This window comes from Acetobacter sp. DsW_54 (genome assembly GCF_002153575.1).
Lineage (GTDB): Bacteria > Pseudomonadota > Alphaproteobacteria > Acetobacterales > Acetobacteraceae > Acetobacter > Acetobacter fabarum.
Genome location: NZ_JOPD01000003.1, coordinates 122,296 through 179,336, shown reverse-complemented (window position 1 = coordinate 179,336; position 57,041 = coordinate 122,296). Strand labels below are relative to the sequence as shown.

At 59.7% G+C, this 57,041-nt stretch carries 52 protein-coding genes, 2 tRNA genes and 1 riboswitch (2 of these 55 only partly in view); of the genes, 36 read left to right on the top strand and 18 right to left on the bottom strand.

Annotated elements, in window-relative coordinates; translation table 11 throughout:
* From HK20_RS02620 to HK20_RS02605, 4 genes are all read right to left on the bottom strand, one after another.
* Positions 1-211 carry the beginning of a LysE family translocator gene (locus HK20_RS02620; RefSeq protein WP_179290114.1) on the bottom strand. Its footprint begins 431 nt before the window's first position, so the window shows 211 of its 642 coding nt (coding positions 1-211); it begins with the start codon at positions 209-211; its stop codon lies beyond the left edge, outside the window.
* A 482-nt stretch (positions 212-693) separates the two neighbouring features.
* On the bottom strand, positions 694-1,524 hold the full coding sequence (locus HK20_RS02615) for a hypothetical protein (RefSeq protein ID WP_143296440.1): 831 nt from the start codon (positions 1,522-1,524) through the stop codon (positions 694-696).
* A 178-nt stretch (positions 1,525-1,702) separates the two neighbouring features.
* The gene (locus HK20_RS02610; protein WP_158093024.1) at positions 1,703-3,073 is read right to left on the bottom strand and encodes a solute carrier family 23 protein; all 1,371 of its coding nucleotides are present in this window, start codon (positions 3,071-3,073) and stop codon (positions 1,703-1,705) included.
* A complete protein-coding gene (locus HK20_RS02605; protein WP_233129043.1) occupies positions 3,057-3,560 on the bottom strand; it encodes a nucleoside deaminase in 504 nt (167 codons plus the stop codon). The genes HK20_RS02610 and HK20_RS02605 overlap by 17 nt, the downstream gene beginning before the upstream one ends.
* 124 nt (positions 3,561-3,684) lie before the next feature.
* Between HK20_RS02605 and HK20_RS02600 the strand changes: the two genes are divergently transcribed.
* On the top strand, positions 3,685-4,581 hold the full coding sequence (locus HK20_RS02600) for a LysR family transcriptional regulator (protein WP_086645521.1): 897 nt from the start codon (positions 3,685-3,687) through the stop codon (positions 4,579-4,581).
* Positions 4,582-4,746: 165 nt separating this feature from the next.
* Positions 4,747-5,130 (top strand): hypothetical protein, encoded by a 384-nt coding sequence (locus HK20_RS02595; RefSeq protein WP_233129042.1) that lies wholly within the window; start codon positions 4,747-4,749, stop codon positions 5,128-5,130.
* Between the two features lie 62 nt (positions 5,131-5,192).
* Here HK20_RS02595 and nfsB read toward each other — a convergent pair whose 3' ends face one another.
* Together nfsB and HK20_RS02585 are read right to left on the bottom strand one after the other, a co-directional pair.
* Positions 5,193-5,843 carry an oxygen-insensitive NAD(P)H nitroreductase gene (gene nfsB, locus HK20_RS02590; RefSeq protein WP_086645520.1) on the bottom strand — a complete coding sequence of 217 codons (651 nt, stop codon included), beginning with the start codon at positions 5,841-5,843 and terminating at the stop codon, positions 5,193-5,195.
* 191 nt (positions 5,844-6,034) lie between these two features.
* The gene (locus HK20_RS02585; RefSeq protein WP_143296439.1) at positions 6,035-7,831 is read right to left on the bottom strand and encodes a diguanylate cyclase; all 1,797 of its coding nucleotides are present in this window, start codon (positions 7,829-7,831) and stop codon (positions 6,035-6,037) included.
* Positions 7,832-8,099: 268 nt separating this feature from the next.
* Between HK20_RS02585 and HK20_RS02580 the strand changes: the two genes are divergently transcribed.
* The 11 genes from HK20_RS02580 (at position 8,100) to HK20_RS02530 (ending at position 16,487) form a co-directional block, all read left to right on the top strand.
* Positions 8,100-8,612 carry a sigma-70 family RNA polymerase sigma factor gene (locus HK20_RS02580; RefSeq protein ID WP_086645518.1) on the top strand — a complete coding sequence of 171 codons (513 nt, stop codon included), beginning with the start codon at positions 8,100-8,102 and terminating at the stop codon, positions 8,610-8,612.
* An 83-nt stretch (positions 8,613-8,695) separates the two neighbouring features.
* Positions 8,696-9,676 (top strand): FecR domain-containing protein, encoded by a 981-nt coding sequence (locus HK20_RS02575; protein ID WP_086645517.1) that lies wholly within the window; start codon positions 8,696-8,698, stop codon positions 9,674-9,676.
* 426 nt (positions 9,677-10,102) lie between these two features.
* Entirely contained in the window at positions 10,103-12,277 is a 2,175-nt protein-coding gene (locus tag HK20_RS02570; RefSeq protein ID WP_086645684.1) for a TonB-dependent siderophore receptor, read from the top strand.
* 149 nt (positions 12,278-12,426) lie between these two features.
* A riboswitch (yybP-ykoY riboswitch) is annotated at positions 12,427-12,527 on the top strand.
* An 87-nt stretch (positions 12,528-12,614) separates the two neighbouring features.
* Entirely contained in the window at positions 12,615-13,202 is a 588-nt protein-coding gene (locus tag HK20_RS02565; RefSeq protein ID WP_086645683.1) for a manganese efflux pump MntP family protein, read from the top strand.
* A 144-nt stretch (positions 13,203-13,346) separates the two neighbouring features.
* Positions 13,347-14,564 carry a zinc metallochaperone GTPase ZigA gene (gene zigA / locus HK20_RS02560; RefSeq protein ID WP_086645516.1) on the top strand — a complete coding sequence of 406 codons (1,218 nt, stop codon included), beginning with the start codon at positions 13,347-13,349 and terminating at the stop codon, positions 14,562-14,564.
* Positions 14,561-14,896, top strand: a complete 336-nt coding sequence (locus HK20_RS02555; RefSeq protein WP_086645515.1) for a DUF6525 family protein — start codon at positions 14,561-14,563, stop codon at positions 14,894-14,896. The genes zigA and HK20_RS02555 overlap by 4 nt, the downstream gene beginning before the upstream one ends.
* 94 nt (positions 14,897-14,990) lie before the next feature.
* Positions 14,991-15,242: a hypothetical protein gene (locus tag HK20_RS02550; RefSeq protein ID WP_086645514.1), complete on the top strand. Its 252-nt coding sequence runs from the start codon at positions 14,991-14,993 to the stop codon at positions 15,240-15,242.
* Positions 15,243-15,422: 180 nt separating this feature from the next.
* The gene (gene gpt, locus HK20_RS02545) at positions 15,423-15,908 is read left to right on the top strand and encodes a xanthine phosphoribosyltransferase (protein WP_086645682.1); all 486 of its coding nucleotides are present in this window, start codon (positions 15,423-15,425) and stop codon (positions 15,906-15,908) included.
* Positions 15,909-15,966: 58 nt separating this feature from the next.
* Positions 15,967-16,043, top strand: a tRNA-Pro gene (locus HK20_RS02540).
* 22 nt (positions 16,044-16,065) lie between these two features.
* On the top strand, positions 16,066-16,371 hold the full coding sequence (locus HK20_RS02535; protein ID WP_086645513.1) for an ETC complex I subunit: 306 nt from the start codon (positions 16,066-16,068) through the stop codon (positions 16,369-16,371).
* Positions 16,372-16,410: 39 nt separating this feature from the next.
* Positions 16,411-16,487, top strand: a tRNA-Arg gene (locus HK20_RS02530).
* A 184-nt stretch (positions 16,488-16,671) separates the two neighbouring features.
* On the opposite strand, the gene cysE is transcribed toward HK20_RS02530, so the two are convergent.
* Both cysE and HK20_RS02520 read right to left on the bottom strand, forming a co-directional pair.
* The gene (gene cysE / locus HK20_RS02525; RefSeq protein WP_233129060.1) at positions 16,672-17,472 is read right to left on the bottom strand and encodes a serine O-acetyltransferase; all 801 of its coding nucleotides are present in this window, start codon (positions 17,470-17,472) and stop codon (positions 16,672-16,674) included.
* 70 nt (positions 17,473-17,542) lie between these two features.
* Positions 17,543-18,796: a UbiH/UbiF/VisC/COQ6 family ubiquinone biosynthesis hydroxylase gene (locus tag HK20_RS02520; RefSeq protein WP_086645511.1), complete on the bottom strand. Its 1,254-nt coding sequence runs from the start codon at positions 18,794-18,796 to the stop codon at positions 17,543-17,545.
* Between the two features lie 213 nt (positions 18,797-19,009).
* On the opposite strand from HK20_RS02520, the gene HK20_RS02515 reads away from it, so the two are divergent.
* From HK20_RS02515 to hflX, 9 genes are all read left to right on the top strand, one after another.
* Positions 19,010-19,348 (top strand): P-II family nitrogen regulator, encoded by a 339-nt coding sequence (locus tag HK20_RS02515; RefSeq protein WP_025828032.1) that lies wholly within the window; start codon positions 19,010-19,012, stop codon positions 19,346-19,348.
* A gap of 250 nt (positions 19,349-19,598) precedes the next feature.
* A complete protein-coding gene (gene ispF, locus HK20_RS02510) occupies positions 19,599-20,753 on the top strand; it encodes a 2-C-methyl-D-erythritol 2,4-cyclodiphosphate synthase (RefSeq protein WP_086645681.1) in 1,155 nt (384 codons plus the stop codon).
* Between the two features lie 91 nt (positions 20,754-20,844).
* A complete protein-coding gene (gene dusB, locus HK20_RS02505) occupies positions 20,845-21,915 on the top strand; it encodes a tRNA dihydrouridine synthase DusB (protein WP_198943867.1) in 1,071 nt (356 codons plus the stop codon).
* Positions 21,912-23,018, top strand: coding sequence for a nitrogen regulation protein NR(II) (locus HK20_RS02500; protein WP_086645510.1), 1,107 nt, complete (start codon positions 21,912-21,914; stop codon positions 23,016-23,018). The genes dusB and HK20_RS02500 overlap by 4 nt, the downstream gene beginning before the upstream one ends.
* A 61-nt stretch (positions 23,019-23,079) precedes the next feature.
* Positions 23,080-24,522, top strand: a complete 1,443-nt coding sequence (gene ntrC / locus HK20_RS02495; protein WP_086645509.1) for a nitrogen regulation protein NR(I) — start codon at positions 23,080-23,082, stop codon at positions 24,520-24,522.
* Positions 24,523-24,530: 8 nt separating this feature from the next.
* The gene (locus HK20_RS02490; protein ID WP_086645508.1) at positions 24,531-26,798 is read left to right on the top strand and encodes a PAS domain-containing sensor histidine kinase; all 2,268 of its coding nucleotides are present in this window, start codon (positions 24,531-24,533) and stop codon (positions 26,796-26,798) included.
* Positions 26,788-28,179 carry a sigma-54 dependent transcriptional regulator gene (locus HK20_RS02485; RefSeq protein ID WP_086645507.1) on the top strand — a complete coding sequence of 464 codons (1,392 nt, stop codon included), beginning with the start codon at positions 26,788-26,790 and terminating at the stop codon, positions 28,177-28,179. Before HK20_RS02490 ends, HK20_RS02485 begins: the two co-directional genes overlap by 11 nt.
* Positions 28,180-28,258: 79 nt before the next feature.
* Positions 28,259-28,543 carry an RNA chaperone Hfq gene (gene hfq, locus HK20_RS02480; RefSeq protein WP_059024200.1) on the top strand — a complete coding sequence of 95 codons (285 nt, stop codon included), beginning with the start codon at positions 28,259-28,261 and terminating at the stop codon, positions 28,541-28,543.
* Complete coding sequence (gene hflX, locus HK20_RS02475; RefSeq protein ID WP_086645506.1) at positions 28,524-29,843, top strand: GTPase HflX; 1,320 nt, start codon at positions 28,524-28,526, stop codon at positions 29,841-29,843. Before hfq ends, hflX begins: the two co-directional genes overlap by 20 nt.
* A gap of 66 nt (positions 29,844-29,909) precedes the next feature.
* Here the strand turns inward: hflX and HK20_RS02470 are convergent, their stop codons facing one another.
* From HK20_RS02470 to HK20_RS02460, 3 genes are all read right to left on the bottom strand, one after another.
* Positions 29,910-30,542, bottom strand: coding sequence for an NUDIX hydrolase (locus HK20_RS02470; protein WP_086645505.1), 633 nt, complete (start codon positions 30,540-30,542; stop codon positions 29,910-29,912).
* A gap of 89 nt (positions 30,543-30,631) precedes the next feature.
* Positions 30,632-33,247 carry an ATP-dependent chaperone ClpB gene (clpB, locus tag HK20_RS02465; RefSeq protein ID WP_086645504.1) on the bottom strand — a complete coding sequence of 872 codons (2,616 nt, stop codon included), beginning with the start codon at positions 33,245-33,247 and terminating at the stop codon, positions 30,632-30,634.
* Between the two features lie 242 nt (positions 33,248-33,489).
* Positions 33,490-34,098 carry a superoxide dismutase gene (locus HK20_RS02460; protein WP_086645503.1) on the bottom strand — a complete coding sequence of 203 codons (609 nt, stop codon included), beginning with the start codon at positions 34,096-34,098 and terminating at the stop codon, positions 33,490-33,492.
* A 244-nt stretch (positions 34,099-34,342) separates the two neighbouring features.
* On the opposite strand from HK20_RS02460, the gene HK20_RS02455 reads away from it, so the two are divergent.
* Positions 34,343-35,113 (top strand): squalene/phytoene synthase family protein, encoded by a 771-nt coding sequence (locus HK20_RS02455; RefSeq protein ID WP_086645502.1) that lies wholly within the window; start codon positions 34,343-34,345, stop codon positions 35,111-35,113.
* Between the two features lie 24 nt (positions 35,114-35,137).
* Here the strand turns inward: HK20_RS02455 and HK20_RS02450 are convergent, their stop codons facing one another.
* Positions 35,138-36,013, bottom strand: a complete 876-nt coding sequence (locus tag HK20_RS02450; protein ID WP_086645501.1) for an NAD(P)-dependent oxidoreductase — start codon at positions 36,011-36,013, stop codon at positions 35,138-35,140.
* 119 nt (positions 36,014-36,132) lie between these two features.
* On the opposite strand from HK20_RS02450, the gene HK20_RS02445 reads away from it, so the two are divergent.
* Positions 36,133-36,762, top strand: a complete 630-nt coding sequence (locus HK20_RS02445; RefSeq protein WP_086645500.1) for a sulfite oxidase heme-binding subunit YedZ — start codon at positions 36,133-36,135, stop codon at positions 36,760-36,762.
* Positions 36,763-36,815: 53 nt separating this feature from the next.
* Here the strand turns inward: HK20_RS02445 and HK20_RS02440 are convergent, their stop codons facing one another.
* A complete protein-coding gene (locus HK20_RS02440; protein WP_086645499.1) occupies positions 36,816-38,273 on the bottom strand; it encodes a SulP family inorganic anion transporter in 1,458 nt (485 codons plus the stop codon).
* Positions 38,274-38,436: 163 nt separating this feature from the next.
* Here HK20_RS02440 and lpxB point away from each other — a divergent pair, with 163 nt between their 5' ends.
* A complete protein-coding gene (gene lpxB / locus HK20_RS02435; RefSeq protein WP_086645498.1) occupies positions 38,437-39,615 on the top strand; it encodes a lipid-A-disaccharide synthase in 1,179 nt (392 codons plus the stop codon).
* A gap of 11 nt (positions 39,616-39,626) precedes the next feature.
* Here the strand turns inward: lpxB and hisI are convergent, their stop codons facing one another.
* From hisI to HK20_RS02420, 3 genes are all read right to left on the bottom strand, one after another.
* Positions 39,627-40,058 (bottom strand): phosphoribosyl-AMP cyclohydrolase, encoded by a 432-nt coding sequence (hisI, locus tag HK20_RS02430; RefSeq protein ID WP_086645497.1) that lies wholly within the window; start codon positions 40,056-40,058, stop codon positions 39,627-39,629.
* Positions 40,055-40,936, bottom strand: a complete 882-nt coding sequence (locus tag HK20_RS02425) for a folate-binding protein YgfZ (RefSeq protein ID WP_086645496.1) — start codon at positions 40,934-40,936, stop codon at positions 40,055-40,057. The genes hisI and HK20_RS02425 overlap by 4 nt, the downstream gene beginning before the upstream one ends.
* An 84-nt stretch (positions 40,937-41,020) precedes the next feature.
* Complete coding sequence (locus HK20_RS02420; RefSeq protein WP_086645495.1) at positions 41,021-41,935, bottom strand: glycosyltransferase family 9 protein; 915 nt, start codon at positions 41,933-41,935, stop codon at positions 41,021-41,023.
* 165 nt (positions 41,936-42,100) lie between these two features.
* Here HK20_RS02420 and HK20_RS02415 point away from each other — a divergent pair, with 165 nt between their 5' ends.
* The 6 genes from HK20_RS02415 (at position 42,101) to HK20_RS02390 (ending at position 48,800) form a co-directional block, all read left to right on the top strand.
* Positions 42,101-42,490 (top strand): hypothetical protein, encoded by a 390-nt coding sequence (locus HK20_RS02415; RefSeq protein ID WP_086645494.1) that lies wholly within the window; start codon positions 42,101-42,103, stop codon positions 42,488-42,490.
* Between the two features lie 156 nt (positions 42,491-42,646).
* A complete protein-coding gene (locus HK20_RS02410; RefSeq protein WP_086645493.1) occupies positions 42,647-43,342 on the top strand; it encodes a tetratricopeptide repeat protein in 696 nt (231 codons plus the stop codon).
* Between the two features lie 4 nt (positions 43,343-43,346).
* Positions 43,347-44,741 (top strand): PQQ-binding-like beta-propeller repeat protein, encoded by a 1,395-nt coding sequence (locus tag HK20_RS02405; RefSeq protein WP_086645492.1) that lies wholly within the window; start codon positions 43,347-43,349, stop codon positions 44,739-44,741.
* 13 nt (positions 44,742-44,754) lie between these two features.
* Entirely contained in the window at positions 44,755-46,170 is a 1,416-nt protein-coding gene (gene der / locus HK20_RS02400; RefSeq protein WP_086645679.1) for a ribosome biogenesis GTPase Der, read from the top strand.
* Between the two features lie 109 nt (positions 46,171-46,279).
* The gene (locus HK20_RS02395; protein ID WP_086645491.1) at positions 46,280-47,671 is read left to right on the top strand and encodes an MFS transporter; all 1,392 of its coding nucleotides are present in this window, start codon (positions 46,280-46,282) and stop codon (positions 47,669-47,671) included.
* Between the two features lie 37 nt (positions 47,672-47,708).
* The gene (locus tag HK20_RS02390) at positions 47,709-48,800 is read left to right on the top strand and encodes a glycosyltransferase (protein ID WP_086645490.1); all 1,092 of its coding nucleotides are present in this window, start codon (positions 47,709-47,711) and stop codon (positions 48,798-48,800) included.
* Here the strand turns inward: HK20_RS02390 and HK20_RS02385 are convergent, their stop codons facing one another.
* Together HK20_RS02385 and HK20_RS02380 are read right to left on the bottom strand one after the other, a co-directional pair.
* Complete coding sequence (locus tag HK20_RS02385; RefSeq protein WP_086645489.1) at positions 48,801-50,231, bottom strand: glutamate--cysteine ligase; 1,431 nt, start codon at positions 50,229-50,231, stop codon at positions 48,801-48,803.
* A 60-nt stretch (positions 50,232-50,291) separates the two neighbouring features.
* Complete coding sequence (locus HK20_RS02380) at positions 50,292-51,056, bottom strand: 16S rRNA (uracil(1498)-N(3))-methyltransferase (RefSeq protein WP_086645678.1); 765 nt, start codon at positions 51,054-51,056, stop codon at positions 50,292-50,294.
* A 177-nt stretch (positions 51,057-51,233) separates the two neighbouring features.
* On the opposite strand from HK20_RS02380, the gene ubiA reads away from it, so the two are divergent.
* From ubiA to HK20_RS02355, 5 genes are all read left to right on the top strand, one after another.
* Positions 51,234-52,151, top strand: coding sequence for a 4-hydroxybenzoate octaprenyltransferase (gene ubiA, locus HK20_RS02375; protein WP_086645488.1), 918 nt, complete (start codon positions 51,234-51,236; stop codon positions 52,149-52,151).
* A 72-nt stretch (positions 52,152-52,223) separates the two neighbouring features.
* Positions 52,224-52,889, top strand: coding sequence for an outer membrane lipoprotein carrier protein LolA (locus tag HK20_RS02370; protein ID WP_086645487.1), 666 nt, complete (start codon positions 52,224-52,226; stop codon positions 52,887-52,889).
* A gap of 144 nt (positions 52,890-53,033) precedes the next feature.
* Positions 53,034-54,383 carry a replication-associated recombination protein A gene (locus HK20_RS02365; RefSeq protein WP_143296438.1) on the top strand — a complete coding sequence of 450 codons (1,350 nt, stop codon included), beginning with the start codon at positions 53,034-53,036 and terminating at the stop codon, positions 54,381-54,383.
* Between the two features lie 10 nt (positions 54,384-54,393).
* Entirely contained in the window at positions 54,394-55,377 is a 984-nt protein-coding gene (locus HK20_RS02360; protein ID WP_086645486.1) for an RluA family pseudouridine synthase, read from the top strand.
* A 35-nt stretch (positions 55,378-55,412) separates the two neighbouring features.
* On the top strand, positions 55,413-57,041 hold the 5' portion of the coding sequence (locus HK20_RS02355) for an AsmA family protein (RefSeq protein WP_086645485.1). The gene runs 522 nt beyond the window's last position; the window shows 1,629 of its 2,151 coding nt (coding positions 1-1,629); it begins with the start codon at positions 55,413-55,415; its stop codon lies beyond the right edge, outside the window.

Below are 57,041 nucleotides of genomic sequence, written 5' to 3'. Positions count from 1 at the left end.
CAATAAAGAGTGTGCGAATACCAAAAAAACCCGCAATGCCCCAAGCGGCGACACCTGTTGCAATCCCAAGGGTTGCCTGTAGGGCAACGGCTCGCCCCTTCATGACCGCCAGACGTGTGACGAGCATAAAGTCCAGCCCCGGTACCATCATGGCGATTAACCAGAAGGCGGAGATTGCGGTAATGACGGATAAATCCTGTGTCAGATTCATAAGAATATATTTTCTCAAAAATTAAAAGACGTAACTATACTTTTCAGTATTGTCCTTATTTTTATGCCGCATCTTGCGCAACAAAAAACAGGTGATCTGCCGGTTTTTCTGTCATGCCGTCTCTGAAGCATCTGTATTGATAAGGCGGCGGGTTATGCGATGTATGTGCAATACCCGTAGTGACCCCAAACCAAATATCTTTTGGACGAGCAGGTTACTAACCGCCCCAAAGGGCGCTTAGTCTGTTCGCCGTTGCTCTGTAGCAAGGCAGCCACGCCGCATGCATTTGCGGTGCTGGAACTCTCCGCTACCATCCCATGACCGCTGGCGCTGCCATGGTCCCCATTTATGCCCGAGGATGCGGCAGATCATGCTTGTTGCAAACCATCTCATGGGTTTTTCTTAACCGCTTTTTTCGTAAAAAGTCCAGAGAGTCAGCTTTTCCATTCTCCGCCTGTTTGCGTGCGCAGTTTGCGCTGTGGTTATTGTCCGCTCAGGGACGGGCTCATCTGATCCACGGCTTCAAGAGCATTCCGTATGCTCTGGAGGTCGGTATCGGCTTGGGCGTCTGTTTTCTTCTGGTGGTGCCGGTTTGCGGGTAGCAGTGCTTTAATCTGTGCGGCTAACCCCCGTACCGATTGTGCAAAATCCTGATCTTCGCTGTTTTTTGTGTTTGTCGCGTTGGTGGGTGAGGTCTCGGTCGGTACGCTATTCGGCGTGGTGCTGCTTTGGTCCGTAGCGGCATTGGTCTGTTGTGTTTGCGTGGTCGCGTTGTTTTGCTCAGGGGCATTCTGTGTGTTGGACGGTTCTTGCGCTGTGCCCTGTGGAGTTGCCAGCAAGGCATTGCCCATGGCTGCATCGCTGCCACCACTTTGCGTATATTGGGCAACGGCAGCAGCCAGTTGCCGTGCAAGCTGTGCCAGAGCCTGCGCCAGTGCTTTGGGCGACATGAATGCTTTAAACTGCATCAGCAGGCGTATCTGCGCCTTGAGAATATTAACCTGATCTTCTGCCTGTTTTTTGGCGGAAGTGTGGCTTGATTTGGCAAGCTGATCCAGTCTGCTCAGTGCCTCCTGTGCGGAGGCGAGATACGCGCTGGTGGCAGAGGATGAGTTTGCTAAAAAATCAATGCCAGCCTGAGATAATGTTATTTGCACAGGGTCTTCTGCGCCCGACTGCCCTGCCGTGCTGGAAGGGGTGCCGTCTGCGGCGGTGGTGGAGGCTGCACTGCTCGTGTTAAGTGCCGCATTGTAGGACCCAGCCGTGTAGGAGAAGCCCATATGAGCAGTCTGGGCTGTGTTGAGAGTTGTCATGGAAAGGTCCTGCCATACGTCAATGTCGTACAGCATGGGCAGAAGGGATTATTAAAAAGTTAAAAGCGTTGGGTGAAGTTGGCAGGGGAGTTCGGGCAACGGTCACGTTGTTCTGGCTGGGGGCGTGATTGCAGGAATATGGTGTTGGCTATCGCACTGGTTTTTCTGGCCAGCATATTCACGGGTTTTTCCTGTTGAGGGACAGGATAATGTTGAGCGCTATGGCGCTCAGGCAGCCCGTAACAACGGGAGATTGCAGGATGGGCTGAGCCCACTGGGGCATGAAACTAAAAAAATCCGGCTTGAGCACAATAGTCATGGCCAGAACAATACTGACCAAAGCAACAATAAAAGGTCTGTTCCCTGGCTGTAGTTTTTGCGTGCCCAGTATCTGTATGCCAACCATCATCAACGTGCCAAAAATCATCAGCCCCGCACCTCCTGCAACGGCAGGGGGAATGGCCGCAACTGCTGTTGCCAGAAAGGGGGAAAGCCCCAGAGCAAACAGCAAAGCTCCGGCCAGGGCCACAATCCAACGGCTACGCACCCCTGTAATGCCCAGCAGGGCTATGTTTTCGGAAAAAGCGGTATAGGGGAAAGACCCCATAATCCCGCCCAGAAGCGTTGCCACCCCATCGGCCCGCAACAGCCTGCTGACCAAGCCCGGCGTAGCAGGGCGTCCGGTCATGGTGCCGACAACAACTGCATCGCCAATGGATTCAACCCATGTAATGGCAACAATCACGATCATGCTCAGTGAGGGCATGATATGAAAAATCGGCCACCCTAGCGGGAAGGGCGGCACAGGTGCCAGCAGAGGGGGCATGTTGCTCATATGCGGTGTTATCTGTCCCATGGCAAAGGCCACAGCCAGCCCCACACCCACGCCAATAATAACCGCAAGGTTTTTAAATACACCATGCCCGGCAATGGATAAACCAATAGCGCAGGCAAAGACGCTCATGGCGACAAGCATGTTTTTTCCCGCCTGTAAGCCTGTGCCCGCGGCTATTTCGTTCACCGCCACAGGCAGGAGGCTAAGCCCCATAATGGTCAGGGCGGTGCCAACCACAAGGGGAGGGAAAAGGCGCATGACATACCGCCCCAGAGGGGCTGCGAGGATAGCGGTCAAACCTGCAATAATTACCGCGCCATAAACCGTGCGCAGGCCTTCGTTCTGCTGGCTGTGAGCAAAAGCGGGGGAGGAGGCAATGCCCACCACGCAGGACACCGTTGCAAACGAGACGCCCTGCATAAGGGGGAGGCGTGCGCCCAGCCAGCGTGTGCCAATTGTTTGCAGCAGAGTTGCAATGCCGCTGGTGAGCAGGTCCGCCTGAATCAGAATTGCCGTTTGTGCCGCAGGTAATGCCAGCACACGCCCGATAACAAGGGGGACCGTAATAGCCCCCATATACATGACCATAACGTGCTGCACGGCCAAAGGCAGCATACGTGTGATGGGCAGAACCTCATCCACGCCGGTTGGGGCAGGGTGTTGGGGCTTCTGGGGCGTGGTGGCGTAGGGCATGTTTTTACCAGAACCCTTCATGCACATGGGCAATTCTGGCTTCCATGTCCTGCACCGGGCCAACAACAACAACCTTGCGTTGTCCTGCGTCCAATACCTGTGTGCAGGGCATGTTCATGGTCAGGTTTTCGGGGTTGTTCCCTGTCAGGCTGGCCAGGCGTTTTTCGGTCATGCCGTAAACAAGCCGCCCGATCCCGGCCCAGTACAGGCCGCCTGCGCACATGCAGCATGGCTCCACGGATGTGACCAGCGTGCAGGTGGACAGGGCCTCTGCCGTAAACAGGCTTGCTGCCTTGCGGGCCACGTTCAGTTCCGCATGGCCGGTGCCACGGTCCGTGGCGGCAGTGTTCCCTGATTCCAGAAGGATTTTTCCATCAGCCGTGGCCAGCAGAGCACCAAACGGATGGTTGCCGGTTTTACGGCTTTCTTCTGAAATCTGTATGGTTCTTTCAAGCAATGCCCGGTCTGTGGCGGTCAGGTTGGGTGGCAGTAAGGTATTTTTTGGCAAGAGCGCGCTCCCTTAAAAACGTGGCAAGGAAGCCTGAACATTAGACATTGTCTTTTTGTTATTGTAGCGCAATGAGTTGTTAACGGTGTTCTGATTTTTTATACACAAGGGGGAAACAGGAAGAATGTCCGCCTTCTCGCGCGAGTTGCTCTCTTTTGTGGAAATCAGCCGCCACAACTCGGTCCGTCGGGCCGCAGAAGTGCTGAATGTTGCGCCCTCCGCACTCATCCGGCAGATGCAAATGCTCGAACGCGCCTTTGGGGCCCCGTTAATGGCCCGCACGCCCCAAGGCTCCAGCTTGACCGATGCCGGTAAAAAACTGCTCGAACAGGCAACACGCTGGATTGATGCGGAGCGTGAACTGCGTGCCGTTATCTCGCGTCCCAATGCCACAGGCATGCGCGTGGGTATTATGGAATGCCTGCTGCCATTTGTTATGGCCCAACCGGAACTGCGTACCGGCACACTGATCCTGAAAATTATTGTGTCGGATACAAGCACCCTTTTGCAACAGCTCCGCTCGGGGGAGCTGGATGTGGTTATTGCCTTTAACGTAATGGATGATCCGGACATCCATATTCATAAAAAGCGTGAATATGACATTGGTTTGATCACGGCCCCGGGGTTTGCTCCTGCTGGGGGCACGGAGGCCGACCTGTTATCCGCCTGTGCAGATTTGCCTTTGTGCCTGCCAGATGGCTCGCTTTCCATCTGGCCAAGGCTGGAGGGCGCGTTTACGCGCATGCGTGTGCAACCCAGAGTAATGATGGATACAAATTCGGTCCGGCTTATCCGTGATTACATAAAGCAAGGTGAGTGCATGGGTTTTCTGACATGGCTGGATGTTGTGCAGGATGTGTCATCGGGGGATTTATCGTTCCATGCTCTGGATAACCTGCGGTTGAACGAAACATTGTGCCTGTGCACGCGGCATGTGGCGGGGGAGGTTATGCCTGTCATGGCAACCCTTGCACGCATGTTTGATGCGCTGCCGCAAACGGGCACGCTCATGCCCGGCTGAGCGGGAAGCCCCTTATGGTATGCGTTATGCGGGTCTGTGCCGGTTTTGCGGGGTGCATACATGCTTTGTGCGCCAGTGAGCCCCTGCGGTTAGGTAGGTCATGGCCGGGTATGGTAGTATCAGCAGCCATGTGCCCATGGGGCAGGAATATGGAAGGCACGGACCATGCGTAAACAGCTTATAAGTCTTGTTCTGGGCGGTGTGCTTGCCGTGTGCTCGGTTCCTGCCATGGCGCAGGATAATGAGGAGGACGGGGACTATAAGGCGTTGATGCAGAAGACGACCAATAACGCCAACGGGATCTGTATAGATTACCTCAACTCCGAGCATGAGGATTATTCAGGCGATAAAATGAGTGAGTCCCGCCCGCCGGATGAGGTTACAAAAGGCCTGTCCAAAGCCATAAGGGACGAATGCCAGAAACACCCCAAGGAGCGGGTGGGCAAGGCCGTTACCAATGTTAAAACAGCTTATGCGCACGAACTTGCGCAAATTATTAAAAAAATGAAAATCAATGATGACCCGATTAACACCAATGGCGGGTCATAACTCCCCCCATTTGTGGGGGAATACCCCCCCCTGACCAGAATGGCGCAGGAGGGGAGGGGCCGTCAGATGTGCGAGAAGATGGCTTTCTCGGGCAGGCGGGATTTGGGGAGCTTGGCATTGAAGTCAGCATCCGAATGGTAGCCAAGGGCCACAATAACGGCTGGTGACAGGCCTTTTTCCGCCAGTTCCAGTTCTTTGCTCAGAATAGCGGCATCAAAGCCTTCCATCGGGGTGGCGTCCACGCCAAGGAGTGCAGCAGACAAAAGCAGAAAACCCTGAGCAATATAGGTCTGTTTTTGTGTCCATGTGGCAACATCCCCGGCCTGTTCATGCAACCCTACAAACCCGGAGCGCCCTTTGTGCGCCAGCGCGCGGGCATCTGCATCGGCGTAGCGGCCATCGGCCTGTTCCTGGTCTGCAAGGGTTTGCAGGTATTCTGGTGGCAGCGTGTTGCGCGCACTCAGCACAATAACGTGCGAGGCATTCAGAACCCGGGGGGCATTAAAGGCAAAGGTGCCGCTGGTGGATTTGGCAATACGGGCTTTGCCCTCGGCCGTATCGGCCACAAAAAAGTGCCATGGCTGGGAGTTAACGGAGGAGGGGCTGTAACGCAGGGCTTCCAGCAGTTGCGCGACGACTGGGGCCGGTATCTTGCGCTCGCTGTCATATGCCTTGGTTGTATGGCGGTGTTTGAGAGTGTGCAGAAGGTCCATGATTCTGTCCTACGTTCCCCGGTATTATCCTGCGCATGCATGGCCCGCAGCGTGGCAACGGGTGCTGCCCTGCGCAGGGCGCTCTGGCGCGTCAGGCGGTATGTTGCTCCCACCTAGAGTGGGTCGGATCGCGCGGGAGATCAAGAGGGAGGCGGAGGTGCGTTCTGGCGTTGCTAGGTTTGTGCCAGCTTTCAGCCGACAACAATACGGTCCCGCCCGTCCTTTTTGGCCTGATACAGCGCGGCATCCGCCTTGCGGATAATGGCGGTTGTTTCCGTCGGTAAGGATTTGTCCCACATGGCCACACCGAACGACATGGTGGTTTTGCCCAGAACGCGGCCATTGTAATGCAATTCCAGCCGGGACAGGCTCGCCCGCAGGTTTTCCACCCGCTGGATAAGCGTGTTCAGGGGGTGAGAGGTTGTGATGATCAGGAACTCCTCCCCACCAAAGCGGCAAACAATGTCATTACTTCTGAAGGAGTTCTGGATTTCATTGGCAATGGTGCGCAGGACCATGTCCCCCGCATCATGCCCGAATTCATCGTTAATGTGTTTGAAATGGTCAATATCGGCCATAATCAGGCCCAGTGCGGTGTTGTTCCGGCTGGCAGTGGCAATTTCGGCGTTCAGGGTTTCTTCCATGTAACGGCGGTTGTACAGGCCGGTCAGCGGGTCATGGATTGTTTGTTCCAGCAGGTCTTTCTGCAGGTTCTGGTTGACCAGAGCAGAGGCAATGTTTTCCACCAGTGCAACAAGGCGGAAGCGGTTTTCCTCCGCGACATGGCTTTGCAGGTACAAAAGCCCCACAACCTCGCCACTCGCAAACAGGGGTTCGCAATGATAAATGCTGACATTGCTATCCACATGCTGGCAGCTTACATCCCCGCCGGGGGTGTTGACGGAGTGGCTCTGCCCCAGCCGTAGCGCCCAGCAGGAGGAAGGATGTAACCCCTCGCAGCCAACGGGTGTGCTGCTGCCCCAGTGTGCAATACGCTCAAGCTGGTTTGTGGTGTGGTTATGTGTGTATAGCGCGCCGGGTATGCCGGGCAGCACGCGGGGCACAAAAGCGCAGATAATGGCCGAAAGTTCATCGCTGGTGCGGGCCGCTTGCAGGCGGTGTGCCATTTCCCCCAGCAGTTCCATGGCCTCGTTGTTGCGTTTGAGTTCGGTGTTGGCCTTGAGCAGTTTATAGTCGCTGGCTTCCTGCGCCTGCATGGCGGCGTTTAGGCGTTCGGCCATGGTGTTGTAGCCCTGGGCCAGCATATCAAATTCGGTGCAGCCCATCTGGTCATCCACACGCACGGTGCGGTTGCCGTTCCCGAAGTCGGACATGGCCCGCACAATCTGGCTGACGGAACGGCGCATGCCATTGAGCACAAAATACAGAAGCCCATTGACCAGCAGAACAATAATCAGGCACCCGCCGATAACCAGATTTCTGTTCCATGTGACATGCGCCCTTGCCGTGGCTTCCCGCGCAATGAGCAGTTCCTGCTCTGTCTGGCGGATTTCATCAGCTTTTTGGGCAATAATGGCCATGTTCACCCGGCCCTGACCAATAATAACCCGCGAGCGGGCCTCATCAAACCGGCCCTGACGGGCCAGTGCGATCTGCTTGGTCAGGGTGTCCAGCCGTTCGTTGGTAGCAATTTGCAGGCTTTGTGCCCGTTCGTGCTGGATGGGGTTATCCTGCACCAGTTGTTCAAGCATGTTGACCTTGGCGAGGGCAGACGCAACGCGGTCGTCAAAATCCTTGGCAAAGGAGGGGTCCGTGGTCAGCAGGTAGCCGCGTTCTTCGGCCTGGGCCTCGCGCAGGTCGGACAGGGTTTCAGAGACAATTTCGGTAATTTTCTGCCTGTGGGCGTTCCATTCAAAGCTGGAGATCATGCTGTTGGAAGCGGAAAGCAGCAACCCGGAAAGACAGACCAGATTAACACTGACGATGGAGCCGACAAAGACGATCCGGGATGTAAGGGAATGGAGCAAAATAATCTCTTTTAATTCTAAGATTTTGCGCAAAATATAGAAGATATTTTGGTTTTTCAATTACGTTTTGGCAATTTTGCAAGAATGTCATGCAGTTATACGTCATGATTTCATTCATTATTGCAGATCAGATAAAGCAGATGCGTATAGATGCCTGCCACACCGCCGCATATGTGCGAAGGAGAGGGGGTAAAAGAGGGCTAATTGATATTGAGTTGCATATGCGGTATTGGGGCTGCATCGTCAGTCTCCCAGAGTTCCTAGGCTTATGCGGTCCAACGCGTTTACCCTGTCTCAACTCCTGATTTCCCAGCGTTCCGTGTTTGTCCGCATGGTCAAACAGATCGTGGGAAGCCGCCCGGAGGCCGAGGATGTGGTGCAGGGGTTGTGGATCAAGCTGCAGGGCGTGGAGGACGATCGTTCCATAGAAAACCCGCAACCCTACCTTGTTCGGCTTGCGCTTAATTCTGCCAAAACGCACAAGATGCGGCTGAAACGCCATGATCAGGCCAAGCAGGACGCGCAGGACCTGCTGCATGGCAGCCGGGAGAGTTTTTCCCCCGAACGGGTAACAATGGGGCGCGAAGATATTGAGCATATGGATAACGTGATAAGGGCCTTGCCCGAACGCACACGCTATATTCTTTACTTGAACAGAATTCAGGGCGTGCCCCAGCAGCGCATTGCGGTGGAGCTGGGTATTTCCACCACATCGGTAGAGCGGCATATGCGCCGTGCGCTGGATATTATTGCCCTGAGCCGGGACGCCGGACCTTCCTGAGAGCTATTGTTCAGGAAAATGCAGCATTTTTATAAAACCATGCTGTCAATATATATATTGGTATTAAGAAATAGGTCTGTTGCGTGTCCGCTCAAAGTTCTCAGTCTCCAGCACGAATCAAGGCTCGCGAATGGGTGATTGTGCTGGCGTCTGGCCATACGTCTCCCCAGAGCGTTGCTGCCGTAAAGGCATGGCTGGCCGAAGCGGAGGAGCACAGGCAGGCGTTTGATGCAGAGCGGCAGCTCTGGCAGGAACTGCATCTGTTTGAACAGGTTCTGGCTCAGGCGGAACCCCAGCCCCAGTGCAGGCCCGTTCAACCCCGAAGGGCATGGAAGCCCGCAAAACGCTGGGCGTTTGCGGTGCCTGTCATGGCCGCATTGGGAGTGGCACTGTTTTTTGCCCCCGATATTATGCTGCATCTGCGCGCGGATTACCTGACCCATGCGGGGGAGGTAGCAACCTATACCCTGCCCGATGGCACCAGTCTGGCGCTGGATGCGCAATCTGCCGTTGCCCTGCATTTTTCCCCCACGGAACGCAGGGTGGAGCTGCTGGCAGGCCGGTTGTGGGTGGATGTGCAACATCAGGATACAAGGCCCTTCCGGGTTGTGGCGGCCGATGGGGTTACGCAGGATGTGGGCACGGCTTTTTTTGTCGGGCAGGATAAAAACCGGGTGGATATTGCGGTTACTCAGGGCCGCGTGCTGGTGGGCAAGCAGGATGCAGCCATGCAAACGGACCTACAGGTAGGGCAGGCGGCGCATTACCTGCGTGGTGGCGCCGTCATGCGTGACCCCGCCGTGGACCCTGAAGATATAGCCGCTTGGCGGTATGGTGAACTGGTTATACGGAACCAGAGCGTGGCCGATGCCTTGCGACTTATTGCGCGTTACCGCCGCGGGCCAACATGGGTCTGGGCCAATACCGCCGGAATGGACCGGGTGGATGCCGTGCTACGGAATGACCACTCGGATGATGCCATTTTATCCCTTATTAACGGGCGGGGGTTAAAGCTGACCCACCTGCCGGGCAACGGGTTGCTTATTACATCTGGCTCTCGCTGATTTTTTTTGCGTTCAGGGGGTGGGTAAATACGCCCGACGTGAGTCTTACCTCTGTATGCAGGGAGTTGCGAATGCATCTCACTGTCGGTTCTGGCTGTTCCTGCCATAGCCCGATGGTTGTTTGTCAGGTGAAAGATGCATCACATTTTGTTTGGTCGCCGCTTAAAAAACGTGTCTGTTGGCTGGTACGCTCTGGGTGGGTTGCTGTGCAGCGCTACGGCAGGTCTGCCCGCAATGGCGCAGACAGCGCCCCTCCCCGGAGTGGGGGTGCATACGTTCCATATTGCATCCCAGCCTCTGGCTGCGGCCATCCGCCAGTTTTCACGCCAGTCGGGTGTGCAGGTTTCTGTGCCCACATCCCTTGTGCGCAATCTGGTCTCGGGGGAGGTATCCGGCACATTGAGCGCGCCTGATGCGCTGGGCAAAATGCTGGCAGGCACGGGGCTAAGCTTCAAAAGCACGGCTCCAACCTCTGTAGCACTTGTGCAGGGGGGCACCGTGGCGGCTCCAGTAGGCCGGGCAAAGAGCGAGAGCGTGGATGTTGTCGGCCGTGCGCGCACAGCCAGCACCATGGCGTGCTCCGGCACCAAAACAAATACGCCGCTGGTTAATACGGCGCAGTCCATAACGGTGATCAGCCGGCGCGAAATGGATAACCGTGGCGTGTTAAGCCTTAACCAGGCCATACGCTACATTGCCGGTGTGCTGCCCGACCAGCGTGGCGCAACCGCATCGCGCTATGACCAGTTTACCCTGCGTGGCTTTACGGTTCCCACCTTTCTGGACGGGCTTAAGGAGCAGGCCAGCCCCACCGGCTATGCAACGGCCCAGACCGATACCTCGCGGCTGGACCGCATAGAGGTGCTCAAAGGTCCGTCTTCCGCTCTTTATGGGCAGTCCAGCCCCGGCGGGCTGGTTGCCCTGTCCAGCAAACTGGCCACGGCAGACAAGTTTTATGGCAGCCTGACAGCAACCGGCGGCAGTTTTGACCTGTACCGTGTGGATGGAGACATAGGCGGGTGGGCCACAAAAGACGGTTTTGTGCGCTACCGCCTGTATGGCACGGTTAACGGTTCGGACAGCCAGCTCAGCCAGACCGTTAACCGGCGCTACAGCATAAGCCCGACGGTAACATTTGGGGGGGATGGCCCAACAACCTTTACGCTGCTGGGCAATTACCAGTACGACCCCAAAAGTGGGGCTTATGGGTCAGTGCCGCTGCAGGGGTCTTTGAAAAAAGCTGCTTTTGGCTACATTCCCCGCAATTTTTATGATGGGGAACGCTCTTACGAGGAGTTCGACCGTAACCACGGGGCCATTACCTATATCTTCAACCACGAGTTCAACAAAAACTGGAGTGTTGCATCGCGCGGGCGGTATGATGACATCCAGACAAAATACAAAAGCGTCTATAACAAGGGCGTTTATATGGACAGTGGCTACACCCGGCATATGGACCTTGAACAGTTGGGTGACTTCTCCCGCGGGATGATCTTTGCCAACGAGCGCATGCAAAATCTTGCATTCGATAGCCAGGTCAAGGGGCGGTTCAACACGTCCATTCTGCATCATCAGCTCATGGTCGGGTTTGATTACCAGCAAAGCCACGCAACCGAGGTGGATGGCTGGGGCGATGCACCGGGCATTAACGTGCTGCACCCGCTTTACGGGCAGCCGCTTACAAACCCGCCGGTTGCCAGTAATTACGTCACCAACCAGCACCAGATCGGGCTATATGCACAGGACCAGATCCGGATTGAAAACCTGTATCTGACCGGCAGCCTGCGTAATGACTGGTACCATAGCGAGCAGAATGAGCGGGTCAGCAACCAGCGCACAACAGAAAGCCCGGGGCAGATCACCTTCCGCGCATCTGGCCTGTATCATTTTGACTTCGGGCTTTCGCCTTACATTTCATACGCCACGTCTTTTGAACCACAGGCCGGTCTGGTCTCCAATGATGGAGGGATTCACAAGCATCAGGCTGACCCCAGCATGGGTAAACAGCTTGAAGGCGGGTTAAAATACCAGATCCCCGGCCTGCCGGTTCTGCTCTCTGCTGCGGCATTCCATATTGAGCAGACAGGTGTTCTGGTCTCTGTCCCCAGCAGTGACTATTCCACCCAGAGCGGCAAAGTGCATTCGGATGGCTTTGAATTTGAAGCGCATGTGGAGGCCTATAAGGGGCTGGACGTGACAGCCGCCGTAAGCACGCAGCGCGTCAAAGACGATTCAACAGGGCGGCCACTTATTGGCGCGAACCGGGGTAATGCATCGCTGTTTGCATTTTACACCATGCAGTCCGGCCGCCTTAAGGGGTTTGGCTTTGGGGGCGGGGTGCGCCATGTGGCCTCCTCCTACGGTGGTACGGCGTCCTATGGTGCGGTTACGGTGCCGTCCTATACGCTGTTTGATGGGTCGATCAGTTACGATATGTCTAACCTTGGGTCGTCATTTAAGGGCTGGACGTTGCAGGCCAGCGTGCACAACCTCTTTAACAAGCGCTTTGTCTCCAGCTGCTATGCCGGGGCACCGTATTCTGAATGGTGTTGGTATGGAGAGCAGCGCAATGCGCAGGCCAGCGTAGGCTACACCTGGTAAAACCCGAACGGGGTGGGGGCTGCCCGGCCCCCAACCGGCCTGTAGGCTCTACGTTATCCACAGATTCTGAGGATGCTTGCGTGGGTAAGCCTGTGGATGAAAAGCGGATAAACACAGGGTTGCAATCTTGCCCGGCACTTGGTAGGCATCGCGCAGTCCTTGGGGAGTAGTTACCCTCAGTTTTGAGGGGCCTTCATCAACACACTTGGCCTTCTGGCCATGGTGGAGGCAGCGTTTTGCAAAAAACGCCAGGCAAGACCAACGGCAGAGGAAGCCCCAGTTGTGGCCGGGGGATTTCTGTCTGCTGTTTGTGTTTCTTGCGGCCCGTGGAATCTTCATGACCGGTTTTTTCACGCTGGGTGTTCTGGGGCTCAGCCTGTCGGTGGATGCTTTTGCTGCGGCTGTTGGCAAAGGGGCAAGCGAGCAGACTGCCCGTTTGAACGATGCCGTGCGCATAGGCGCGGTCTTTGGTTTTTTTGAAGCCATAACACCAGTCATCGGCTGGGTTCTGGGGTTGGCACTCAGCACATGGATTGCAGCAGTTGACCACTGGATTGCCTTTGGCCTGCTGCTGGCCATCGGGGGCAACATGATCCGCCTTGCCGTGCGGGGACAAGAGCAGACCCAGCCAGATCAGGTTGTGGATCAGGCATCGCCGCGGCGTGGGGTGCTTGGTCTGGTCACAACCGCACTGGCTACCAGCATAGATGCAACGGCTGTGGGGGTTAGCCTTGGTGTCATGCAGGTGAATATTCTGTCCGCCTGCCTGATTATAGGCGGCATTACAACCGTTGTGGCCACAATGGGGGTCATCATTGGCCGGCATGCCAGCGTGTGGATTGGCCGTTACGCAGAAATTCTGGGCGGGTGTGCGCTGATCGGCATAGGCTGTTCCATTCTTTATACGCATCTCAGCGCGCCATAAGGTGGGTATGGGCGGGGCAGGGGTGCCTGCCTGCCCCGGGGCTGCGTTGCCTGCAGGTTGGCGCTTTAATTTCAAGTCATAATTGTTATGTTATACTATAACGTATATACCGGAGGGAGTATGCCGCAACAATAAGGTTCTCCCATGCCCGACAGGCTGCCCGTTACCGTTTTGTCCGGTTTTCTTGGTGCCGGAAAAACAACCTTGCTCAATTACATTCTGAATAACCGCACAGGCCGCAAGGTCGCGGTCATTGTGAATGACATGAGCGATGTGAACATAGATGCCGATCTGGTGCGCGATGGGAGCAACCTCTCCCGCACGGATGAAAAACTGGTGGAAATGAGCAACGGCTGCATCTGCTGCACCTTGCGTGATGACCTGTTGCAGGAGGTACGCAGGCTGGCTGAAGATGGTCGGTTTGATTACCTTTTGGTGGAATCAACCGGTATTGCAGAACCCCTGCCCATTGCCGCCACGTTTGAGTTCCGTGATGAAGCCGGTGCCAGTCTGGCGGACATAGCCCGGCTGGATACCATGGTAACCGTTGTGGACGCGGTTAATCTTCTCAACGATTACGGCTCAACCGATTTTCTCAAGGATCGGGGGGAAATCGCGGGGGAGGATGATGAACGCGCTCTGGTTTCCCTGCTGGTGGAGCAGATTGAATTTGCAGATGTTGTTGTGCTCAACAAGGTTTCCAGCGCCACGCCCGAACAGCGCGTAGCGGCCCGCCAGATTATTATGAGCCTGAACCCAGACGCCGATATTGTGGAAACAGACAATTCCGTGGTGCCGTTGGACAGGGTTTTGAATACGCACCGCTTTGATTACGAAAAGGCTCACAAAAATCCATTATGGTACAAAGAGCTTTATGGGTTTGCAGACCATGTGCCCGAAACGGATGAATACGGTATCCGCAGTTTTGTTTTTAGGGCGCGTCGCCCATTTATTCCCGAAAAATTCAAGGCTTTTATAGATCATGCCTGGCCGGGTGTTGTGCGTGGCAAGGGGTATTTCTGGCTGGCGACCAGACCCATGTGGGTGGGGGAGCTGGGGCAGGCTGGAGCACTGGTGCAAACGCAGGCCGCCGGGCACTGGTGGGTTGCCATTCCTCCCGAACATTGGCCGGAAGATACGGAATGGCAGGATATGCTGGTTTCCAGATGGGACCGGGTTTATGGCGACCGCAGGCAGGAACTGGTGTTTATCGGCACGGCCGATATGGACGAAGCCGCTATTCGCGCCGCATTGAACGCCTGCCTTGTGCCAGATACCGGGCAAACTCTTTTTGACGAAAGCATGTTTGCAAACCTGCCAGACCCGTTCCCCGCGTGGCAGACGGAGCCTGTGGAGCCATGACCCGCGCGCCAGCCCCCAGTAACGAACGCACCCTGCGCCACGAGGTCTGGCGCAGGTATGACGGCAACGACTGGCAGGCGTTTGATGCCTTGCCCCCTAGCATACGCCAGCGCGTAACCCAGCATAGTTACGATGCATGGTCCGTGAATGTGCTTATGCTCTGGCGGCATTACAAACGGAGTTATGGCCGCACGGCACGGGCCGAAAAAGCACTGATCCGCTACCTGGATTATTGTGAGCGGTTGGAGCGCGATGTGTTTGCCACGCGGTATGGGGAGCAATATGGCATGCCGCTCCCCCATATGGCGGCAGGATGCACCGTACAGCGGTAACGACATGCGTATTGGTTGCGTGCATTATCGTCTTTGCCAGCGGCTGCATATATGATAGAACAAACAAAGAACATATTGCAGATGGAAAGCTAACATGGCGGTAGCAGAGCGGATCGTGTTTCAGCCATTTGTGTGGCAGGGAGCGGTATTGCGGGCGGGAGCACCCATTGTGTGCCCGAACGTGGAAGATGCACGCAGGCGCGTGGACAAAATCCGGGCCGGTATCCTGCATGTTGCCGGGGCCGTGGTGGTGCGCATGGATGTGGATGAAGACATAGGCGATTACGGGGAGCCCGAATACCTGGAACGGATTGGTGATACCCCCGGTGGGGAAGACGAGGACTAATCCGCCTACAACAATAGTCACAGCCAGTTGCTATGCCGCTCCGGTTTTTGCCGGGCATGACAAAGGGGTGATTGCGGGTGCGCAACACTCTGTAGGAACTGGCGCATCTTCCTGCTAAAGAGGGCGCATAAAGGCAGGGGGCAACCCGGCCTGCGGCGTGATTGTTAAAGGATGGTGTTTATGGCTGTGCATTATGCCACGGTAACATGGGAGCAACTGCATAGGGATGCACGGGCGCTGGCGGCGGCCCTTATGCCCAGAATGCCCTTTAAAGGTATCGTGGCGGTTACCCGTGGCGGGTTAATTCCCGCAGCCATTGCCGCCCGGGAACTGGGGTGCCGGTTGATCGAGACCATTTCCGTCGTAACCTATGACGAAGAAGAAATGGGCCAGCCTCAGATTATCAAAGCACCAGAAGCGGCAGGGGATGGCGAAGGGTTCCTGATTATTGATGATCTGGTCGATTCCGGCGTGACCGCGCGCTTTGTGCGTGAATGTCTGCCCAAAGCCTATTTTGCCTGCCTGTATGCCAAACCTGCCGGTAAACCCTTGACCGATCTGTTTATTACGGAAGTTCCGCAGGATACGTGGGTTCTTTTTCCGTGGGATACAGCTCCGCTGTTCGTGCCGCCACTGGTCAGCAACAAAAAAGAGTGTGCGGAGTAATTTTTTTAGCGCAACAGGGTTGCCAGTTTATAATTAGACGCCTAGTTTCCCGCTTGTTCGGGGCGTGGCGCAGCCTGGTAGCGCGCGTGTTTTGGGTACACGAGGCCCCCGGTTCGAGTCCGGGCGCCCCGACCATAAATAAAGCGGGAGGCACATAATGCCAGCGCGTATTTATCAGCAGTCCAAGCCAGCAGGTCAGTCCGGTCTGGCAGGCACCCGCAAATGGGTGTTTGAATACGGTCAGGGCGCTCCACGCAAGCAGGATGCCCTTATGGGGTGGACCGGTAGCGCGGATACCCGTTCACAGCTCCGCCTTCTGTTTGACAGCCGCGAGGCCGCCGAGGCTTACGCCCAGCATGAGCAGATTGCTTATGAGGTTGAACAGCCAGCCCAGCGGCACCGTCGTCCCAAGGTTTATGCCGATAACTTCGGCTACAACCGGATCCAGAACTGGACGCACTGAATTTTAGCCTCCCCCCCTGTGCGGGATGGGAGGCTTTTCGCGCCCTTAGCTCAGTTGGATAGAGCAACAGCCTTCTAAGCTGTGGGTCATTGGTTCGAATCCAATAGGGCGCGCCAGTTTTTTATCTGTAAAATCCTGTCAGGGTGGAGGATCAGGCTCCGCCCTTTTTTGTGTCCGCTCTGCGCCGGGTTGTCTGGTGCCGCACTGTGTCACGGGACTGGGTAAAGCGTTGGGCCAGCCGTGATTTGGGGAAGGTATATGGGGGCAGGGTGCGTTGCGCGTGCCCCCATGCTCTGGGTGTCAGATAATGTAATCAATAGGGGGGAGTGTCTGGTCCATGTTCAGGGCGGGCATACCCTTGTGGCGCACACCGACCTTGCGGGCAGGGTTGCCGACCACGGTGGTAAAGGGGGGTACGGGCTCAAGTACAATGGAGCCAGCGCCAATTTTGGCACCTTCACCAATTTCAATATTACCAAGGACTTTGGCGCCAGCGCCAATCAGCACGCCCCGGCGCACCTTGGGGTGGCGGTCCCCGCAATGTTTACCCGTGCCACCAAGGGTCACATTTTGCAGAATGGAGACATCGTCTTCAATAATGGACGTCTCCCCCACCACAATGCCGGTGCCGTGGTCAAACAGAATGCGGCGGCCAAGCTGTGCGGCAGGGTGAATGTCCACCCCGAACAGTTCTGATGCACGGCTTTGCAGATGCAGGGCCAGATGCCGTCGTTCAGACAGCCAGAGCCAGCGCGCCACCCGGTAGGTCTGCACTGCATGATAACCTTTGAAGAACAGGAACGGAGTTACAAAATCCGGGCAGGCCGGGTCCCGCTCCCGGATGGCCAGCAGGTCGGCTGCTGCTGCGCATACCAGATCAGGCTCCGCGTCAAAACTTTCCTTCACCAGTTCGGAAAGTGCATCGGCGGCAACGGAACGGTCCCCCAGTTTGCGGCCAATCAGGGCAGCCAGAGCAGATGCAAAGCTGGAATGGCTCCGTACGCCGGTTGCCAGCAGGCCGCGCACCAGTGGGTCATGGCAGCTGCATGCTTCCTGCGTCATCTGCCGCCACAGCACGGTCAGCTGTGGTGCGCACAGCATGCTGCTTTCTTCAAAATGACTGGAACTGACTGAGGCAACGTTACCGTCCTGCATCCCGGCTACTCCGCAACTACAAACCCATGGCGTGCTTTACAAAAGCTTTCCGCAGGGCGGGAAAGCGATGCACGCCCGCAATACCCAGATCACGCGCCAGACGGAGGACCGGGTTGTTGTTACTGAACAGCCTGTCCAGCGCATCTGTTGCTGCCAGCATGAGCATATTGGCCGGGCGGCACAAGGCCTGATAACGCGCAAGCACAGCAGGAGCACCAGGGTCCTTGCCCTGTGCATGGATGTCCAGCAGCAATGGGCTCAGGTGAATGACATCCCGGTAGCCAAGGTTAAGCCCCTGGCCTGCAATGGGGTGAATCCCGTGTGCGGCATCCCCTACCAGCAGGAGCCGTGTATCTGTATAGCGTGCGGCATACTGGGCGGAGAGCGGGTAAGTCCAGCGGCGGCCCACGGGTGTTACGCGGCCAAGGCGGGTATTGCCCATGCGGCGTTCCACCTGCTTGGCAAAAGCATCATCGGGCAGGGCGGCAAAGCGTTCGGCTATGCCGTCCTTGTCGCTCCACACAATGGCGGACATGTAGGGGTGTTCGTCCGTGCCTGTCATGGGGAGCTGCGCAAACGGGCCTGCGGGCAGGAAGTGCTCCAGCGCGCTGTTGTCATGCGGGAACTCGTGGGCAATGGCACACACAATGGCGGTCTGCCCGTAGGGCAGGCGGGTCAGGGGAATACCGGCTTCGGAGCGCAGGCGGCTGCGGCGGCCATCGGCGGCTACAATCAGGCGGGCGTTAAAGCTGCGGCCATCCTGTAGCTGCACATGCGCATTTTGCGCCGTGCGGGTAATTTTTGCTTCCGCGGGGGCCAGAACGGTCACGCCCGGTGTGGTGCTCAGGCATTTGTTCAGCGCCACGCGCAGGGCGCGGGCTTCCACCATCCAGCCAAAAGGCTGCGAGGCATCGTCTCGTGTGAACTCGAGAAAAAGGGAGGATGCGGGCTCACCCGGCCTGCCATCGGTGACCAGAATTTCTTCAATCGGGCAGGAAGTGGCAGGGAGCAGGTCCCACACTCCGGCACTTTCCAAAAACTCTTTGGGGCCTGCGGCAATGGCGTAGGCGCGCCCGTCCAGATCCGGGTGTTCCATGGGGGGCAGGGCCGCCTTGTCCACTACGGCCACCCGCATGCCGCCACGCGCCAGACGGCACGCCAGAGCGGCACCAACTGGCCCCGCGCCGATAATGCACACATCCACGTCCGCCACATGCGGGTGGTGGGTGCTGGCGTGTTCTGCCGTGGCATCGGGGGAGATTGGGCTCATGCGGTTTTTTCCTTAACATTCACACATCTGGCAGGCGGCACGCCCGGAAAGCCGCACAGGCTGTTGCGGAGCATGCCCCCTATATGCGCCCTCCTTTGCGACAAAACCAGCCGTCTTGCCTTGAGGTGCATCAAAGCTCTTGGCAATTGGTGTTTAACTGTGCCAACATCGTAACGTCATGGAAATGTTTTGCAGCAGGGAGTTGCAGGCAGTATGAAGCTGATTACCGCCATTATAAAGCCCTTTAAACTCGATGATGTCCGCGAAGCGCTTGCGCCGCTGGGTGTTCAGGGGATTACTGTCTCGGAAGTCAAGGGGTTTGGTCGCCAGAAAGGGCAGACGGAAATTTACCGTGGAGCTGAATACCGGATCAGCTTCCTGCCCAAGATCAAGGTGGAAGTCGCTGTAAGCGATGCCCTGCTTGACCAGGTGCTGGAAGCGATTCTGGATGCAGCGCATACGGGCAAGATCGGGGATGGCAAGATTTTTGTCAGCGATCTTACCCGTGTCATCCGCATCCGCACGCGTGAGACCGGGGATGCAGCCCTTTAAGGGGTAGGCCGGTCTGGCGGTGGGGTAGGTTTGCGCAACTTCGGGTCTGGTACCTGCCCTTGCGGCCATTAGGGCGGCAACCCCGCGTGTGGGGGCCGCCGTAAACCTGCATTTTGTGCAGGGTTGCTGGCGGTGTGCGCCAGTGTGCAGTGTGCTGCCCGTTGCACGGTAGGAACCGTGTTAAAAGGGATGCCTCTCTTTCCCATTTTCAGGCTTGACGGGGCAGGGGTGTGGCCTCATTGCTTCGGACATGCGAGTAGCTGCCATTCTACTGGCTGCCGGTACAGGCAGCCGCTATGCCGCCACCACGGGGTGTGCCACGCCCAAGCAGTATGTGCTGCTTGCTGGCCAGCCCGTTATCCGACACGCCGCAGAGGCTCTTCTGCCGCATGTCTCCTCTATTCAGCCGGTGGGGGATCCTTCCTCCCTGAATGATGCATTGCAGGGGCTGGCTGTTCTGCCGCCCGTGCAGGGTGGTCAAACCCGGCAGGCCAGCGTGCGCGCCGGGCTGGAGGCGCTGGACGCCCTGCCACCGGAGCAAAAGCCCGATCTGGTTCTGGTGCATGATGGTGCCCGCCCTTATGTTACCGGGCAACTGGTGGCCAATGTTGTGGCGGCTCTGGCGGAACATCCCGGTGCTATTCCCGCCGTGCCCGTGGCCGATACCCTCAAGCGTGAAAAAGACGGCGTGATTGATGGCACCGTCTCGCGCGAGCATCTGTTCCGTGCGCAAACCCCTCAGGGCTTCCGTTTTGGCCTGTTTTTGGACCTGCACCGCGCAGCCGCCTCGCTCAATGCCACGGATGACGCCAAACTGCTTGAGGAGTCCGGCTTTAGCGTGGCGCTTGTGCCGGGCGATGAAGATAATATCAAACTGACATACGAGGCTGATCTGGTGCGTCTTGAAAGGCTGATTGGCCCCACATTGCTGCCGCGTGTGGGCCTTGGGTACGATGTGCATGCCTTTGAGGAAGGGCGCCCGCTGATCATGTGCGGGATTACCATTCCCCACACGCATGGTCTGGCTGGTCATTCCGATGCCGATGTGGGTATCCACGCGCTGTGTGACGCCATTTATGGCGCACTGGCCGAAGGTGACATCGGCAGGCATTTCCCCCCCAGCCAGAATGAATGGAAGGATGCGGATAGCGCGCGCTTCCTCATCCATGCTGGGCAGCGTATTCGCGAGCGGGGGGGTATGCTGGTCAATGCCGACCTGACCCTGATTTGCGAACGCCCCAAAATTGGCCCCCATGCGCAGGCCATGCGGGAGCGCCTTGCTGCGCTGCTGGAAGTGGATGTGGACCGTATTTCGGTCAAGGCCACAACGTCTGAACGGCTGGGCTTTACCGGGCGGGAAGAAGGCATTGCCTGTGCTGCTACCGTCAGCGTTCTGGTGCCGTAAAACCGCACCGCGTAGCTGACGGCGAAAAAACATTGCACAGGGGCGCGTGGACCGGTATTTCTGCCTAATTCGTAGGCAAATGGAAATGACTGTGCAAACGCAACCTCTGCTGCGTCCGATTGATCTGGGCGGTGTTGTTCTTGATACGCCAGTAATTCTGGCGCCCATGTCCGGCGTGACCGACCTGCCATTCCGGCGGTTGGTCCGCAGGCTTGGGGCTGGCCTTGTTGTTTCCGAAATGATTGCCTCATGGGCAATGGTGCGTGAGAACGATACCACCCTGCGCATGGCCGAAGTGGCCGATGCCGGTGGCCCCAATGCCGTGCAGCTGGCCGGGTGTGACCCGCAGGCCATGGCCGAAGCCGCCCGTATTGCCGTGGACCGTGGGGCGGACCTGATTGACATTAATTTTGGCTGCCCGGTTAAAAAGGTTGCCGTGGGGCAGATGGCAGGCTCCGCCCTGATGCGGGATGAAGCCGCAGCACAGCGGATGCTGCAAACGGTGGTCAAGGCCGTGTCTGTGCCTGTCACGCTCAAAATGCGCATGGGCTGGGACCATGAGCACCTTAATGCCCCCGTGCTGGCCCGTATTGCGCAGGACGCGGGTATTCGCATGATTACGGTGCACGGGCGCACCCGCCAGCAGTTTTATAACGGCACGGCGGACTGGGCGTTTGTGCGCAATGTTAAAAACGCGGTGGACCTGCCCGTTATTGTAAACGGGGACATCCTGACCACGGCCGATGCCCGCAACGCACTGGCCCAGTCCGGCGCTGATGGGGTGATGATCGGGCGTGGCTGCTACGGGCGACCGTGGTTTCTGGCGCAGGTTGCCCATGCCCTGCGTACGGGGGATGAGATGCCCGACCCTGCGCTGGAACAGGAAAAAGCCATTGTGCTGGAGCATTATAACATGATGCTGGAGCATTTTGGCCCACGCCCCGGCCTGCGGCTGGCCCGCAAGCATGTGTCCTGGTATTCGGCCGGGCTGCCTGCTTCGGCTGCATTCCGCGCTGTCTTCAACAAGGTGGAAACGCCCGATGAGGCCATAGCCCGGATTGCCGAGTTTTATGACCAGCAGATTGCCGCCGGTGCACAGCGGGAGCCGCGTGCCTCCCGCCAGGAAGCCGCACGCCAGCACGAACAGGCTCACGCGGCGTGAGCACACAAGCGCCAGACAGGGCAGAGCCTGACGCGGCGCTTCTACTGGACAGCCTGCCTGTTCCGTTGCTTGAGGTCGGGGCAGGGAATGCTGTTCTGGCGCTCAATATGGCGGCAGAGGAGTTTTTTGGTATGTCCCGCCAGCAGATCAAGGCTGGCGGCATGGCCGAAATTGCACCACCTGATCACCCGATTTATCTGCTGCTTGCCCATCTGCGCCAGCGCGGGGGGAGTGTGACCGAGCATGACCTCCTGTTTAGTTCCCCTCGCTTCCACCACGAGGGGGTGAGCGTGCAGGGGGCGGAGGTGCTGGACCATCCGGGGCACCTATTGCTCACATTCCACCAGCCATCGACTGCACGGGTGCTGGACCAGCAGCAGGTCTATCGCTCGGCGGCGCGGAGTGTGTCGGGTATGGCGGCCATGCTGGCGCATGAGGTGCGCAACCCGCTTTCAGGCATCAAGGGGGCGGCCCAATTGCTGGAGCAGGCCGTGGGGGATGCAGACCGTGATCTGGCTACCCTGATCTGTGATGAAGTGGACCGCATAGATGCGCTGGTCGAGCGCATGGGCATGTTTGGCGAGGCGCAGATGGACTACCGCGCCCTGAACATCCACCGCCTGCTCGAGCACGTAAAGCTGCTGGCCAGCAACGGTTTTGCCAAGGACCTGCGGATTATAGAGCAGTATGACCCCTCGCTCCCCCACGTATGGGGGGACCGGGACAGGCTGGTGCAGGTGCTGCTCAATCTGGTCAAGAACGCGGCGGAAGCGCTGCATGAGACCGGCAAAAAGGGGGATATTACCCTGATGACCAGTTACCGACCGGGTATTCGCGTGACCGCTCCGGGCACCACCCAATGGCGGCACCTGCCGCTGGTGGTGACCATAAGGGACACAGGGCCCGGTATTTCGGAAACAGTCAGGCCGCATCTGTTTGAACCCTTTGTTTCCACCAAGGTCAACGGTAGCGGGCTGGGGCTGGCGCTGGTGGGCAAGGTGATGGATGACCACGGCGGAGTGATGGAAGTTGAAAGCCGACCGGGCAGAACGGAGATCAGTCTTTTCCTTCCGCTGGCGGAAGAAAGGGCCGGACTGTCTTGACCTTGGGGTTGCCCGCGCCTGATAAGCCTCTCCCTGTTGTTATTCCTCTGGTTCCAAACGCATGACACCACTGCCCACCATTCTAGTTGCTGATGATGACCGGTCCATCCGTACCGTGCTGGGGCAGGCACTTGGTCGCGCGGGTTATCAGGTTCAGGTCACGCCCTATGCGTCCACCCTGTGGCAGTGGGTGCAGGAAGGGGAGGGCGATCTGGTTATTACCGATGTGGCCATGCCCGATGGCAACGGGCTGGAACTGGTAACGCGCATCCGCCAGATCCGGCCGGACCTGCGGGTTATTGTTATGAGCGCCCAGTCCACGCTGACAACCGCCGTAAAGGCCACGCAGCGCGGTGCGTTTGAATATCTGGCCAAGCCGTTTGACCTGAAGGAACTGCTCGCAGTGGTGGCGCGTGCGCTGACCACCCCGGTACAGGAGGCGGAAAAACCCGCATCTCCCCAGACACCGGAGGAACGGTTGCCGCTGATCGGGCAATCCGTGGTTATGCAGGGCATCTACCGCAGTATTGCCAGACTGACGACCTCGGACCTGACCGTGATGATCACGGGGGAGAGCGGCACCGGCAAGGAGCTGGTGGCCCGTGCCCTGCACGAATATGGCCGCCGCCGCAGTGGTCCGTTTATTGCCGTCAACATGGCCGCCATCCCGCGTGAGCAGATCGAGAGTGAACTGTTCGGCTACGAGCGCGGCGGCAATCTGGGCCGCATGCCCGGCCGGTTTGAGCAGGCATCGGGTGGCACGCTGTTCCTTGATGAGATCGGGGATATGCCACAGGAAGCCCAGACCCGCCTGTTGCGCGTGTTGCAGGAAGGGGAGTTTACAACCGTAGGGGGCTCCACCCCCCTGCATGCCGATGTGCGGATTGTGGCCGCAACCCACAGGGACTTACGGCAGGCCATACAGGCCGGTACCTTCCGTGAGGACCTGTATTACCGGCTGAACGTGGTGCCCCTGCGCCTGCCCCCCCTGCGTGAACGGCGGGAGGACATTCCCCTCCTTGCCCGCCACTTTCTGGCCCAGTGCCGGGAGGCAGGGGGAGGCTACCGGACGCTGGATGAGGAAGCCATGACCCGCCTGCAGGCATGGCGCTGGCCGGGCAATGTGCGGGAGCTGGAAAACCTGATCCGCCGCATTGTGGCCCTGTATTCGCAGGAAACCATTACGGCCGAGTTGGTGGACGCGGAACTGGCGGACCCACTGGAGAATGATTTTGTGCCAGATTGCCGGCAGGTGGCCGAACCACTGGTCGATTCAGTCTCGCGCCATATTGCCCGTTATCTGGAAGCAGGGCGGGAGGGTATGCCGTTGCATGATCTGCACGCCCGTATTATTGCTGAGGTGGAACGTCCTCTGATCCAGATGACGTTGACGGAAACACGGGGCAACCAGATCAAGGCCGCCGCCATGTTGGGGTTGAACAGAAACACCTTGCGTAAGAAAATACGCGACCTTGAGATTCCCGTCGTGCGTGGCGTAGTCTAGCCACGGGTATGACAAACGCGCCACGGTTCTCCTTTTCCCACCTGTTTTCACGCGCAGGCCTGCAATGGCTGCTGCGTGCGCTTGAGCGCAGGAGCGTTGCCGTAACGCTTGTGGCTCTGGCGCTGTGCCTTGTGTTTGCAACATTTGTGGTGCTTTCGGGCGGTATGTCTTTTGGGCATTACGCCGTGGTCGAGCCGCTGGTGCTGGTTGTTAACGGGCTGGTGCTGTTGCTGCTGCTGCTTGCCATGGGGGTGCGTGGCTGGCCTATTCTGGTGGAGTATCGCAAAGGGCTGGCGGGCACGCGCCTGCATGTGCGCCTTGTTACCCTGTTTGGCATTGTGGCCGTTGCCCCTACGGTGGTGGTGGGTGTGTTTGCCACCCTGTTTTTCCATTACGGAATACAGATATGGTTCTCTGATAGGGTCAACACGGCACTGAACGAGGCCTTGCAGGCATCACGCGGATATTTGCAGGAGCATAACGCCAATATCCGTACAGATGCGTTCTCGATGTCCAATTACATCATGAGCGCGCAGAACGAACTGGCCGCCAGCGGCATGGAGCTGCTGCAGGACCATGATGCCCTGTCCCAGATGCTCGACAGTCAGGCGACCATACGCGGGCTGACCGAGGCTTTGGTATACGACCCCATTACCAACCGAGTTGTGGCGGCTGGCGGGCTGATGAGCCGGACAGGCTACCTGCAGGACCTGCCTCCGCCTGCGGCCACGCTCATGGCGCGCTCCAATGATGTAGCTATTCTGGACTCCCCGGACGAGCGCACGGTGCGGGCTGTTGTGGAACTGTCGCAAACGCCTACGCTCATGCTGGTGATTACCCGGCTGGTTGACCCGTCCATTCTGGAGCACATGCACCGGACGGAAAACGTGGTGGCGGACTACAAGCACCTCAACAGCAACAAGGCCAAGATCCAGCTCACCTTTGTCATGATCTTTGTGTTGGTGGCACTGCTGGTGCTGGCTGTTGCCGCCCTGATCGGCTTTGCACTGGCCAACCAGATTGCCCGCCCGCTGGGCCTGCTGAGCATGGCCGCCCGCAGGGTGAGTGAGGGCGATCTGCGCGTCCACGTGCCTGAAACCGACCGGGATGATGAAGTGGCAAGCCTGTCCCGCGCCTTTAACCGCATGACGGAGGAACTGGACAGCCAGCGTTCGGAGCTGATGCTGGCGTATGGGCAGATCAATGAGCGCAGGCGCTTTACCGAGGCTGTTCTGTCAGGCGTGTCCGCAGGGGTGATCGGGCTGGACGTGGAACAGCGGATTGAGCTGCCAAACCGTGCGGCCAGTGTGCTGCTCCAGACCAATCTGGCGGATGCCACGGGTGAGCCGCTGGCAACACGCGTGCCGGAGTTTGCCGGGCTGCTTGAAGAGATCACCCTCTCGCCCGAGACCGTCTTCACGCGTGAAATCCAGATTGGCCATGCCACCAGCCAGCGCACCCTGCTGGTGCGCGTGGGGGCGGAGCTGCGCGGCACCGTAACCGAAGGGTATGTCATGACATTTGATGACATTACAGCCCTGCAACAGGCCCAGCGCAAGGCAGCATGGGCGGATGTGGCCCGCCGCATCGCGCATGAGATCAAGAATCCGCTCACCCCCATCCAGCTTGCGGCCGAGCGGCTCAAACGCCGTTTTTTGAAAGAGATCACCTCCGACCCCGACACGTTTGCCCAATGCGCGGATACAATTGTGCGTCAGGTGGGGGACATCGGGCGCATGGTGGACGAATTTTCGGCTTTTGCCCGCATGCCACAACCAATTATGAAGGATGAGAACCTTTCCCGTATTGCGCAGGAGGTGCTCATCCTGCAACGTAACGCTCATCATGAGATTTCGTACCACCTTGATCTGCCACAGCACGGACCACTGGTTCGGTGCGACCGGCGGCTTATCAGTCAGGCCTTGATCAATCTGCTGCAAAATGCGGCCGACGCCATTGCCATGGTCCCCCGGCAGGCAGACGCATCCGGGCAGGAGGTGGCTCCCAAGGGGGAGGTATGGGTGCGTATTGCGCAGGAGGGGGAAAACATTGCTATTGTCGTGGCCGACAATGGGGTGGGGCTTCCCAAGGATGACAGGAACCGCCTGACCGAGCCTTACGTAACGCACAAAGCCAAAGGAACAGGGCTGGGATTGGCTATTGTGAAAAAAATCATGGAAGATCATGGTGGAACGGTCCGTCTGGAAGACAGAGCAGGAGAGAAGGGAACTGTGGCTACTCTGGTTTTGCCGGTGAAAGACGACCATGGCGCATGAAATCCTGATCGTTGATGACGAACCCGACATTCGGATGCTGATTGAAGGCATTCTGTGTGATGAAGGGTACGAGGCCCGTGTTGCCTCCAGTTCCGAGGCAGCTCTGGCGGCTTTTAGGGCACGCAGGCCGTCTCTGGTCATTCTGGACGTGTGGTTGCAGGGCTCGGATATGGACGGGCTGGAAATTCTGCAGGCCATGAAGGCGGAGGAAGCCTCCGTGCCCGTGGTCATGATTTCAGGCCATGGCACGATCGAAACCGCCGTGGCGGCTTTGCAGCACGGTGCCTACGATTTTATTGAAAAACCGTTTCAGGCCGACCGGCTGCTGGTTATTGTCCGCCGTGCCCTTGAAGCATCGCGCCTTGCGCGTGAAAACGAGGAACTGCGCCTGCGCGCCGGGCAGGATGCAGACCTGTACGGTAACAGTGCCCAGATTGTGGCTATCCGCAACCAGATAGAAAAGGTGGCTCCCACCGGCTCACGCGTGCTGATAAGCGGCGGTCCGGGCTCAGGCAAGGAGGTGGCTGCCCGCATGATCCATGCCCGCTCCCGCCGGACGGATGGGCCTTTTGTAGCCCTCAACTGCGCCACGCTGGCTCCGGGCCGGTTTGAGGAGGAGCTGTTCGGGCTGGAAGGCGGGGTGGATGGTGTTGGCCGCCGGACGGGTGTGCTCGAACGCGCTCATGGTGGCACCCTGTTGCTGGATGAGGTGGCGGACATGCCGCTGGAAACGCAGGGCAAGATTGTCCGTGCCCTGCAGGACCAGACCTTTGAACGGCTGGGTGGTGGCTCCCGTGTTAAGGTGGATGTGCGCGTACTGGCCACCACCAACCGCGACCTTCAGGCCGAAATTGTAGGTGGGCGCTTCCGCGAGGACCTGTATTACCGTCTGGCGGTTGTGCCCCTGCGGATGCCAGCCCTTAAGGAACGGCGGGACGATATTCCCGGTCTGGCAACGCTGTTCCTGCACCGTGCGGCGGAAATGGCAGGCCTCCCCTCGCGCGATCTGTCGCCCGATGCCGTGGCTGTTCTGCAGGCGTATGACTGGCCGGGCAATGTGCGTGAGCTGAGGAACCTGATGGAACGGGTGCTGATCATGCAGCCCGGCAGCAGCCAGGACCTGATCCGCGCAGACATGCTGCCTTCCACAATTGGGGAGAACGCGCCGGGGCTGTTAAAGTTTGATGCTTCGACCGATGTCATGAGCCTGCCACTGCGCGAGGCGCGGGACCTGTTTGAAACCCAGTACCTTCAGGCACAATTATTACGATTTGGAGGGAACATAAGCCGCACAGCGCTGTTTGTGGGCATGGAGCGGAGCGCTTTGCATCGTAAACTCAAGCAGCTTGGTGTAACATCGGACGAACGGAACACTGGCTGAGCAGTGAGTTGTTACGAGTCAGGGCAGGCGTTGGATCTGGCTCCCAAGAAAAAAAGAAAATGGAATAGGGTCGCACACAGTGGAAAAAGAGAGTGCACACAATGTGCAGGACGCATTTTTAGGCCAGATTCGCCGTTCCCGGGCGGCCGTGACCGTATTTTTGGTCAATGGTGTCAAACTTCAGGGTTTTATTACGTGGTTTGATGATCAGGTAGTGCTTCTCCGGCGTGATGAGCAGACCCAGCTTATTTACAAACATGCCATCAGCACTGTTATGCCCAGCATTCCCGTAGATATTGCAGACTCCACCGGAGCGGGCGCAAAGGCGGACAAGGAACCATCTCTTGGCGACGAGTTTTACTGAGAAAAAACAAACGGTTGCAACGCGTGCTGCCGTTATTCTGCCGTGGGAGCGCTCAGCCCACGGGCAGGACGTAAGGGCCGCAGAGGCCCGGCTGGAAGAAGCCGTTGGCCTGACGGCCTCCATTGGTCTGGTTATTGTCCGTAAAGCCGTTCTTTTGCTGCGTATGCGCCGCTCGGCCACATTGCTGGGCAAGGGGCAGATCGATTCCCTTAGAATAGCGGTCAAGGCCGACAATATTGACGTGCTGGTGGTGGATACCAAACTGACCCCCGCCCAGCAGCGTAACCTGGAAACCGAGTTCGGCTGTAAGGTTATCGACCGAACCGGCCTTATTCTGGATATTTTTGGTGCCCGTGCCGCCACGCGGGAAGGGACATTGCAGGTCGAACTGGCGCATCTGGAATACCAGCGTTCGCGCCTTGTGCGGTTGTGGACCCACCTTGAGCGCCAGCGCGGTGGCTTTGGCTTCTTGGGTGGTCCGGGTGAAACCCAGATCGAAGCTGACCGCCGCATGATTGGCGAGCGCATTGTGCGCCTTAAAAAGGATCTGGAGCAGGTGCGCCGCACACGCGGGCTGCACAGGCAGGCCCGCAAGCGTGTGCCGTTCCCCGTTGTGGCTCTTGTGGGTTACACCAATGCGGGTAAATCTACCCTGTTCAACGCCCTGACCGGGGCCACCGTTTACGCACAGGACCAGTTGTTTGCAACGCTGGACCCGACCATGCGCGCCATAGAACTGCCATCGGGGCGGCAGGTTATTCTATCGGACACGGTGGGTTTTATCAGCGACCTGCCAACGGAGCTGATTGCCGCCTTCCGCGCCACGCTGGAAGAAGTGGCGGAAGCCGACATTATCCTGCATGTGCGTGACATTGCGCACCCCGATAGCGCGACCCAGAAAAAAGACGTGCTGGGTGTTTTGCAAAGCATGGCCAAGGACAACATGCTTGAGCAGGACTGGCCAAGCCGTGTGATTGAAGTGCTGAACAAGGTGGACCTGCTAGGCGAACACGCAGCAGCCCTGCAGGGGGATGAAAGCGTTGCCATTTCCGCCATTACGGGGGATGGGCTGGACCGGCTTCTGGCCCGTATTGACCAGCGCATTACATCGGGGATGGAAATGGTGCGTTATGCCCTACCACTGGCCGATGGTGCCGCGCTGGCATGGCTGTACCAGCATGGTGAGGTTATAGGTCGGAACGACCGGGAGGAAGAGGCGGATATTACCGTGCGCCTGCTGGCAGAAGACCGTGCGCGCTTTGAGCGGCAGTTCCGGCACATTACGCCCCAGATCGCGTAACGCGTTACGTGGGGCTCCATGCCCGGCGGATCAGTCAGCCTGATCTACCGGGCATGCGCTTTTTAATCAGTCAAACTCGGTTGGCAGGCTCAGATCAGCGTGGTGCGCAAACAGCCGGTCGATCTGATGGCGTGAGATACGCCCGGTTGAGAGGTCGTGCGGGATTTCGTTGCGCGCAAAAAACCGGACTTCGCTGGTTTCAATACTGGTGGTTGGGGTTCCGCCGGTAAGTTCTCCCAGAAAAAACAGTTTGGTGATGGAAAAAGCCTCTGGCGGTTCATGCCCCTGTTTTGCCCGGTCCAACACCATGGCAAGGCGGGTTATGCGCACCGTGTAGCCGGTTTCTTCCCATACTTCCTTGGCGGCGGATTCTGACGCACTCAGGTTTACATCCGCCCAGCCGCCCGGCACGGTCCAGCGGTTCTGGTCCAGCACTTCACGCACCATGAGCAGGCGGTTCTGGGCGTCAAACACCCCGGTACGCACTTCCTGCTTGGGGGTGGCGTAGCCGGTCTGCTGGGTAAACAGGTTTTCTATCTGCTGGATGGGGGCACCACTGCCACGGGCCATAACCTTGGCGGCCAGCGTGCGCAGCATTTCATAGCGTTCGCGGTCAAACGGGTCTTTGGCAAAGGTCAGTCCGGTTTGGGCAATGGCCTGAACCTCTCTGGCCCAGATAAGCCATTCAGGCTCGGACATGGTTGTGTTCCTCTCTTCTTCAACAAAAAACGGGAAGGCATGCGCCCTCCCGTTTTTTTATGTGCTGCTAACAGGCCGGGGTATCCGGGTTAGTAGGCAGGTTCAGGCTCTGTGGCGGCCTGACCGTTAATCAGCAGGCCATCCCCGTTGGCAGAAATATTGACGGTTTCGCCGTCATGGATCGTGCCTTCAAGTAGCTGCCCGGCCAGCGGGTTTTGCAGGTTGCGCTGGATAACCCTTTTAAGGGGGCGCGCACCATAAACCGGGTCGTATCCTTCATTCGCCAGCCAGGTTTCGGCCAGATTATCCAGATGCAGGCCAATCTTGCGGTCTTCGAGCAGTTTTTGCAGGCGGCTGATCTGAATATCCACAATTTTGGTCATATCCACCCTCTGGAGGCGCGAGAAGAGGATAACCTCATCCAGACGGTTCAGGAACTCGGGGCGGAAGTGCTCACGCACCACCTTCATAACCTGTGCCTGCACCATGGCTGGGGTATCCCCATCCGGCTGGTTGGCCAGATATTCGGAGCCGAGGTTGCTGGTCAGGATGATCAGCGTATTGCGGAAGTCTACCGTGCGGCCCTGACCATCGGTCAGGCGGCCATCATCAAGCACTTGCAGCAGAATGTTGAATACATCCTCATGCGCCTTTTCCACCTCGTCAAACAGGATGACCTGATAAGGGCGGCGGCGCACGGCTTCGGTCAGCACGCCACCTTCTTCATACCCCACATAGCCCGGAGGTGCGCCGACCAGACGGGCCACGGCGTGCTTTTCCATGAACTCGCTCATGTCAATGCGCAGCAGGGCTTTGTCATCGTCAAACAGGAAGCGGGCGAGTGCTTTGGTCAGCTCCGTTTTGCCAACACCCGTCGGACCGAGGAACAGGAACGACCCGATCGGGCGGTTGGGGTCCTGCAAACCGGCGCGGGCACGGCGTACGGCGTTGGCAACCGCACGCAGGGCGGGTTCCTGCCCCACAACGGATTTGCGCAGCTCGTCTTCCATCCGCAGCAGTTTGGCGCGTTCGCCTTCCAGCATCCGGTCCACGGGCACACCCGTCCAGCGCGAGACAACCGAGGCAATGCCCTGATCCGTCACCGCTTCGGAGACAAGGTTCGCGCTTTTTGCTTCCTGTTCCTCCGTCTGCTGGGCGCTGGCAATCTGGCTTTGCAGGTTGGGAATAACGCCATACATCAGCTCGGAGGCGCGTTGCAGGTCGCCCTTGCGCTGAGCCACTTCCACATCGGAGCGGGCCTGATCAAGCTGTTCCTGCAATTTCTGCACCGCATGCACGCGGTCTTTTTCCGCATGCCATGTGGCGCTGAGCGTGTTGGATTTTTCTTCCAGATCAGCCAGTTCGGCCTCAACGGATTCCAGCCGGTCCTTGCTTGCGGTGTCGTCTTCCTTGCGCAGTGCTTCCCGCTCGATCTTGAGCTGGATAATGCGGCGGTCCAGTTCGTCCAGCTCTTCGGGTTTGCTGTCGATCTGCATACGCAGCCGGCTTGCGGCTTCGTCTATCAGGTCGATGGCCTTGTCGGGCAGAAAGCGGTCCGTGATGTAGCGGTTGGACAGGGTTGCCGCGGCGACCAGTGCCCCGTCGGTAATGCGCACACCATGGTGCAGCTCGTATTTTTCCTTGATCCCACGCAGGATGGAAATGGTATCAGCCACGGAAGGCTCGCCCACATAAACGGGCTGGAAGCGGCGGGCGAGCGCTGCGTCTTTTTCAATATACTTGCGGTACTCGTCCAGCGTGGTAGCGCCAATGCAGTGCAGCGTGCCGCGCGCCAGTTCAGGCTTGATCAGGTTGGAGGCATCCATGGCGCCGTCGGTCCGGCCTGCGCCGACCAGCGTGTGCATTTCATCAATGAACAGGATGACCTGCCCTTCAGCGGACTCAATTTCCTTGAGCACAGCTTTCAGGCGTTCTTCAAACTCACCACGATATTTGGCACCGGCCACCAGCGCGCCCATGTCGAGCGAGAGGAGTTTTTTGTTTTTAAGCGCTTCGGGCACATCGCCATTAACAATGCGTTGGGCCAGACCTTCCACAATGGCGGTCTTACCCACACCGGGTTCGCCAATCAGCACAGGGTTGTTCTTGCTGCGGCGGGCCAGAACCTGAATGGCGCGGCGGATTTCCTCATCCCGGCCAATAACCGGGTCCAGTTTGCCCTGCTGGGCAACTTCGGTCACGTCCCGCGCATATTTCTTCAGCGCGTCAAAATTGGCTTCAGCGTTTTCGCTGGTCACTGTGCGTCCCTTGCGGATGGTGGCTATGGCTTTTTCCAGCGCATCGGGGGTGGCGCCGTTGGTTTTGAGCGCCTCACCCGCCGCGCCGCTGGTTGCGGCAAGGGCTACCAGCAGGCGGTCCTGCGCGACAAAGCTGTCGCCTGCCTTCTGGGCGATCTGTTCGGCGGAATCCAGTGCGCGCACCAGGTCCGGGGTAGCTGCTGGCTGGCCAGCGCCCCCACCCTGTACCTTGGGCAGTTTGGCCAGTGCCTGCTCGTTGGCAGCACGGACCGCATCGGGGTTGCCACCGGCTGCACGGATCAGGGCCGACGCAGCGCCTTCCTCATCATCAAGCATGGCTTTGAGCAGGTGCTCGGGCGTAAGCTGCTGGTTAAAATCGCGCAGGGCAATGGTCTGTGCTGCCTGCAGAAAACCGCGTGAGCGTTCGGTAAATTTTGCAATATCCATAATATCCCTCTTGTCCCTTTATCGTAGGCGACTGAAGGCCTTGCCCCATCCCGCTTTGCGGCAACGGAAGGCAGGGTCTGTCGTGTTGACACCTCTAAGATTGGAAGGCCCAACAGCACAATCAAGGGGGATGTGTGCATATGTCGCACACCCTATGGAATGGCCGATATGAAAAAAGGCGGAGCCCTGTGGGAGCCCCGCCTTTTTTACACCAGACCGGCTTGGGGCCGGTGGCTTTGCACTCAGGCCGCGTTCAGCTGGGCTTCGGCAAATTCATAGTTTGCCAGTTTGTCCAGGAAGTTGGTGATGTAGTCCGGGCGACGGTTGCGGAAGTCCAGGTAGTAGGAGTGTTCCCACACGTCGGCCGTCAGCAGTGCCGTGCCCTGACCTTCGGCCAGCGGGTTGGTGCCGTTGGGGGTTTTGGTAATGGCCAGCTTGCCGTCCTTGCCCAGCACCAGCCAAGCCCAGCCAGACCCGAACTGGGAGATGGCGGCCTTGCGGAATTCTTCCTTGAAGGTGTCGATGCTGCCAAAGTCTGCGGTAATTTTGGCCCCAAGCTTTTCGGGCATGGCACCGCCAGAGGTGGACAGGCTGTTCCAGAAGAACGAGTGGTTCCAATGCTGGCCAGCATTGTTGAACAGGCCGGTCAGGTCAGCCTTGCCGTGTGCGGCCAGAATAATGTCTTCCAAAGACTTGCCAGCAAGGTCGGGCTTGCCTTCGAGCAGCGTGTTCAGGGTGTTCACGTAAGCCAGATGATGCTTGCCGTGGTGGAACTCAAGCGTTTCCTGGCACATGCCGCGTGCGGCAAGGGCATTGGGGGCGAAGGGGAGGGTTGGCAGTTCAAAAGCCATGACATAACTCCGTCGTATCAAGCAGGGCGTGTCAAAAACGCGCCTGTCCAGAGCTATGGGCGTGCCATATGGCACAGAGCCAGCGGGTGGTGGCCCGATGTCTCTTTTCCCTTGCTCACGGAAACTTGCCCTGCTGGTGGGGGTGGGGTGGCGCGGCAGTCCGTAAGGAAAGCTATATGTGCATTACGCATGAAACAGCATGAATTTGCAACATGCCACCGGGTAAGAGAAGTAGGATACAGCCATGAACACCCCTCCATCACACACCGATATGCAGGCATTGGCGGGGCTTGCAGCGGGGGATGCGGACAGGCTGCTCTGTGCGCGTTTTCTGCCCGCATCTGCACAGCCGGGCGGGCTTGTTCTGCTGGCGTTCCATAACGAGCTGATTCGCGTGCTGGCCCCGGCCCGCTCGGCTGCGGTGGCCGGGCCCATGGCCGGGCTGATCCGCCTGCAATGGTGGCGCGAGGTGCTGGAAAAGACCCGCGCCCCCGAGCACATTCTAGCCCCTTTTCTGCTGGGGATGATGGCATGCGGGCAGGCCCGGCTGGCCACACTGCTCCGCCTTGTTCACTCTTGCGAGATGGAACTGACCGGCGCGCGTGATCAACCGGCATGGGAGGGCATGATGCGTGATGGCCCCGGAGCACTGCAGCGCGCAACAGGCGAACTGCTGGGGGTGGAAGACCCCGCCATCCTGCTCAGGCTGGAGGCCTGTGGCATGGCCTATGGAGCAGGGGCCATGCTGCGGCACTGGCCCGTGCTCCAGCAATCAGGGCGGTTTATATGGCCCGCTCAGCAGGAGGCGCTCAGGTTACAGGGGCAGGCATGGCTGGCGGCGCTGGACTGGCCCCATCTGCCTGCGCCTTTTCGCCTTGCTGCTCTGCCTGCCATACTGGCCAAGCGGGACCTTGCCGGGACCGCCCGGCAGGCCGGGCAGCCCCGTGGGCTGGGGGACCGCGCCGCACTCATGTGGCAGGGTATTAAAGCCCTGCGTGCGTTTGAGCGCGACTGAACGGCTTGGAGTGCCGTAAAACCCTTACGGGTCGTTGGCCACAATGTTTTCCAGTACCCCGATCAGGGCGGAGTAGTCTGCATCTGCTGCGGCGCGGCGGGTCAGGGAGAGTTCCTGCGTGACTGCGGCCATGGTGGGTACGGGCACGGCCAGACGGGCACAGGCATCAAGCAGCAGGCGCATGTCCTTCTGCATGAGCCGGGTGGGGAACTGGGGCGAAAAATCCCCTTCCTTGGCCATTTTGATCTTGCGTTTGTGGTGGGGGGAGATCACGGCCATGTTATCCAGCGCATCAAACAGCATGGTGCGGTCAAGCCCTGCGGCCAGACCATAGGCAATGCCTTCGGCCACGGCGGCCAGCCCGGCTCCCATAATCCCGTTAATAACCAGCTTGAGCCGTGCGCCACTGCCTGCCGGGCCTGCATGAATGGTCAGGCGGCCAATGGCGTCAAACACCGGTTTGGCGCGGGCCATGTCATCCTCACTGCCGCCAGCAAGTACCACCAGGTTTGCGCTGTCCGCCTCGGGCGTGCTGCCAGAAACCGGACAGTCCACAACGCTGATTTTCAGCTTCTGGCCCGCATCCAGCAAGGCCTGTGCGGCTTCGGGGGAGACGGAGCTTGTGTTCAGTAACAGCCCGCCCTCTGGCATGCCGGCCAGCGCGCCCTGCGGGCCGTACATGCTGGCACTCAGGGCCTCATCATCCGGGACGCACACAAGAACAATATCAGCCGTTTTGGCAACATCTGCCGGGCTGGGCAGAAAGGCGGTGTTTTCGTCCCCCCCCTTGCCGGAGGGCGTGTAAGCCACGGCTGCAAACCCTGCTTTTTTCAGGTTTGCGGCCATGCGGCTGGCCATTGCGCCAAACCCGATAAAACCGATTGTCTTTGCTGTGCTCATGGTATCAGAGACTCCTGCATGTTCTTGCGTATTATGGACATAACGCACAAACTCCTTTCAAGGTTAAGGCGCATGGCCTGAATGCGCTGTCAGGCACCCCGGAAGAATAAAGGCTGATCATGGCTCCACTTGTTGCCGGTCGCGCGCGGCGCAAAAACCTGTCGCCACTGGCACGGCAGGTTCTGCTTTACGGCCTGTTCCTGCTCCCCGCCGTGTTTGATCTGGTGGAAGGGTGGCTGGGCTGGCTGGGGCCAAGGCCTTACCGCGAATGCCTGCATGACTTTGGGCGTTATGCGTTCCGCTTCCTGCTGGTTTCGCTCATGGTGACACCCTTGCGGCGCTTTACCAGAATTAACCTCATCCTCTACCGCAGGCCGCTGGGGTTGCTGGCCTTTACCTATGCGGCCCTGCACGTCACACTCTACCTGACATGGGCGCGCGGGCTGAACCCGGCCCTGATCTGGACGGATTTTACCACCCGTCCGTTCCTCAGCTTTGGTCTGCTGGCTTTTGTTATCCTGTGCGTGCTGGCGGCTACCTCCACGCGCAAGTCCATTATGCGGCTGGGCAAGCGGTGGGCTCCGCTGCACAAAACGGTTTACGTGGCTATGGTGCTGGCCTGCGTGCACTACAGCATTGCCTTTAAGGTCTGGCACGTTGAGCCATTTATTTACGCAGCCATAGCAGCGGCCGTGCTGGCAACGCGCCTGCTCCCCAAAGCACAAAAAAGCCGCCCGACCCCGGTTTAGGGGCGGGGCGGCTTTGGGCCGTGCCGGGCTGTGTGGCGCTGGGTTTTGTGCGCTCAGGCCAGCAGGTTGGGGTGCCCCAGTGTTGCCAGCAGCTTTGCCGCGCGTGCATCGGCATGGAGGATGGTAACGGTTTTGCCGCGCCCTTCCAGCCGGGTGGCGGTTTTTTCCAGCGTGTCTGCCGCGCTGATGTCCCATAGCTGGGCGTCGGCCAGATCAATCACCACGTTTTTTGCGGGGCCCTGAAAATCCACGGCATCGGTCAGCACGCTGGTTGAGGCAAAAAAGAGCTGGCCGCGTACATGGTAGGTGCGGGTTGTGCCATCGGGCGTATCCTCCGCTCTGACCTGCACCAGCTTCATGACCTGAAACGAGAAGAACAGACCATTCAGCAACACGCCGCAGCCAACACCAGCGGCCAGATCATGTGTCAGCACAACCACTACAACGGTTGCCAGCATAACGGTGGAAGACAGCTTGGGGTGGGCCACTAGCTCGCGCAGGGATGACCACGAAAATGTGCTGATGGATACCATGATCATGATAGCCACAAGGGCTGCCACCGGCACCTGAGCAACAAAGCGGTGCATGGCGACAAGCAACAGCAGCAGAAAAGCCCCCGCCGTAAAGGTGGACAGGCGGCCCCAGCCACCGTAGCGCAGGTTGCCCACGGTCTGGCCGATCATGCCGCAACCGGCCATGCCGCCAAACAGGCCCACAAAAATATTGGAAATACCCAGCCCCGTGCACTCCATGCGCTTGCTGGAATGGGTGTCGGTCAACTCATCCACCACCGTTGCGGTCATGAGCGATTCCAAAAGCCCGACCATGGCCATGGCAAAGGCATAGGGCAGTACAATCTGGAATGTGCCCCAGGTCAGGGGTACCTGCGGCCATGTCAGGTGTGGCAGCCCCGTGGGTAGCGCCCCAAGGTCGGCCACAACATGAATGGGCATGGGAACGGCAAGGCTGATCCCGGTCAGCACCAGAATGCAGATAAGGGGGGAGGGAACAGCCGTGCTCAGCCGTGGCAGCAGGTAAACAATGGCCAGCCCAAGGGCGATCAGGGCGTAGGTGTGCCACGTCACATGCAGCATCTGCGGGATCTGGGCAGAAAAAATAAGAATGGCTAGCGCGTTGACAAAACCCGTCGCCACCTCGCGCGAGACAAAGCGCATCATGCTTTGCAGCCGCAACAGCCCGAACAGCACCTGCATACCCCCGGCCAGCAGGGTTGCCAGCAGCAGGTACTGCAACCCATGCCCGTGCACCAGATCCGCCGCAACCAGCGCGACCGATCCAGCGGCCCCCGAGATCATGCCCGGCCTGCCGCCCGTTATGGCAATGGCAATGCTGATAACGAACGAGGCAAAAAGCCCCACTTCCGGCGCAACCCCCGCCACGTAGGAAAAAGCGATAACTTCGGGGATAAGGGCAAAGGTGCCGACCATGCCGGCCAGAACGTTACGGACGGGTTGTTCCGTCCATTCACGCACATACTGCTGAACACTCACGAGGCAGAAAATATCCTGTAAACTAGGGTGGATGGTTTGGTGCTCCCAGCCATAAACCGGACTTTTTATGTGCGGAAAGGTTTTTCTTTGCGGATCATTGCTTGCACATTCCCTGTTTGGCCGGAATGGTGGTGTGCCTGCATTGTGTTTTTGGTGCGTGAAGATGCTTGAACTGCCCCCTCCATCCCCCCTTGTATGGATCCTTGCCGGAGAGGCGAGCGGGGATGTGCTGGGTGCCCGGCTGATGCACGCACTCCGCGCGCGCAACCCGCATATCCGTTTTGCCGGGGTAGGGGGTACGCGCATGGCGCAGGAAGGGCTTGCCAGCCTTTTTCCAATGCGGGATCTGGCGGTTATGGGGCTGGTGGAAATCCTGCCCCGCGTGCGCCAGCTTTCGCGTAGGCTTAATCAGGCTGTGGCGGATATTGCGGCCCAAAAACCCGATCTGGTGATTACCATAGACAGCCCCGGCTTTGCCCTGCGCCTGCTCCGGCGGATTGCGGGTATGGGTATGTTGCGCGTGCATTACGTGGCCCCGCAGGTATGGGCATGGCGGCAGAAAAGGGTGCGCAAGTTCCCCGGTCTTTGGGACGAACTGCTATGCCTGCTCCCGTTTGAGGAAGAATTTTTTGGCAGGCACGGCCTGAAAACCCGCTTTGTGGGGCACCCCGTCCTGCAATCCGGTGCGCAGGAGGGCGATGCCGCCCGGTTCAGGGCACGGCACGGACTGGCGGATAACGCACGGGTGCTGGTGCTGATGCCCGGCAGCCGCCGCTCGGAAGTGCCAAGGCTGCTGCCCGTATTCGGGCAGATGCTGGCCCTGCTCCGTACCAGCATGCCCGATGTGGTGCCCGTTGTGCCGGTATCCCCCGTGGTGGCGGCTACTGTTGAGCAGGCCGTGCATAACTGGCCCGTTCGCCCGATTGTGGTGACAGATGTGGACGACAAGCATGACGCATTTGCCGCAGCCGGGGCGGCTTTGACCAAATCAGGCACCTCCACGCTGGAACTGGCATTGGCTGGTGTGCCCATGGCGGTAACATACCGGGTTAACCCCCTTACGGCGTTTATGGCGCGCAGGCTTATCCGGGTGCCCTATGTGGCTATGGTCAACCTGCTTGCAGGCCGGGCCGTTGTGCCCGAACTGTTGCAGGAAAACTGCGCGCCAGACGTGCTGGCGCGCGCGGTGCAGACACTGTTTGAAAACCCCACCGTGGCTCAGGCCCAGAAGGCGGCCTTTGCCTCGGTCCTGCACGGGCTGGAGGGGCCGGGGGGGAGCCTGCCGGCAGACGCCGCGGCATCTGCGGTGCTGGACCTGCTGGCCGCACGGGGGCAGCCGTAAGGGGCTACCCTTCAGGCGTGAGTGTGGCCGTGGGTTTTATAAAGCTCGGCGGGGTCAATTTCAGGCTTGGTCAGTTCAAGCAGCCCGGTGGGGGAGAACGCGCGGTAAAAGCAGCTTCTGCGCCCGGTGTGGCAGGCAACGCCAATCTGGTTGACTAGCAGCAGAACGGCGTCTGCATCACAGTCCAGCCGTGCTTCGTGCAGGTGCTGGACCTGACCGGATGTCTCGCCTTTACGCCACAGTTTTTTGCGGCTGCGCGAGTAGTAGCAGACGCGCCCGCTCAGCAGTGTTTCACGCAGGGCTTCGGCATTCATCCATGCAATCATCAGCACTTCGCCCGTGTCATGCTGCTGGGCAATGGCGGCAATCAGGCCGGAAGCATCGTATTTGACTGTGCTGAGCATGGCATCAAGCACTGCGGCATCGGGTGCGGTGTAGGTCATGGTTTGTCCGGTGTGGTGGCGGAGGGTTCTGGTGGTGTGCCAAGGGCTGGTAGCAGCCACGCAGGGGGGCGGGCAACCACGTTATGGTCAAGGCAGGTCAGGGGTTTGTCGGCCATGTCCACCTTGAGCAGTGCTAGCCCGATATGATCGCGCGAGGAGCGCAGGGTGCCAACCTCCTGCCCGTTATGCAGGATGGCGGTACCCGGCGCGGGCAGGGGGGCGGTGGCGGCAATGGGTACAAGGCGGCGTTTGAGCAGCGTGCGGTAGTGCATGCGGGCTGTGACTTCCTGCCCCATGTAGCACCCCTTTTTCCAGGCAATGCCGCCAAGCAGGTCCATGTTGGCTTCGGCCGCCAGTGTGCGGCCCTGTTCGCAGTCCTGTACGCCATCCGGCAGGCCAAGGGCCAGGCGGTGCAGGTCATAGTCCAGCTGGGTGGCGGTCTGCTCCGTAGTGGCAGGTGGGTCTATCAGCCGCCAGCCTGCGGCGGGCAGTCTGGGGTCTGCAACGCTTATTGCGTTTTCCAGCAAGGTGGCCTCGGGCCTGTTGCCCCATGCGGCATAAACGGGGAGTGCCGTCAGTTCCATCTGCACATCCGAGCGGAGCCGGAAGCGCATGAGCTGTGTGCGCAGGGCTTCGGCCTGCTCGGTGGCGCAGTCCAGTAGCAGGCAGGTATCATCCGGGTCGGGTATGGCAAAAAAATCTGCCTGCCAGCGGCCCTGTGGGGTCAGGCATGCGGCCCATGCGGCCTGGGCCGGTTGCAGGGCTTCAATATCTGCCGTGACCAGCCCTTGCAGAAACCGTACACGGTCCGCACCGGAAAGCTTGAGAACAGTCCGGCCCTCAAGCCGGGTAATATGGGATGGGGCGGGTAATGGCATGGTGTGGTGTCCTTTTATGCAAGGATGCAGGCCGTTGGTGCAAACTCTAGACCGGGTGGGGCAATGGGGCCATAGGCAGGCTGTTCACGTCCGGCTTTGCCGCAAAAGTGCCAGAGCCGCATGGGCGACGCGCTCCACACTTAACCCCGCAATGGGAGCCAGTCCTTCCGGCCCCGGTGCCTCTACCCAGTGTGTCATGGCGCCGGTGGGGGCATATTCCGATGCGCGGGACGGGCCGAACAGCCCCAGTGTGGGCGTGCCTGCCGCAGCGGCCAGATGCATTAACCCGGAATCGTTACCAATATACAAAGCACAACGGGCCAGCATGGCGGCGGTTTCGGTCAGGGCAAACCGTCCTCCGGCATCTATGGCGTGGGGCAGGGCGTGCAGCACGGGGCGGGCCAGTTCCGCCTCCTGCGGGCCGGGGCCATAAAAAATGGCAGGGCGGGCCTGGGGGTACGTGGCGGCAAGCTGCTGCCACAGGGGCAGGTAGTGCTCTGTCGGCCAGATTTTGCCGTGCCAGTTGGCCGTGGGGCCAAGGGCAATAACCGGTGCATCCGGCGTGTATGGCGGTATAACCTGCGCGGCAGCCTGCTGGTCGGCATTGTTGAGCCATACCGTAGGGTGCGGAGCGGGGGAAAGACCGAGCAGGGCCCCCAGATGCCCCACCCGCCTGCCGGGCCTGCGCCCCCCACGCATGACAAACCGCCGCCCCGAGCGCAGGGCAAAACTGATGATTGAGCCGCGCAGGTCCACGGTCATGTCCCAGCGGGTGGGGGCGCAGGTTTTCCACAAATCCAGCCAGTGCAGGTCGTAGCGGCGTTTGTGCATGACCAGAACCCGCTCGAGTCCGGGCATGTGGCTGAACAGCCCGGCGGCAACCGGCCCGCAGGCAACGGTTATGCGCGCATTGGGCCATTGCTGTATTAATGTGTTGAGAATACCGGTGGAAAGCACCGCATCCCCCAGACGGGTGGCCGTAATAAAAAGAATGCGCATGCAATCAGGCTATACTGTCTCTTTGTCTCTTTTCCAAGCAGAGCAGATATGGACATTTGCGCGGCATATGCCAGAAGATGGAGCGTTACAGCGCAGGCTGGCCCGCTCCAGTGGAGCAGGTCGCCCGCGTAGGTCCACTGTCTGGGCAATAAGGGTATTTTGGCAATGTTGCAGAAAGGTTTTTTGCTGGCTTCCGTCGGGGGGCTGGTGGCTATGGTTGCATGTGTTCCCGCCCATGCGGCCGAGCGGGCGTGGGTGCCCACCACCTGTGGTGCGGAACCGCAGGCCCCTGCGGTCGATGTTTCCAGTGTGGAAAAATATAATGCCAGCGTGGACAAGGTCAGCGCTTACGAAAAAGCCGCCCGGACCTATAACGCCTGTGTCTCCAAGACTGCGGTGAAGGAAGAAACCGCAATCAGCAACGACGCGCGGGATAAAATTGCCTATATTCATGATGGCAGTACCGCTGTGCAGCAGCGCATCGGGGCTAATTTTACCCAGCTGACAACCGCGCTCAAAGCGGGTGGCACCAAGTTGCAGAAAGCAGCGCACTAAACGCTTTTGGGCTTTTGCCGTGCAGCCTGTTGGGCCGTAAGGCAGTATAACAGGCGCACAACAAACACGCTGCGCCTTGTATGATGCGTCCGGCTGGGGCAGATATGCCATAATACGGACAGGCATGTATTGGCAGGAACAGGAACGGGCCGGATCGTGGCAGAGGATATTTACCGGGAAGTTGACGAAGAGCTGAAGGCTGAACGCATGCGTGCGGTTGCCCGGCGTTATGCCGGTGTGGCTGTTGCCGCTGTGGTGGCCGTTGTGGCTGGCGCGGGCCTGTGGTCGTGGAAGCTTGCACAGCACAAGGCTCTGGATCAGGCAGCGACAGGCACGTATCTGGCCGCCTTGCGCCAGACCGATCACCTGCCCGATCAGGTGGGCAGCAGCCCCATAACCCTTGTCGGCAAAGCGCAGAGTGGTCTGGAAGCCCTGCAAAAGCTGGCAACATCGAGTGATCAGGGTGTGGCCACACTGGCCCGGATGCAGGAAGCCGCCGTGCAGGCCGCCCGGGGCGATGCCCCCGCCGCACTGGCCGCATGGAACGCAGTGCAGGATAACCCCGCAGCCGACCCGGCCCTGCGCAGCATTGCAACCCTGCTATGGTGCCAGCATCAGCTTGATACGGGGGATATTCCGACCCTGCGCTCGCGCCTTTCCCTGCTGACCGGGCCGGGCAAGGCCTGGAACGGCCTTGCCGTGGAGGCGCTGGCTGTTCTGGATGTGCGCGAAGGGCATAGGGATGATGCCCGCAAAAAACTGTCTGCCCTTGTGGATTCGGGCGAAACACCGGCAGGTGTACGCAACCGCGCACAGGATATGATGCAGGCCCTTGATCCGTCAGCAGGATAAAACCATGAGCAGCAAAACATATACGGGCGGCGCAGCCCGCTCCGGCCTTACCCGCAGGAGCCTGCTGGCCGGGGCAGCCCTTGCCCCCACACTGGCCGCTTGTGGTGATGACGACGATAAAAAACCCCTGCTGGCCGGGCACCGTACGGATGTCCTGTCATCAGGTGCTGGGCTGATGGTGGATAAGGAAGACCGCACAGCCATTACGCTGCCCGCACCTGTTACGGTTTCCGAGTGGCCGATCAGTGGCCGCGTGCCGGAGCATACGGGCAGCAACTACGCGTGGGGCGGGCTTAAGCGCCGCTGGAAGCATAGCGTTGGTGCGGGTATTTCCGAGCCGGACTTTATGGCATGGGCAGCCCTTGGCTCGCTGGGGCGGGGTATGCTGTCCTGCCCGCCGGTTATCCATAACGGCCGTTTGTTTATTATGGATGCGCAGGGCGTTATCCGTGCCTTTACATGGCCTGCCATGCGGCATGTGTGGACCTTTAACCCACGCCCCAAGCAGTCGCGTTCGAGCAACACCGGTGGTGGCATCGGGGTTGATGGGGACGTGCTGTATATTGTGGATGGCATTTCGCAGGCTGTTGCCGTTTATGCCGCAACAGGCAAGGTCAAGTGGCGGACCGATGTTGGAACACCCGGTCGTTCCGCCCCGACCATTGCCGAAGGCCGGGTTTATTTTGGCACGATTGATGAGCGCTTTTTTGCGCTTGATGCCGCAACCGGCCATCAGGTCTGGACATATGCTGCCACGGCGGCCGAAACCACGGTGTTTGGCCAAGCCGCTCCCGCCTACGCCAATGGCGTTGTGGTGGCAGGCTTTGGCGGAGGCGACCTGATTGCCTTCCGCGCCGAAAGTGGTGAGGTCGTGTGGAGCGAAATGCTCGGCAATGTTGGCTCACAGGCCAGCACACTCAACCTGAACTGCGTGCGTGGCCTGCCGGTTATTGTGGGCAGCGTTGTGTATGCGATCAGCATGGCGCAGGTGCTGGCTGCGGTGGATATCCGCACCGGCCGCCGTGTGTGGGAGCGTTCCGTTGCCAGCCAGAACAGCATTCTGTGCGTGGGGGAATGGCTGTATGTTGTCTCCCTCGACCAGCAGATCGCCTGTATTGACCGCCTTTCGGGCCATGTGCGCTGGATCACCCAGCTCCGCCGCTTCCGCAAGATCAAGGAAAGCAAGGACATTGTCACATGGTTTGGCCCCATTATGGCGGGTGGCCAGCTTGTGTGCCTGAGCACCCTGCCAGAAAACGGCATGATCCGTATTAACCCGGTAACCGGCGCAATTATCTCTATCGATGCCATGGAGGCCATCTCCTTCGTGCCTCCTATTGTTGTGGACAATCAAATGCTTATCGTAACTAATGACGGAAACCTGATCTCCTATGGTTGAACGTCGCAAGTCCATGCGCCCCCTCCCGCCGATACCGACGGGGGACCTGCCGGTTGTTGTTATTGCCGGACGCCCCAATGTGGGCAAATCCACCCTGTTCAACCGCCTTGTGGGGCGCAGGCAGGCACTGGTGGCCGATACCCCCGGAGTAACTCGTGACCGCAAGGAAGGGGTTGCCCTTGTCCGCGGTCGCCACATACGCCTGATTGATACCGCCGGGCTGGAAGAAGCCGCACCAGACACATTGTTTGGCCGCATGCGCGCCTCGTCCGAAAGTGCTGTGCAGGAAGCGGACCTTATTCTGTTCTGCATAGATGCACGCGCAGGCATTACCCCTGCTGACGAGCATTTTGCCCAGTGGATCCGCCGCCAGAACCGGCCCGTGCTGCTGATCGCCAACAAGGCGGAAGGGCGGCAGGGCACAGCCGCTGCGCTGGAAGCTTACGCACTGGGGCTGGGCGACCCGCTGGGCCTGTCCGCCGAGCACGGCGAAGGCGTGACCGACCTGATGTGGGAGATTGCCGAACGCCTGCCTGCTGACAAGGTGGAGGATGAAGAGGACGAATGGGCTCCCGAACCCGACCTGTCGGAAGAGGATGAAGAGGAGATTCGCCCCAAGGGGCCGCTCAAGGTTGCCATTGTCGGGCGGCCTAATGCGGGCAAGTCCACGCTGCTGAACACCCTGCTGGGTGAAGAGCGCATGATCACCGGCCCCGAACCGGGCCTTACGCGTGATTCCATTGCCGTAACCCTGCATGACGGGGATGACACGTTCGAGATAGTTGATACAGCAGGCCTGCGTAAAAAGGCCCGTATTGATGAAGCCTTGGAAAAAATGTCTGTCTCGGCCTCCATTGAAGCCCTGAAAATGGCGGAAGTGGCTGTGCTGGTGCTGGATGCGACCCTTGGTGTGCATGAGCAGGACCTCCAGATTGCCCGCCTGATCGAGCGGGAAGGACGGGCCTGTGTGCTCGCACTGAACAAGTGGGACGCGGTGGAAGACCGTACGGCCACGCGCAAGGCTATTCTGGACCGGCTGAGCATTTCTCTGGCCCAGATGCGTGGCGTGCCGGTTGTAACCTTTTCTGCCCTGACCGGCTCGGCAGTGCACAAGCTGCTCCCCGCCGTGCGTGAGGCCTGGACCGTATGGAACGCCCGCGTTCCCACAGGTGCGCTCAACCGCTGGTTTGAGGAAATGCTTGAACGCCACCAGCCCCCGCTGGTGGATGGCAGGCGGCTTAAACTGCGTTACATGACGCAGGTTAAATCCCGCCCGCCAACCTTTGTTGTTTTTGGCACCCGAGCCGAGCAGATGCCCGATGATTACAAGCGGTATCTGGTCAATGGCCTGCGTGAAGCGTTTGACCTGCCGGGTGTACCTATTCGGCTGCAAACGCGTGGTACCAAAAACCCGTACGCAAATACCTGACCCCAACGGGTCAGGTTACGCGCAAAAGGGGTATCCGCTGCGGCTTTGTCATGGGCTGACAGCTCTGCCACAGGCAGTGTGCTGCCCCCAGTAAGGAGCCAGAACCAGCATGACGCCCCCCCAGCAGACCCCGCCCCGCCAGCCACCTCCCTCCGATGGTTTGCATGGCTCGGCCAGAAACTGGGCCATGCTGGCGGTTTCTCTTTCGGTTTTTCTGGCGCTGCTCGACTACGCCATTGCCAATGTGGCCCTGCCAGACATTGCGCGAGACCTCAGGGCGTCTTCTTCCTCCTCTATCTGGATCGTTAATGCCTACCAGATGGCCAGTCTGGTTTCTCTGCTGCCGCTGGCAGCCCTTGGGAGCCGGGTGGGGTTTGCGCGGCTGTGCCGGGCGGGCATTCTGCTCTTTATGGTGGCTTCACTCCTGTGCGCCATGGCAACCAGCCTGCCGGTACTGGCCGGTGCGCGGGTGTTGCAGGGCATAGGGGGCGCCTGCATCATGAGCGTGAACATCGCTCTGGTGCGCTTTATTTACCCTTCGGCAGAAATCGGGCGCGGCATGGCCCTTAACGGGCTGGTGGTGGCTCTTGGGGTGGCGTTGGGGCCTACGGCTGCTGCGGGTATTCTTACCTTTGCATCCTGGCCGTGGCTGTTCTGGATCAACCTGCCTTTGGGGGCTGCGGCTCTGGGTATGGCGTTTTACGCCCTGCCCAACACGCCACGCGCGCCCCATATGCCCGACATGACCGGCAGCCTGCTGTGCGTTGTGGCCTTTGGGGCCTGCATTATGGGGGGCGATGGTCTGGCCCATGCGCAGGGCTGGGTTGGCTCTTTGCTGCTGCTGTTATGCGGGCTTATGGCTGGCGTGTGGCTGGTGCGGCGTGAGGTCGGGCTGGCCCAGCCGATCCTGCCGGTTGACCTTTTGCGCCGCCCCGATTTTGCCGTGGCGTTTACCACCGGGTTCTGCGGTTTTATCGCGTCCAATTTTTATATCGTTTCCATGCCCTTTACCCTGCATGACGCGCTGGGCCTTAGCTCTGCCCAGACCGGGCTGCTCATAACTCCGTGGCCTATTGGTATTATGCTCTCGGCCCCGGTTATTCGCCGGGTGGCGGACCGTATTTCGGCCGGGGTTCTGTCTTCCATCGGGCTGGGGCTTACGGCTTCGGGGTTTTTCCTGCTCTGGCAACTGCCTGCCCACCCTGCATTGTGGGACATCGCCTGGCGCACGGCCCTTGCCGGGTGGGGGTTTGGGTGTTTTCAGCCCCCCAACAACCGGGCGATGATGGTTGCCGCCCCCCTACACAGGGCCGGGGGTGCCAGCGGCATGGTGCAGGTGGCCCGTCAGGCCGGGCAGACGGTTGGGGCCATGGGAGTAGCTGCCTTTTTTACCCTCTGGGCAGATGCTGCCAACCGTGAATGCCTGCTGGCCGCCGGGTGTGTGGCTTTGTTTGCTGCACTGCTGAGTGCCAGCCGCCTGCTGGGCGGACGCTCTGCATAATGCCCTATTGCGTGGCAACAGCTAAGGGGATGGCAGCATGAAAACATGCCTTGTGTACAGGGACCGGCTTCTGCCCGCTTCCGAGCATGCCTTCATGCGCAGGCAGTACATGGCCTTCAGCCAGTTGCGGCCTTACTGGGTTGGTTGCCACCGAGATAACCCTCCGGCGGATATGGCCACCACCTTGCGCATTCTTGGCGAAGGCCGTGTGTTAGGGGGGCTGCGGCGGCTGGCGTTTAAACAACTGGGGTGGGGGGCAGGCCGTGCCGTGGCTGATCTGGCCCCTGTGGTGGTCCATGCCCAGTTTGGTCGGGGGGGCGCGTTGGCTCTGCCCATTGCCCGGCAACTGGGCTTACCACTGGTTGTGACATTCCACGGAGGCGATGCCTTTAAGGACAAGCATTACGCAAACCGCTTTCCGCCCTCTGTTTTTCAGCGCAGGTGGCAAAGTCTGCTGGATTACAGCGCCATGTTTGTGTGCGTGTCCGACGGGGTGCGGGACAGGCTATTGGAGCGCGGTGTGCCTGCCCACAAGCTTGAGGTGCTGAACATTGGCACCGAGGATGTGGCACCCGCTCGGGGGCCGTTTGACCGTTTGGTTTTTGCCGGGCGGTTTGTGGAAAAAAAAGGACTGCCTGTTCTGCTTGATGCCCTGCGTATTCTGGCTGGGCAGGGATTAACACCCTCTGTGGTGCTGGCGGGCGACGGGCCAATGCGCGCGGCCATGGAGCAGTATGCCGCAGGGCTTGAGCATGTCTGTTTTGCTGGCTGGTTAAGTGCCGGGCAGCTCCGCCAGCAGCTTGAACACGCGGTAGCACTGGTCGTGCCCAGTGTGCGGGCCACTGGGGGAGACCGGGAGGGCCTGCCCAGCGTGGCGGCTGAAGCCATGATGTATGGCGTGCCGGTTGTGGCCTCCAGCGAGGCCGGGCTGGAGACAACCCTGCTTGATGGAGGGGGGCTGGTGGTGCCAGCGGGGGATGCGCAGGCACTGGCACAGGCACTGGCCCATATTTTACAGGTGGGTGTACGCACTGGCATGGGGCAGGCGGCGCGCAGGGTGGCGCGGGAACAGCTTAGGGCGTCGGTCCAGTCTGCCCGGCTGGAACAACGCCTTTTGTCTGTTTTGTAATCAGACTTCGCTTTCAAGGAAAATGCGCGAGGCATCACCCATCCACGGGCCGTAATAGCGTTCCAGCCAGTGTTCGGCCTGTGTGGGGGCACCTGCGGCAAGGGCTGTGAGCGGGGCCAGATAGACCCATTCGCTCGTCTGGCTCTGTTCGTCCACCATATCCCGGTTTTGCAGGCCATCCATGGAAATGGAGAGCATATGGGCGGCAAGGTCGCGCACCGTGCCTTCACCCCAAGGGGTGTCCAGCCCCATCATGGGTACCAGTTCGCGTAGCTTCACGTAGTCTTCCCACGGGCGGGCGCGTACCAGTTCCCATGCGGCTTCGAGTGCGGAGTCATCATACAGCAGGCCGGTCCACAGGGCGGGCAGGGCCATCATCATTTCGGGCGAACCCGCATCGGCCCCGCGCATTTCCAGAAACTGCTTGAGCCGCACATCGGGGAAGGCGGTTGTCAGGTGGTCTTCAAAATCACCCAGCGTGGGGGTAAAGCCTTCCAGCCCATCCTGCCGCTCACCATTCAGCCATGCGCGGAAGGAGCGGCCAGCCACGTTGTGCATCCGGCCCTCACGCATGATGAAGTACATGGGCACGTCCAGCGCCCAGTCCACATAGCGTTCAAAGCCAAAGTCTTTTTCAAACACACAGGCAGGCATGCCCGAGCGGGCATTGTCCGTATCGGTCCAGACCCGTGCGCGGTTGGAAAGGAAGTTGTTGGGCTTGCCCTCCACAAAAGGAGAGTTGGCGAACAGGGCCGTGGCTACGGGTTGCAGCGCCATGGAAACCTGCATTTTGCGCACCATGTCCTGCTCGGAGCCAAAATCCAGATTAACCTGCACGGTGCAGGTGCGCTGCATCATGTCCAGCCCCATGGTGCCGACCTTGGGCATGTAGTCGCGCATAATGCCGTAGCGTGTTTTGGGCATCCATGGCTGGTCAGCACGGGTTGCCGTGGGGTGGAAGCCCAGTGGCGCAAAACCCAGCCCCAGCTTGCGTGCCAGCGGGCGCACGGCATCAAAATGGTTGCTCAGTTCTTCCGCCGTGTCATGCAGGGTGCGCAAGGGCGCGCCGGAAAGTTCGAACTGCCCGGCCGGTTCGAGCGATATGGCAGCCCCCGCTGCCTCCCCCTGACCTTTGAGCCCGATAATGCGCCCGTCATCCAGCACGGAGGTCCAGTCATCGGGTTCGGATTTGTGGAGGTTACGCAGCAGGGTTTCTATGCCCTGTGGGGCATAGGAGGGTGTTGCGTAGGCTGCTTTGCCAGCCTGGGGTGCGTCTGCGCCCACGGTGGCTTCCGGGCGCACAAAGCCGAATTTTTCATGCTCGGTGCCTATGCGCCACGCATCACGCGGTTTGCAGCCCTGCGCAAGCAGTTCGGCCAACTGCGCAATGGAATGGATGGGCGTTGTGTCGGAAGCACCGGGGTTGGACATGAGGTTTTCTGTATCCCAAAAACAGCCTTGCGGTCGCACGGCAAGACAGGAGCAATTGCCTTATTGTGATGAAACAGGGGCAGAGCGCAAGCCATTGCCCAGTAGCGCAAGCCCCGCCACCACCGCAGTATCGGCCCGCAGCACCAGTGAACCAAGGGAAATTGGGGCAACAAAAGGGCGCTTGAGCAGGGTCTGGCACTCACCATCGCTCAACCCGCCTTCCGGCCCGATCAGGAGTCCATCTCCCTCCTGCACCAGTCGCGGGGTGGGGTGGGGTGTGCTCTCGCGCTCGTCCAGCCGTTCTATTGCGGCAAACAGGCTTGTCTGCTGCGGCCAGTTTCCCAGCAAGGCGGGCAGGGTCTGCACCTGCGCTATGGCCGGTATGTCCAGCCTTTCGCATTGTTCGGCGGCTTCCACGGCTATGGCGTGCAGGCGCTCGGGGTTGATGCGGTGGGTGTTGGTGCGTTCGGTGACAAGTGGCAGAAATTCCGTCACGCCCAGTTCGGTGCCCATGCGCAGGACCAGATCGGTGGCATCGCGCTTGAGCAGGGCAAAGGCCAGCCGCAGGGGCGGGCAGGGCTGCGGGGCGCGTAGCTGGCGCTCAAGGGTCAGGCCACCCCGGTCCTTGCGGATTTCGGCTATGCCGGCCAGCCATTCCCCCATGCCTGCATGGAATACACGCACCTGCTCCCCAGCCTTTTTGCGCAGGACGGTGCCAAGGTAGCGCGCCTGCTCGGGGGCAATCGGGCAGGGAGCGCCCTCCTGCGCCGTGGGCACAAGGGCGGGGTCCATATACAGGCGGGGGAGGCGGGAGAGGCCATTCATGCCGGTCATTTATCCTGCATCTGCTCGGGTGAGTGAGGAACAGGCCCGGTTTACGCACGAAATACCCTGTTTTGCAAAGGAGGTGGTGGGGGGAGGTTATGGTCCGCACCAGTTTGTGGCATAGGGAAGGGCGCAAAACGGTGCCCGTTGTTCCTGACCAGAGGCCTTATCAGAATCGTGTCTGCTTCCACCAGCCATACCGACATCCGGGTTACGGGATGGATTGCCCGCCTCCCTCCCTCCCTGCAGGCTTATGCCCTGCTGGCCCGGCTGGACCGGCCGGTGGGAACATGGCTTTTGTGGCTGCCCGGTGTGTGGGGCATTCTGCTCCCTCAGGGCGTGGCTCCCATGGAACGGGTCAGGCTGATTGTGCTGTTTGGCATTGGCAGTCTGGTCATGCGTGCGGCGGGCTGTGTTGTAAACGACATGTGGGACCGCGATATTGACCGTCAGGTTGCGCGTACAGCGGGGCGGCCACTGGCGTCCGGCGCGCTGGGCATGCGGCAGGCCACGGCCTTTCTGGCGTTGTTGCTGGTTATGGGGCTTGGGGTGCTGGTGCAGCTTAACCCCCTTTCATGGATGCTGGGGGTGTCCTCCCTTGTGCTGGTGGGGCTTTACCCTCTGGCCAAGCGGTTTACATGGTGGCCGCAGCTTGTCATGGGGTTTACGTTCGGCTTTGGCGCACCCATGGGGTATGCGGCGGCTGCGGGGCAGCTGGCATGGGCACAGGCCGCCCTTTATGCTGCCACGATTGTCTGGCAGCTTGGGTTTGATACGATCTATGGCTTTCAGGACATGGAGGATGATGCGCGGATTGGCGTTAAATCCACCTCGCGCCTTATGGCCGGGCGGGCACGGGCGTTTATTGGCGTGTGCTATGGGCTGACCCTTGTGCTGCTGGCGGGGGCTGGCCTGCTGGCTGGTGCTGGTTGGCTGTTCTGGCCCGCGCTGCTGTTGCCGGGTGTGCTGTTCTGGCGGCAGGCTGCAGCGGTTAACCCGGCCCGGCCGGCTTTGTGCCTTGCGCAGTTTTATGCCAACCGCAAAATTGGGCTGACCATTGCGCTGGCTCTGGCGCTCGGGTTGCTGGTGGTTTGAGAGTATCTGCGTTTTTTGCTGGCGGTAATGGCTGGCTGTAATAGCTGGCAGTCAAAGTGAGATGCCCTGTTCATGATAAGAGTTTTTCGTGCTGTTGCGCCATTATGTGCCGGTCTGCTCCTGCTGGCGGGGGCTGCCCATGCGCAGGATGCCGAAGGTGGTGCTGATACCGCAGCCGCCAGCACCGTGCAGCCCGCACGCCTGAGTGCTGCGGACAAGGTATGGGTTGCCCGGATTGAGCAGGAGCTTAACCATGCGCTCACCTTCAAGGCCCGCATCCAGCAGATAGATGCGGAGGGCAAACGCACAACCGGCACGGTGTGGATGAAGCGCCCCGGCCAGATGCGTCTGGCCTACGACCCGCCATCCCCTTTGCTGCTGGTTGCCAATCAGGGCAAGGTTGTGTTCCGCGACAGCCAACTGGACCAGACAACGGTCATACCCATGGACCGGACCCCGCTTGGGCTTCTGCTGGCCCAGCATGTCAGCCTGTCTGACGGGGTTACATTGACCGCCTTCCGCCACGAGGCCGGGCTGATTGCGGTCAAGCTGGTGCGCACGGCATCGCCCGGAGATGGCAGCCTGACACTGGTGTTTTATGAAACCCCGCTGGCCCTGCGCTCATGGAGTGTGCTGGATGCACAGGGGCATGAGACCCGCGTAACCCTGTTTGACGTGCATCCGGGGGCGGATATTCCGGCCAGTACGTTCGACCTGCCTGCCCAGCCGGAAGAATAATATCGTCCCCGACGGGGCAGGCCCAGCACGGCCCGGTTTGCGCAGCTACTGGAAAAATAGGCCGCGCATGGCGATATATACGGCGAACAGGACAGATTTTGAGACTGAAGGTATGAACGCCATGACCACACGGCACGCAGCACCATGACGGGGGAAGACCTGTTTGGCGGGGCCTCCCCCGCGCCGGGTGCCGATGCCGCTCCGGCGCGCACGGGGGGCAGGCCCGCTCCAACCCAACCGCTGGCGGACCGCCTGCGCCCGGCCTGTCTGGCCGATGTGGTGGGGCAGGGGCACCTGCTGGGGCCAGAGGGCACGCTTACGCTCATGCTTGAGCGCGGCACCCTGCCCAGCCTGATCCTGTGGGGTGGGCCGGGGGTGGGCAAAACCACCATAGCCCGCCTGCTGGCGCAAGCTGCGGGGTTGCGGTTCATGCAGATTTCGGCCGTGTTTTCCGGGGTGGCGGACCTGAAAAAAGCGTTCGACGCTGCGCGCAAGCTGGCGGCCGGGGGCGTGGGCACACTTTTGTTTGTGGACGAGATCCACCGCTTCAACCGCGCGCAGCAGGACGGCTTTCTGCCCGTGGTGGAGGACGGAACCGTGGTGCTGGTAGGGGCCACGACCGAGAACCCTTCCTTCGCCCTGAACTCGGCCCTGCTCTCGCGCTGTCAGGTTATGGTGCTTAACCGGCTGGATGACCCGGCACTGGAAGCCCTGCTGGCCCGCGCGGAGGAGGAGACAGGCCACCCCCTGCCGCTTACGGAGGACGGGCGCGCCACCCTGCGCGCCATGGCGGATGGGGATGGCCGCTACCTGCTGAACATGGTTGAGCAGGTTTTAAGCCTGAAAAATACAAAACCGCTGGATGCGCAGGCTCTGGCCCGGTTGCTGGCTAAAAGAGCCATTCTGTATGACCGGGACCGGGAGGAGCATTACAACCTTATTTCCGCCCTGCACAAATCACTCCGTGGCTCGGACCCCGACGCCGCGCTGTACTGGTTTGCGCGTATGCTCGAAGGGGGCGAGGATCCGCGTTATCTGGCCCGCCGCCTGACCCGTTTTGCCACCGAGGATGTGGGCATGGCCGACCCCAACGCCCTGCCTCTGGCCGTGGCTGCGTGGGAGACATATGAGCGGCTTGGCTCGCCCGAGGGTGAGCTGGCTCTGGCCCAGCTTGTGGTGCATCTGGCGACAGCCCCCAAATCCAACGCGGCCTACAAGGCGTATGGGGCTGCACGCCGTGCCGCCAAGGCCACTGGCAGCCTTATCCCGCCCGCGCATATCCTGAACGCGCCCACGCGGCTGATGCAGGATATTGGCTACGGCAAGGGGTATGAATACGACCACGACGCGGAGGAAGGGTTTTCGGGGCAGAATTATTTCCCCGATGGTATGCGCCGCCAGACCTTTTATAGTCCAACGGGTAGAGGCTACGAACGGGAGGTCAAACACAGGCTGGAAACATGGTCCCGCTTGCGGGAACGGCGCCAGTCGTGAATATCAGCGCATGAGTGTTGTCAATCTTACCGTGAGCGAGGACGAGGCCGGTATCCGCCTCGACCGTTATTTCCGTCGCCATTACCCGCATCTGACTCAGGGCGCGCTGCAAAAACTGTGCCGCACAGGCCAGATTCGCGTTGAGGGCAAAAGGGTGGAGGCCTCCACCCGGCTCGAGCCGGGGCAGAGCGTGCGCGTGCCGCCCATTCCCATGGCTGCCAAGCCCGCGCGTGATGTGCCGCGCCCGCTGGACGACAAGCTGGTGCGCGAAATCCAGCGTATGGTCGTTTATCAGGACAAGCACCTGATCGTGCTGAACAAACCCTCCGGCCTGGCCGTGCAGGGTGGTCCGGGCATTACCCGCCATGTGGACATGATGCTCGATGGCCTGCGTGAAAACCCCGATGACCCGCGCCCGAGGCTGGTCCACCGGATTGACCGCGATACATCGGGCCTGCTGCTGCTGGCCAGAACCCCCGGCGTGGCTGCCAAACTTGCGGCCTCCTTCCGTGGGCGGGACGTTAAAAAGACGTACTGGGCTGTTGTTGTAGGCAGGCCAGACCCGCTCTCGGGCGAGATTGATCAGCCGCTTGCCCGTCTGGGTGCCGGGCCGGGGGCCATTACCGTTGCCGCCGACCGTAAGGATGAGGATGCCCAGTCCGCCCGGACTGTGTACGAAGTACTGGATTCGGCAGCCCGCAAGTTCTCATGGCTTGGGCTTTCCCCCCTTACAGGGCGCACGCACCAGTTGCGCGTGCATTGCGAATCCCTTGGCACCCCCATTCTGGGTGACCCCAAATATGGTGGGGCCACAGCGCACCCCTCCGGCTTTACGGACCAGTTGCACCTGCATGCGCGGGAGCTGGACATGCCCCACCCCGCAGGTGGCCGCCTTGTTGTAAGCGCTGAACTCCCCGCGCATATGCGTGAGACCTTCCGCGCTCTTGGCTTTACACCCGGAACAACGCCGCCCCCTGCGCGCAAGGGCGGCTGAGCGGCAACCGACCTCGCGCGGGAGAAAACGTGACAATGCGGTTTAAGTGGAAAATTGGCCTGGTTGCGGGTGTTGTGGCTGTGGTCGCGGGTGGCGGGACAATTTTTTCCGCAACGCAGGATGCCACGTGGCTGAAAACCCGGCTGAGTGATGCGGTGGAGCAGGGCACGGGGCGACACCTGAGCATTGGCACGCTGCATGTGTGGGTGCTGCCCTTCCCTTGGGTGGAGGCGCAGAATGTGCGCCTTTCCGGCGTGGAGGATGGTGGCCCGGACGTGCTGGCGGTCAAGCAGGTGCGGGCACGGCTCTCCATCATGCCGCTGTTTTCCCACCGCATTGCGTTCCGGGATGTGAGCATTATTGCCCCCAAAATCACCCTGAGCCGCCTGAGCGATGGCCGGGCGGACTGGTTGCTGACCCCACCAGCCGCCACGGAGCAGGCTGCGGGCCCTGCACCTGCGGTGCGGATGCACTGGAATGTCAGCGCATCGGACCTGAACATCGTGCAGGCAGATGTGGTGTGGGATGACGCCCTTACCCATTATTCGGGCACGTTTGGCCTGCGCAAGGCCACGTTGCGTGGGCTGGATGGCACGGCCCCTGATCTGGACATACAGGGCCAGAAGGGCTCCGCCAGCTTCAGCCTGACCGGGCAGACAGGCCCGTTCTGGCCCCTTGGCGCGCAACTGCCCCTGCAACTCCGCCTGAGTTTGAACAATGGCGGGCATTCCATAGGCCTTGCGCATGTGGATGGCGTGATCAACGCACCGCAGGCCGAGCGTGTGTATAACCTGCATATGGGCGGCTCTGTCGGGCAGTTACAGGACCTGAATACCTTTTTCCCCCATGCCAATCTGCCTGATGGGCAAAACCTCTCGGTGGATCTGAGTGTGGCGGGGAGTGGTGATGCCCCGCAGGTCCAGAGCCTGCATATCCGCACGGGGCGTGTGGATCTGGGGCGCTGGCTGCCACAGGCAGCACTTGTCCGTGCTGTGGTGGATGCGCCCACACCCGCAGACCCGCTCAGCCTGCATGTGGAAGGGCAACTGGGTAGCCAGCCTGTGGGTCTTAACGGGTCCGCAGGTACTCTGGCACAGCTTGTGCAGATGCAGGAGCAAACTCCTGCACCCGTGGATCTGGCGGTTACGCAGGGGCAGTCTTCCGTGCAGGTCAAGGGTGCGCTCAGTGCTGCCCATTCCGCGCTGGATGTGCAGGGTACGCTGGAGCATCTGGCGTTTGGCACGCAATGGCCGGATGCTACCGGGCTGACAGTTACCGGGCATGTTGAAACCGACAAAACGGCATTTTTATACAAAAATCACACGGTTGCGGACGTCATGCACAACCTTGAGCTGGCGGGGGATATGCAGGTGCAGGCCGTAAGCTGGCAGGGTGTTGCCTGGTCGCAGGTGCAAACGCATGTGGCACTTGCCAACGCCCGTCTGGTGCTGGACCCCATCCATGCCGTGGGGAATGGCCAGCAGCAGGTTGCCCGGTTTGTATATGACCTGTCTGGCCCGCAGCCGCAGGTGGAGGCGTCTGCCCGCTCGGTGTTCCTGCCTCTGGCGGTTGTACAGGCATGGATGCAGGTTGCGCCGGACATGCAGGGCACGGTCCAGCTTGTGGGTGCGCTCTCTGCGCAGGGTGATACGGCGGCTGCGCGC

Bases quoted from the DNA above. Each gene is read 5' to 3' on its own strand.
- HK20_RS02455 (WP_086645502.1), top strand. From the start codon at position 34,343: ATGAACACCCCTCCATCACACACCGATATGCAGGCATTGGCGGGGCTT.
- HK20_RS02420 (WP_086645495.1), bottom strand. From the start codon at position 41,935: ATGCGCATTCTTTTTATTACGGCCACCCGTCTGGGGGATGCGGTGCTT.
- HK20_RS02580 (WP_086645518.1), top strand. From the start codon at position 8,100: ATGCGGTCCAACGCGTTTACCCTGTCTCAACTCCTGATTTCCCAGCGT.
- HK20_RS02515 (WP_025828032.1), top strand. From the start codon at position 19,010: ATGAAGCTGATTACCGCCATTATAAAGCCCTTTAAACTCGATGATGTC.
- HK20_RS02425 (WP_086645496.1), bottom strand. From the start codon at position 40,936: ATGCCATTACCCGCCCCATCCCATATTACCCGGCTTGAGGGCCGGACT.
- nfsB (WP_086645520.1), bottom strand. From the start codon at position 5,843: ATGGACCTTCTGCACACTCTCAAACACCGCCATACAACCAAGGCATAT.
- HK20_RS02550 (WP_086645514.1), top strand. From the start codon at position 14,991: ATGGCGGTAGCAGAGCGGATCGTGTTTCAGCCATTTGTGTGGCAGGGA.
- HK20_RS02470 (WP_086645505.1), bottom strand. From the start codon at position 30,542: ATGTCCGAGCCTGAATGGCTTATCTGGGCCAGAGAGGTTCAGGCCATT.
- HK20_RS02395 (WP_086645491.1), top strand. From the start codon at position 46,280: ATGACGCCCCCCCAGCAGACCCCGCCCCGCCAGCCACCTCCCTCCGAT.
- ntrC (WP_086645509.1), top strand. From the start codon at position 23,080: ATGACACCACTGCCCACCATTCTAGTTGCTGATGATGACCGGTCCATC.
- HK20_RS02610 (WP_158093024.1), bottom strand. From the start codon at position 3,073: ATGAAGGGTTCTGGTAAAAACATGCCCTACGCCACCACGCCCCAGAAG.
- HK20_RS02595 (WP_233129042.1), top strand. From the start codon at position 4,747: ATGCGTAAACAGCTTATAAGTCTTGTTCTGGGCGGTGTGCTTGCCGTG.
- cysE (WP_233129060.1), bottom strand. From the start codon at position 17,472: ATGCTGTGCGCACCACAGCTGACCGTGCTGTGGCGGCAGATGACGCAG.
- HK20_RS02450 (WP_086645501.1), bottom strand. From the start codon at position 36,013: ATGAGCACAGCAAAGACAATCGGTTTTATCGGGTTTGGCGCAATGGCC.
- clpB (WP_086645504.1), bottom strand. From the start codon at position 33,247: ATGGATATTGCAAAATTTACCGAACGCTCACGCGGTTTTCTGCAGGCA.
- HK20_RS02415 (WP_086645494.1), top strand. From the start codon at position 42,101: ATGTTGCAGAAAGGTTTTTTGCTGGCTTCCGTCGGGGGGCTGGTGGCT.
- HK20_RS02460 (WP_086645503.1), bottom strand. From the start codon at position 34,098: ATGGCTTTTGAACTGCCAACCCTCCCCTTCGCCCCCAATGCCCTTGCC.
- HK20_RS02360 (WP_086645486.1), top strand. From the start codon at position 54,394: ATGAGTGTTGTCAATCTTACCGTGAGCGAGGACGAGGCCGGTATCCGC.
- HK20_RS02565 (WP_086645683.1), top strand. From the start codon at position 12,615: ATGACCGGTTTTTTCACGCTGGGTGTTCTGGGGCTCAGCCTGTCGGTG.
- HK20_RS02555 (WP_086645515.1), top strand. From the start codon at position 14,561: ATGACCCGCGCGCCAGCCCCCAGTAACGAACGCACCCTGCGCCACGAG.
- HK20_RS02485 (WP_086645507.1), top strand. From the start codon at position 26,788: ATGGCGCATGAAATCCTGATCGTTGATGACGAACCCGACATTCGGATG.
- HK20_RS02445 (WP_086645500.1), top strand. From the start codon at position 36,133: ATGGCTCCACTTGTTGCCGGTCGCGCGCGGCGCAAAAACCTGTCGCCA.
- HK20_RS02570 (WP_086645684.1), top strand. From the start codon at position 10,103: ATGCTGGCAGGCACGGGGCTAAGCTTCAAAAGCACGGCTCCAACCTCT.
- HK20_RS02405 (WP_086645492.1), top strand. From the start codon at position 43,347: ATGAGCAGCAAAACATATACGGGCGGCGCAGCCCGCTCCGGCCTTACC.
- HK20_RS02390 (WP_086645490.1), top strand. From the start codon at position 47,709: ATGAAAACATGCCTTGTGTACAGGGACCGGCTTCTGCCCGCTTCCGAG.
- HK20_RS02365 (WP_143296438.1), top strand. From the start codon at position 53,034: ATGACGGGGGAAGACCTGTTTGGCGGGGCCTCCCCCGCGCCGGGTGCC.
- hisI (WP_086645497.1), bottom strand. From the start codon at position 40,058: ATGACCTACACCGCACCCGATGCCGCAGTGCTTGATGCCATGCTCAGC.
- HK20_RS02600 (WP_086645521.1), top strand. From the start codon at position 3,685: ATGTCCGCCTTCTCGCGCGAGTTGCTCTCTTTTGTGGAAATCAGCCGC.
- der (WP_086645679.1), top strand. From the start codon at position 44,755: ATGCGCCCCCTCCCGCCGATACCGACGGGGGACCTGCCGGTTGTTGTT.
- zigA (WP_086645516.1), top strand. From the start codon at position 13,347: ATGCCCGACAGGCTGCCCGTTACCGTTTTGTCCGGTTTTCTTGGTGCC.
- HK20_RS02615 (WP_143296440.1), bottom strand. From the start codon at position 1,524: ATGACAACTCTCAACACAGCCCAGACTGCTCATATGGGCTTCTCCTAC.
- lpxB (WP_086645498.1), top strand. From the start codon at position 38,437: ATGCTTGAACTGCCCCCTCCATCCCCCCTTGTATGGATCCTTGCCGGA.
- HK20_RS02490 (WP_086645508.1), top strand. From the start codon at position 24,531: ATGACAAACGCGCCACGGTTCTCCTTTTCCCACCTGTTTTCACGCGCA.
- gpt (WP_086645682.1), top strand. From the start codon at position 15,423: ATGGCTGTGCATTATGCCACGGTAACATGGGAGCAACTGCATAGGGAT.
- HK20_RS02520 (WP_086645511.1), bottom strand. From the start codon at position 18,796: ATGAGCCCAATCTCCCCCGATGCCACGGCAGAACACGCCAGCACCCAC.
- HK20_RS02385 (WP_086645489.1), bottom strand. From the start codon at position 50,231: ATGTCCAACCCCGGTGCTTCCGACACAACGCCCATCCATTCCATTGCG.
- HK20_RS02535 (WP_086645513.1), top strand. From the start codon at position 16,066: ATGCCAGCGCGTATTTATCAGCAGTCCAAGCCAGCAGGTCAGTCCGGT.
- HK20_RS02380 (WP_086645678.1), bottom strand. From the start codon at position 51,056: ATGAATGGCCTCTCCCGCCTCCCCCGCCTGTATATGGACCCCGCCCTT.
- ispF (WP_086645681.1), top strand. From the start codon at position 19,599: ATGCGAGTAGCTGCCATTCTACTGGCTGCCGGTACAGGCAGCCGCTAT.
- HK20_RS02370 (WP_086645487.1), top strand. From the start codon at position 52,224: ATGATAAGAGTTTTTCGTGCTGTTGCGCCATTATGTGCCGGTCTGCTC.